This window comes from Mycobacterium asiaticum, assembly GCF_001673635.1.
GTDB lineage: Bacteria > Actinomycetota > Actinomycetes > Mycobacteriales > Mycobacteriaceae > Mycobacterium > Mycobacterium asiaticum_C.
In genome coordinates this window covers 115,344-172,639 of record NZ_LZMH01000061.1, presented here as the reverse complement: position 1 = coordinate 172,639, position 57,296 = coordinate 115,344, and the positions used below count along the sequence as shown (strand labels likewise).

54 protein-coding genes and 1 pseudogene (2 of these 55 cut by a window edge) are annotated in these 57,296 nt (G+C 67.2%); 24 read left to right on the top strand and 31 right to left on the bottom strand.

The features are described 5' to 3' along the window. Both A5645_RS17905 and A5645_RS17900 read left to right on the top strand, forming a co-directional pair. Positions 1-404, top strand: the 3' portion of a protein-coding gene (locus A5645_RS17905; RefSeq protein ID WP_065130508.1) for a MarR family winged helix-turn-helix transcriptional regulator. It extends 76 nt beyond the left edge of the window; the window shows 404 of its 480 coding nt (coding positions 77-480); its start codon lies beyond the left edge, outside the window; the stop codon is at positions 402-404. Positions 405-408: 4 nt separating this feature from the next. After that, a complete protein-coding gene (locus A5645_RS17900; protein WP_065130507.1) occupies positions 409-1,131 on the top strand; it encodes a glycine betaine ABC transporter substrate-binding protein in 723 nt (240 codons plus the stop codon). A gap of 3 nt (positions 1,132-1,134) precedes the next feature. Here A5645_RS17900 and A5645_RS17895 read toward each other — a convergent pair whose 3' ends face one another. The 5 genes from A5645_RS17895 to A5645_RS17875 all read right to left on the bottom strand — a co-directional run bounded on the left by A5645_RS17895 (position 1,135) and on the right by A5645_RS17875 (position 6,623). Beyond that, a complete protein-coding gene (locus tag A5645_RS17895; protein ID WP_065036559.1) occupies positions 1,135-1,890 on the bottom strand; it encodes a class I SAM-dependent methyltransferase in 756 nt (251 codons plus the stop codon). After that, the gene (locus A5645_RS17890; RefSeq protein ID WP_065130506.1) at positions 1,887-2,870 is read right to left on the bottom strand and encodes a methylenetetrahydrofolate reductase; all 984 of its coding nucleotides are present in this window, start codon (positions 2,868-2,870) and stop codon (positions 1,887-1,889) included. Before A5645_RS17890 ends, A5645_RS17895 begins: the two co-directional genes overlap by 4 nt. Before the next feature lie 78 nt (positions 2,871-2,948). Next, complete coding sequence (locus A5645_RS17885; protein WP_065130505.1) at positions 2,949-4,244, bottom strand: alpha/beta hydrolase; 1,296 nt, start codon at positions 4,242-4,244, stop codon at positions 2,949-2,951. A 38-nt stretch (positions 4,245-4,282) separates the two neighbouring features. After that, a complete protein-coding gene (locus A5645_RS17880; protein ID WP_065130504.1) occupies positions 4,283-5,719 on the bottom strand; it encodes a WS/DGAT/MGAT family O-acyltransferase in 1,437 nt (478 codons plus the stop codon). A gap of 25 nt (positions 5,720-5,744) precedes the next feature. Further along, complete coding sequence (locus A5645_RS17875; protein ID WP_065130503.1) at positions 5,745-6,623, bottom strand: alpha/beta fold hydrolase; 879 nt, start codon at positions 6,621-6,623, stop codon at positions 5,745-5,747. 155 nt (positions 6,624-6,778) lie between these two features. Here A5645_RS17875 and A5645_RS27840 point away from each other — a divergent pair, with 155 nt between their 5' ends. Together A5645_RS27840 and A5645_RS17870 are read left to right on the top strand one after the other, a co-directional pair. Continuing rightward, positions 6,779-6,925, top strand: a complete 147-nt coding sequence (locus tag A5645_RS27840) for a hypothetical protein (protein ID WP_155768057.1) — start codon at positions 6,779-6,781, stop codon at positions 6,923-6,925. Positions 6,926-6,929: 4 nt separating this feature from the next. Continuing rightward, positions 6,930-7,733, top strand: coding sequence for a DUF1206 domain-containing protein (locus tag A5645_RS17870; RefSeq protein ID WP_065034406.1), 804 nt, complete (start codon positions 6,930-6,932; stop codon positions 7,731-7,733). Here the strand turns inward: A5645_RS17870 and A5645_RS29125 are convergent. Continuing rightward, positions 7,718-8,893: pseudogene (locus A5645_RS29125) on the bottom strand (DNA polymerase); the annotation flags it as partial. The gene A5645_RS17870 and the pseudogene A5645_RS29125 sit on opposite strands and share 16 nt — an antisense overlap. A 334-nt stretch (positions 8,894-9,227) precedes the next feature. Between A5645_RS29125 and A5645_RS17860 the strand changes: the two are divergent. Further along, complete coding sequence (locus tag A5645_RS17860) at positions 9,228-10,007, top strand: DUF1684 domain-containing protein (RefSeq protein ID WP_065130501.1); 780 nt, start codon at positions 9,228-9,230, stop codon at positions 10,005-10,007. Positions 10,008-10,013: 6 nt separating this feature from the next. On the opposite strand, the gene A5645_RS17855 is transcribed toward A5645_RS17860, so the two are convergent. Both A5645_RS17855 and A5645_RS17850 read right to left on the bottom strand, forming a co-directional pair. Beyond that, positions 10,014-10,436 carry a nitroreductase family deazaflavin-dependent oxidoreductase gene (locus A5645_RS17855; RefSeq protein ID WP_065130500.1) on the bottom strand — a complete coding sequence of 141 codons (423 nt, stop codon included), beginning with the start codon at positions 10,434-10,436 and terminating at the stop codon, positions 10,014-10,016. 54 nt (positions 10,437-10,490) lie between these two features. Continuing rightward, on the bottom strand, positions 10,491-12,704 hold the full coding sequence (locus A5645_RS17850; RefSeq protein ID WP_081288415.1) for an arylsulfatase: 2,214 nt from the start codon (positions 12,702-12,704) through the stop codon (positions 10,491-10,493). Between the two features lie 202 nt (positions 12,705-12,906). Here A5645_RS17850 and A5645_RS17845 point away from each other — a divergent pair, with 202 nt between their 5' ends. From A5645_RS17845 to malQ, 3 genes are all read left to right on the top strand, one after another. After that, positions 12,907-13,647, top strand: coding sequence for an SHOCT domain-containing protein (locus A5645_RS17845; protein WP_065130536.1), 741 nt, complete (start codon positions 12,907-12,909; stop codon positions 13,645-13,647). 136 nt (positions 13,648-13,783) lie between these two features. Beyond that, positions 13,784-14,209: a pyridoxamine 5'-phosphate oxidase family protein gene (locus tag A5645_RS17840; protein WP_065130499.1), complete on the top strand. Its 426-nt coding sequence runs from the start codon at positions 13,784-13,786 to the stop codon at positions 14,207-14,209. Between the two features lie 66 nt (positions 14,210-14,275). Beyond that, a complete protein-coding gene (gene malQ, locus A5645_RS17835) occupies positions 14,276-16,312 on the top strand; it encodes a 4-alpha-glucanotransferase (RefSeq protein ID WP_253867032.1) in 2,037 nt (678 codons plus the stop codon). On the opposite strand, the gene A5645_RS17830 is transcribed toward malQ, so the two are convergent. From A5645_RS17830 to A5645_RS17805, 6 genes are all read right to left on the bottom strand, one after another. Continuing rightward, entirely contained in the window at positions 16,270-16,728 is a 459-nt protein-coding gene (locus tag A5645_RS17830) for an ATP-binding protein (RefSeq protein ID WP_065130497.1), read from the bottom strand. The genes malQ and A5645_RS17830 overlap by 43 nt on opposite strands. A gap of 63 nt (positions 16,729-16,791) precedes the next feature. Continuing rightward, complete coding sequence (locus A5645_RS17825) at positions 16,792-17,178, bottom strand: hypothetical protein (protein ID WP_253867031.1); 387 nt, start codon at positions 17,176-17,178, stop codon at positions 16,792-16,794. 356 nt (positions 17,179-17,534) lie between these two features. Continuing rightward, complete coding sequence (locus A5645_RS17820) at positions 17,535-17,987, bottom strand: PaaI family thioesterase (RefSeq protein WP_331225546.1); 453 nt, start codon at positions 17,985-17,987, stop codon at positions 17,535-17,537. A 21-nt stretch (positions 17,988-18,008) separates the two neighbouring features. Continuing rightward, a complete protein-coding gene (locus A5645_RS17815; protein ID WP_065130495.1) occupies positions 18,009-19,082 on the bottom strand; it encodes a GGDEF domain-containing protein in 1,074 nt (357 codons plus the stop codon). A gap of 114 nt (positions 19,083-19,196) precedes the next feature. Next, the gene (locus A5645_RS17810) at positions 19,197-20,414 is read right to left on the bottom strand and encodes a cytochrome P450 (RefSeq protein ID WP_065130494.1); all 1,218 of its coding nucleotides are present in this window, start codon (positions 20,412-20,414) and stop codon (positions 19,197-19,199) included. A 166-nt stretch (positions 20,415-20,580) separates the two neighbouring features. After that, the gene (locus tag A5645_RS17805) at positions 20,581-22,050 is read right to left on the bottom strand and encodes an amidase (RefSeq protein ID WP_065130493.1); all 1,470 of its coding nucleotides are present in this window, start codon (positions 22,048-22,050) and stop codon (positions 20,581-20,583) included. 82 nt (positions 22,051-22,132) lie between these two features. On the opposite strand from A5645_RS17805, the gene A5645_RS28205 reads away from it, so the two are divergent. Then, positions 22,133-22,300: a hypothetical protein gene (locus A5645_RS28205; RefSeq protein WP_172830559.1), complete on the top strand. Its 168-nt coding sequence runs from the start codon at positions 22,133-22,135 to the stop codon at positions 22,298-22,300. A gap of 3 nt (positions 22,301-22,303) precedes the next feature. On the opposite strand, the gene A5645_RS17800 is transcribed toward A5645_RS28205, so the two are convergent. The 3 genes from A5645_RS17800 to A5645_RS17790 all read right to left on the bottom strand — a co-directional run bounded on the left by A5645_RS17800 (position 22,304) and on the right by A5645_RS17790 (position 25,830). Then, entirely contained in the window at positions 22,304-23,692 is a 1,389-nt protein-coding gene (locus A5645_RS17800; protein ID WP_065130534.1) for an ATP-binding protein, read from the bottom strand. A gap of 89 nt (positions 23,693-23,781) precedes the next feature. Further along, entirely contained in the window at positions 23,782-25,206 is a 1,425-nt protein-coding gene (locus A5645_RS17795; protein WP_065130492.1) for an amidohydrolase family protein, read from the bottom strand. A gap of 33 nt (positions 25,207-25,239) precedes the next feature. Continuing rightward, a complete protein-coding gene (locus A5645_RS17790) occupies positions 25,240-25,830 on the bottom strand; it encodes a TetR/AcrR family transcriptional regulator (RefSeq protein WP_065130491.1) in 591 nt (196 codons plus the stop codon). Positions 25,831-25,918: 88 nt separating this feature from the next. Here A5645_RS17790 and A5645_RS17785 point away from each other — a divergent pair, with 88 nt between their 5' ends. Next, the gene (locus tag A5645_RS17785; protein ID WP_065130490.1) at positions 25,919-26,560 is read left to right on the top strand and encodes a hypothetical protein; all 642 of its coding nucleotides are present in this window, start codon (positions 25,919-25,921) and stop codon (positions 26,558-26,560) included. Between the two features lie 46 nt (positions 26,561-26,606). Next, on the top strand, positions 26,607-26,963 hold the full coding sequence (locus tag A5645_RS17780) for a hypothetical protein (protein WP_155768056.1): 357 nt from the start codon (positions 26,607-26,609) through the stop codon (positions 26,961-26,963). A 15-nt stretch (positions 26,964-26,978) separates the two neighbouring features. Here A5645_RS17780 and A5645_RS17775 read toward each other — a convergent pair whose 3' ends face one another. Together A5645_RS17775 and A5645_RS17770 are read right to left on the bottom strand one after the other, a co-directional pair. Continuing rightward, positions 26,979-27,719, bottom strand: coding sequence for an SDR family NAD(P)-dependent oxidoreductase (locus A5645_RS17775; protein ID WP_065130489.1), 741 nt, complete (start codon positions 27,717-27,719; stop codon positions 26,979-26,981). Then, positions 27,719-28,801: an alpha/beta hydrolase gene (locus A5645_RS17770; protein ID WP_081288414.1), complete on the bottom strand. Its 1,083-nt coding sequence runs from the start codon at positions 28,799-28,801 to the stop codon at positions 27,719-27,721. The genes A5645_RS17775 and A5645_RS17770 overlap by 1 nt, the downstream gene beginning before the upstream one ends. Before the next feature lie 201 nt (positions 28,802-29,002). Between A5645_RS17770 and A5645_RS17765 the strand changes: the two genes are divergently transcribed. After that, a complete protein-coding gene (locus tag A5645_RS17765; RefSeq protein ID WP_065130488.1) occupies positions 29,003-29,902 on the top strand; it encodes a class I SAM-dependent methyltransferase in 900 nt (299 codons plus the stop codon). 47 nt (positions 29,903-29,949) lie between these two features. Continuing rightward, entirely contained in the window at positions 29,950-30,519 is a 570-nt protein-coding gene (locus A5645_RS17760) for a DUF2231 domain-containing protein (RefSeq protein WP_065033634.1), read from the top strand. Between the two features lies 1 nt (position 30,520). On the opposite strand, the gene A5645_RS17755 is transcribed toward A5645_RS17760, so the two are convergent. The 3 genes from A5645_RS17755 to A5645_RS17745 all read right to left on the bottom strand — a co-directional run bounded on the left by A5645_RS17755 (position 30,521) and on the right by A5645_RS17745 (position 33,372). After that, the gene (locus tag A5645_RS17755; protein ID WP_065033653.1) at positions 30,521-30,982 is read right to left on the bottom strand and encodes a GreA/GreB family elongation factor; all 462 of its coding nucleotides are present in this window, start codon (positions 30,980-30,982) and stop codon (positions 30,521-30,523) included. 104 nt (positions 30,983-31,086) lie between these two features. Continuing rightward, on the bottom strand, positions 31,087-31,713 hold the full coding sequence (locus A5645_RS17750) for an Rv1733c family protein (protein ID WP_065130487.1): 627 nt from the start codon (positions 31,711-31,713) through the stop codon (positions 31,087-31,089). 135 nt (positions 31,714-31,848) lie between these two features. Further along, positions 31,849-33,372, bottom strand: a complete 1,524-nt coding sequence (locus A5645_RS17745) for a PucR family transcriptional regulator (protein ID WP_065130486.1) — start codon at positions 33,370-33,372, stop codon at positions 31,849-31,851. 132 nt (positions 33,373-33,504) lie between these two features. On the opposite strand from A5645_RS17745, the gene A5645_RS17740 reads away from it, so the two are divergent. Continuing rightward, entirely contained in the window at positions 33,505-34,512 is a 1,008-nt protein-coding gene (locus tag A5645_RS17740; RefSeq protein WP_065130485.1) for an NAD-dependent epimerase/dehydratase family protein, read from the top strand. A gap of 30 nt (positions 34,513-34,542) precedes the next feature. Here A5645_RS17740 and A5645_RS17735 read toward each other — a convergent pair whose 3' ends face one another. Then, positions 34,543-37,284 (bottom strand): helix-turn-helix transcriptional regulator, encoded by a 2,742-nt coding sequence (locus A5645_RS17735; protein ID WP_081288413.1) that lies wholly within the window; start codon positions 37,282-37,284, stop codon positions 34,543-34,545. Positions 37,285-37,434: 150 nt separating this feature from the next. Between A5645_RS17735 and mdlC the strand changes: the two genes are divergently transcribed. Genes mdlC through A5645_RS17720 form a run of 3 tightly spaced genes read left to right on the top strand, consistent with a single transcriptional unit; the run spans position 37,435 to position 40,452 of the window. Then, on the top strand, positions 37,435-39,048 hold the full coding sequence (gene mdlC / locus A5645_RS17730; protein WP_065130484.1) for a benzoylformate decarboxylase: 1,614 nt from the start codon (positions 37,435-37,437) through the stop codon (positions 39,046-39,048). Between the two features lie 11 nt (positions 39,049-39,059). Next, positions 39,060-39,455 (top strand): tautomerase family protein, encoded by a 396-nt coding sequence (locus tag A5645_RS17725; protein WP_065033629.1) that lies wholly within the window; start codon positions 39,060-39,062, stop codon positions 39,453-39,455. Positions 39,456-39,465: 10 nt separating this feature from the next. Next, the gene (locus tag A5645_RS17720) at positions 39,466-40,452 is read left to right on the top strand and encodes a quinone oxidoreductase family protein (protein WP_065130483.1); all 987 of its coding nucleotides are present in this window, start codon (positions 39,466-39,468) and stop codon (positions 40,450-40,452) included. On the opposite strand, the gene A5645_RS17715 is transcribed toward A5645_RS17720, so the two are convergent. Next, on the bottom strand, positions 40,430-42,286 hold the full coding sequence (locus tag A5645_RS17715; protein WP_253867030.1) for an FAD-binding oxidoreductase: 1,857 nt from the start codon (positions 42,284-42,286) through the stop codon (positions 40,430-40,432). The two genes, A5645_RS17720 and A5645_RS17715, sit on opposite strands and share 23 nt — an antisense overlap. A 202-nt stretch (positions 42,287-42,488) precedes the next feature. On the opposite strand from A5645_RS17715, the gene A5645_RS17710 reads away from it, so the two are divergent. From A5645_RS17710 to A5645_RS17700, 3 genes are all read left to right on the top strand, one after another. After that, on the top strand, positions 42,489-43,592 hold the full coding sequence (locus A5645_RS17710; RefSeq protein ID WP_253867029.1) for a glycosyltransferase: 1,104 nt from the start codon (positions 42,489-42,491) through the stop codon (positions 43,590-43,592). 68 nt (positions 43,593-43,660) lie between these two features. Then, positions 43,661-45,328 (top strand): catalase, encoded by a 1,668-nt coding sequence (locus A5645_RS17705; RefSeq protein ID WP_065130481.1) that lies wholly within the window; start codon positions 43,661-43,663, stop codon positions 45,326-45,328. A gap of 118 nt (positions 45,329-45,446) precedes the next feature. Beyond that, positions 45,447-46,379, top strand: coding sequence for a TauD/TfdA dioxygenase family protein (locus A5645_RS17700; protein ID WP_065130480.1), 933 nt, complete (start codon positions 45,447-45,449; stop codon positions 46,377-46,379). Between the two features lie 2 nt (positions 46,380-46,381). Here the strand turns inward: A5645_RS17700 and A5645_RS17695 are convergent, their stop codons facing one another. Together A5645_RS17695 and A5645_RS17690 are read right to left on the bottom strand one after the other, a co-directional pair. Next, the gene (locus tag A5645_RS17695) at positions 46,382-46,867 is read right to left on the bottom strand and encodes an SRPBCC family protein (RefSeq protein WP_065033624.1); all 486 of its coding nucleotides are present in this window, start codon (positions 46,865-46,867) and stop codon (positions 46,382-46,384) included. Positions 46,868-46,870: 3 nt separating this feature from the next. Further along, entirely contained in the window at positions 46,871-47,212 is a 342-nt protein-coding gene (locus A5645_RS17690; protein ID WP_065033650.1) for an ArsR/SmtB family transcription factor, read from the bottom strand. Between the two features lie 128 nt (positions 47,213-47,340). On the opposite strand from A5645_RS17690, the gene A5645_RS17685 reads away from it, so the two are divergent. The 3 genes from A5645_RS17685 (at position 47,341) to A5645_RS17675 (ending at position 50,007) form a co-directional block, all read left to right on the top strand. Beyond that, positions 47,341-47,658 carry a hypothetical protein gene (locus A5645_RS17685; protein ID WP_065033623.1) on the top strand — a complete coding sequence of 106 codons (318 nt, stop codon included), beginning with the start codon at positions 47,341-47,343 and terminating at the stop codon, positions 47,656-47,658. Positions 47,659-47,671: 13 nt separating this feature from the next. Further along, positions 47,672-49,381: an alpha/beta hydrolase gene (locus A5645_RS17680; protein WP_065130479.1), complete on the top strand. Its 1,710-nt coding sequence runs from the start codon at positions 47,672-47,674 to the stop codon at positions 49,379-49,381. 134 nt (positions 49,382-49,515) lie between these two features. Then, positions 49,516-50,007 (top strand): hypothetical protein, encoded by a 492-nt coding sequence (locus A5645_RS17675; protein ID WP_231122928.1) that lies wholly within the window; start codon positions 49,516-49,518, stop codon positions 50,005-50,007. An 8-nt stretch (positions 50,008-50,015) separates the two neighbouring features. On the opposite strand, the gene A5645_RS17670 is transcribed toward A5645_RS17675, so the two are convergent. Together A5645_RS17670 and A5645_RS17665 are read right to left on the bottom strand one after the other, a co-directional pair. Then, complete coding sequence (locus A5645_RS17670) at positions 50,016-50,801, bottom strand: ESX secretion-associated protein EspG (protein WP_065130477.1); 786 nt, start codon at positions 50,799-50,801, stop codon at positions 50,016-50,018. Between the two features lie 17 nt (positions 50,802-50,818). Next, positions 50,819-51,634: an SDR family NAD(P)-dependent oxidoreductase gene (locus A5645_RS17665; RefSeq protein WP_065033619.1), complete on the bottom strand. Its 816-nt coding sequence runs from the start codon at positions 51,632-51,634 to the stop codon at positions 50,819-50,821. Positions 51,635-51,818: 184 nt separating this feature from the next. Between A5645_RS17665 and A5645_RS17660 the strand changes: the two genes are divergently transcribed. Then, positions 51,819-52,847 (top strand): fused (3R)-hydroxyacyl-ACP dehydratase subunits HadA/HadB, encoded by a 1,029-nt coding sequence (locus A5645_RS17660; protein WP_065130476.1) that lies wholly within the window; start codon positions 51,819-51,821, stop codon positions 52,845-52,847. Between the two features lie 20 nt (positions 52,848-52,867). Here the strand turns inward: A5645_RS17660 and A5645_RS17655 are convergent, their stop codons facing one another. The 3 genes in view from A5645_RS17655 to A5645_RS17645 are tightly spaced (at most 5 nt apart) and all read right to left on the bottom strand, a layout consistent with a single transcriptional unit that may run on beyond the window. Then, on the bottom strand, positions 52,868-53,719 hold the full coding sequence (locus tag A5645_RS17655; protein WP_253867028.1) for an ABC transporter permease: 852 nt from the start codon (positions 53,717-53,719) through the stop codon (positions 52,868-52,870). 5 nt (positions 53,720-53,724) lie between these two features. Then, positions 53,725-54,573, bottom strand: coding sequence for an ABC transporter ATP-binding protein (locus A5645_RS17650; protein WP_155768055.1), 849 nt, complete (start codon positions 54,571-54,573; stop codon positions 53,725-53,727). Continuing rightward, positions 54,570-57,296, bottom strand: partial view of a type I polyketide synthase gene (locus A5645_RS17645; RefSeq protein WP_065130528.1) — the 3' portion only. The gene runs 2,793 nt beyond the window's last position; 2,727 of the gene's 5,520 nt are visible here — the last part of the coding sequence; its start codon lies off the right edge, out of view; it ends in the stop codon at positions 54,570-54,572. The genes A5645_RS17650 and A5645_RS17645 overlap by 4 nt, the downstream gene beginning before the upstream one ends.

Here is a 57,296-nt window from a genome sequence, read left to right as displayed (position 1 = left end):
GCGCGGTACTGGCCGTCTATCGGCCACTGCTGGAGCCGCTCGGACTGACCCACCCCCAGTATCTGGTCATGCTGGCACTGTGGGACAACGCAAAGAACGGTGCGAAAGCATTGTCCGTCAAGGACATTGCCGGACTCCTGCAGATCGACTCGGCCACCCTGTCACCGATGCTGAAACGGTTGCAGGCCCAGGGCTTGATAACGAAGACCCGCAGCGCCGCCGACGAGCGAACCACCCATGTCGAGTTGACCCCGCAGGGCCGCAACCTGCGCCGGCAGGCGCTGAAGGTTCCCGAGGCGGTCGTCGAGCGGCTTGGCGTGGACCTCGCCGAGCTCGAGCATCTGCGCGAGGTGCTGACCAAGGTCAATGCGGCCGCGGTGGCCGCCGGTGCGCTCGACTCATAGCGCCATGACCGACGCCGTCCGAGTCGGACACATCGATCTGAGCTTTCATGACGCCGCGGCACGAGAGGTCGAGCGGATTCTGCGCGAGCACGGGCATCGGATCGTGCGATCCGCCGCACCGCACGAGGAAATGTTCCGGCGGATCGGCCATGGCGAGGTAGACATGCTGGTGTCCGCCTGGCTGCCCGCAAGCCATGGTGGCTACCTTGCGCCGTTTGAAGCCGACGTGCGCAAGCTCACGGTGCTATACGAGCCGTACTGCCTGTGGGGAGTGCCGGAATATGTGCCAGAAGACGACGTCGGCGAGATCAGCGATCTGCTGCGTGGCCCGGCAATCGAGCGCATGGAGCGATTGATACAAGGGATCAACCCCGGCGCGGGAATCAGCCGCTTCTCCGCGGCCATCGTTGAGCAATACGGTTTGGCCACAGCCGGATACACATTTGCGACCGGTACGGAGGCGCAATGTTCCGGACGGTACGTGGCCGCCGTCGCCGACCGGCGGTGGGTGGTGGTCCCGCTCTGGCAGCCGCACTGGCTGCATCATCGCTATCGCATTCGCGAGCTCAGGGAGCCGCGGGGCCTGCTGGGCGGCACCGACGCGGCGACGTTGATCGTTCGCAAGGACGCCGAACAGCTGATCGGCGCCGCCGCACTGGCGGACTTGGCCACGCTGCACCTCGGCAACGCTCGGGTCAGCGAACTCGACGACCTCCTGCAGCGCTGAGCGTCACGCGTGCCGCAGCACCAGCAACTCCCCCGTCAGCACCCCTTCTTCGAGCAGCCGGCCTATCCGCCCGCTCTGCCGCTCGGCGAGCTGCCACGCCTCGGTGTGGCCGTAGCGCTCGGTGAGTGCGTGCGTGACGGTGTCGACCCGTTCATTCCACGTTTCGGGTATCGCCGGCAGCTCGGCGGTTCGCAGCCATTCCTCGATCCGTAGCGAGGATTGCCGGACGAGGTCAGCCAGGCCGTCCGGGCTCGGAAAGTGGTTGCTTTCAAGCTGATCCGCTGGAATTTCGTCGTGGGCGACGAACGCGAGCAGGCCGATGTAACCGCCCCGGCGCACGGTGCGGCGCAGCTCCTCCAGCAACTGACGCTGATCTGGCGTCGTACACAACACTCCCAATGACCAGGCGGCGTCGAAAGACGAATCAGCAAGAGGTGCTTGGGATCCCGACGCGCAAACCACCGGATAACCGAACAATCGCTTGGCGGCGCGACAAGCGCCTGTCTCCGGCTCCAGCAGCACCGGCAGCACGTCGCGCGCTTGCGCGGCATAGGCGGCCGGGCCGCCGACGCCGGCCCCGGAGTCCAGGAAGGCCGCGCCCGGCTGGAGTTCCATGTGCTCGATGAGCCAATCCAGCGCCGCCGGACTGCCGCTACCCCGGCAACCGGCGGGAATGTGATAGTCCGGCCCCAAATCGGCCGCCACCCGGGCGGTCCATTCAGCCACCGTGTCGAACTCGGCCTGCATGGCGTCGGTCATTGCGCCTCCTGTCTGATCCTGCGGCCGACCTCGGCCTTGATCTCCGCGCCGATGTGTGCGCCGGACGCTGACGCGAGCCCGGAAACATTCACGCCCGCAACACCTTCAATCGAAAGCAGTTCGCGGGCTTCGGCAACGGCGGCCGCAATCCCCGCCGCCACCGGATCCGTCGCGGTCAAGACCTGTTCGGTCACCGCGTGGTCCAATTCGAGTCCCGGCAGCCCCTGCAGCACAGCCGCGGACACACTGTCGGTGAACACGGCCACGGCGGCGATCACCGGAATGGACAAGCCCGCCGACCGCGCCGCCGCCATGAAGTCGGCGATCATCGCGGGATACGGAACGTGATTGAGCACAGCCACATCCGCTCCGGCCCGCTGCTTTTCCACCAGGCGGGCGGGGCGGGCGTGCACCGGAGGCGCCGTCGGTGTTTCGGGCACCGCGGGTGTCACCCCGACCGATGCGGCCAACGACACCAGCCGAGGTCCGTCCAGATCGAAGGTCTGCGTCACGTCCGGGCGGACGTCGTAGCCGCGCCCGTCGCCGGTCACACAGAGCACGGTGTCCACTCCGATGCTGCGCAACCCGCGCAGTTCCTGTTCGAGCACCACCCGATTGCGGTCGCGGCAGGACAACGTGATCCACGGCGCCACGCCTGCGTCGAGCAACAGCGATCCCATCAGCGTCGGCGGAAAGTCCGGCTTGTTCTGATGCTCACCCACCAGCACGGCATCACAGGCCGGCGCCAGAATCGCGGCGGTGGCCGCGACGTCGCCGCGATCGAAGGGCGCACAACTGAAGTCGGTGAGAACCAAGGGACCGGAGTTCTGCCACCTACCGGGTCGCCGTGCCGGCGCCGGCCCTGCCCACGGCACCACGTCGTCGAATGCGCATGCGCCGGGGCGCATTTCGCATTGGCCGTCGGGTCGTACCCCGCCGCATGGCCCGAATTCCATGCGTTTCGGACAACCCGCCTCCATCGGCACCCGGGGCCTCCTCCTGATCGATACTCGCAGGCGAGTACCCAACGGGCCGCACCTGCAAGCGCAGCACACAAACTAGGGCACGGCCGCCGTCGTCCCGTCCGGGGCGCCCAACCGCTCGGCGAGCCATCCCAGAGTGAGGGCGAAGGCCGTGGCGGCGGAGGGCCAGTCGTGCTTGCCGGGCAGGGCGACGACCTTGCAGGAGATGCCGTTTGCGGTGCCGAGCGCGCACAGTTCCTCGGCGGCGTCCTGCCCGACGGCCTTATGGTCTGCGGAGGCACCGGGAACCGCGAACAACCCGGATAGGTCGGCGTAGTGGCCGTGGCGGGTGATGGCGGTGGCCGGATCGAACCACAAATAGGTGGCGGGGTCACCGCCGAACAGCCGCTCGATCGTCTGCTCGCGAGTGCCCGCGTTGGGCCCGATGTCACCGCCGATGTCGACGAATCCACTGAATGTTCCGGGGTGCATGACGGCCAGATCGACGGCACACGTGCCGCCCGAGGAGAAGCCGACGACGCCCCATTTGGTCTGCGTGCCGAGCGCGAACTGATCGGCGATCTCGGGGATCACTTCGGCGGTCAGATGGTCGGCGGCGTTGCCGCGCGGACCGTTGACGCACTCGGTGTCGGAGGTGAATCCGCCTGTCGCGTCGGCGAACACGGCCACGGGCGCGTTGCCGCCGTGTGCGGCGGCGTAGTGGTCGAGCGCGGTGAGGGCATCACCCGCGCGAACCCAGTCCGCCGGGGTGTTGAACTCGCCACCGATCATCAGTACCGCGGGCAACGCCGGTGGCGGGGTGCTGGTGAACCAGGCCGGCGGCAGGTAGACCCATTCGGTGCGGTGCGCGAAACCCGACACTCGGGTGCTGGTGTGCGCCGGCAGCAATGCTCCGTTCGGTGGCGCCACGCCTTGCCGTTGCATCGCACGCATCGTCGCCAGGTCTATCTGGCCCGGCAGGGGCCGGTTGGCCAGCTGGCTCCAGGCGCTGTGCACGGTGGCGAAGTAACCCAGCCAGCCGTTGATGATCAACCCGGTGCTGAGCAGGCAGAACGACGCGGCGAATACGAGCACGTTGCGCCGCCACCAGCCGGCGCCCCGCCAACCGAGGATCGCCAGGGCAACGGCCAGCCCGACCAGCGTCACCCATAGCCACATCTGCCACGGCGCCGGCTCACTGGCCAAACCGAGCGTCCCGTAGTACCAGTACGCCAGCCCACCGGTGACCGCGGCCGCACCAAACGCAAGTGGCACGCGTCGCGTGCGCCAGCGCCGCCCGCGCCATCCGATGGCGTACAGCAACGCCGCGGCGGCCAGGCACTGCACCGCCGCCGGGATGAGGCCGTGCATCAGTGAGGCGCGCTCGAACATGGCCGGGGAGTACCCACTCCCGCGGCCGCGGCACCTGCTCAGCCGGTCGGCGCCGGAACGATGTCGGCGGCGCCCGGGAATCCCGCCGCCTGCCGCAGTTCGGCGAAGGCGTCGACGAAGGCGTCGGTCACCTCGTGGGTGTCGGTCAGGGTGGCGTCGTCGGAGAGCACGGAGACGCTCAGCTGGTCGACATAACTCCAGACGGTGAGGTTCAGCGCGGCCCCCGCGGCCAGCGGGCCCACCGAATAGAACTCGCTGATCTCCGCACCCGCGATGCGACCGCGTTCCCGCGGGCCCGGCACGTTCGACACGATCAGGTTGAACAGCTGATTGGGTGCCTCACGCCGCGACATCCACGAAAACGTCGCGCGGGTGATGGTGGGGGGCACGAATTCCAGCCACCGGCCCACCAGCGTGGGGCCGAGCAGTTGGTGATCCTCCTTGGCGATGCGCGTCGACGTCCGGATCAGCCCCAGGCGCCCCATCGGGTCGGCGAGCTGCACCGGCAGCGAAACCAGCATGGTGGCCAGGGCGTTGCCGGTGATCCGGTCGGGCGACGTGTCGGTGGCGGTGGGGATCGAGGCGATGAGCGGCCGGTCGGCGCCCTCACCGTGATCGCGCAACAGTCGCCGCAGGGCGCCCGCCGCGACGGTCAACACCAGATCGTTGATGGTCACTTCGAGTCTCTTGCTGAGGGCTTTCACGTCGGCCAATGGCAGCGAGGCGCTCGCGAAAGTCCGTCCGGGCGAAAGCTTGTGGTTGAGAAAGGTGGGCGCCGGATCGAACCGGCCGGCAAGGTCCGGGTGCCGCAAGCGGTGCCGGGCGCGGCGCTGCAAGCGGTAAGCGCCGACGACTCCGTCCCGAACGGCCGACGGCAACGTCGCGAGCCGCGCGGCATGGTCACGTGCCGCGAATCGCAGCACCTCTCGGGTCGTCGGTGCCGGGGAGCCCGAATCAGCCTGCGGCAGCTCGGATTCGGATCCGGGCCAGTCCACCGTGCGGGCGATCAAGTTCGCCGAAGCGACGCCGTCGGCCAGCACGTGATGCACCTTGCCGATCACCCCAACGCGTTGGTCGCTCAGCCCCTCCGCGTAATAGAACTGCCACAGGGGGCGACCGCGGTCCAGCGGCGTGCTGGCGATCTCGCCGATCAGAGCGTCGAGTTGGCGCCGGCCGCCGGGCGGCGGGACCCGCACGTGCTGCAGGTGGTAGTCGAGGTCGAGTTCGGCGTCTTCGCGCCAGATCGGGCGATGCACCCGCCAAGGAGTGGCCACCATCTGATAGCGCATCGGCTCGAGAACCGGCAACCGGTCGCGGAACACGTCACGAAACGCCTCGAATGTCGCCCCGCCTTCGGAGCCCGCGGTGCCCCGGAAGCCGGACGTATCGACGATCGCCACCTTGAGGGTGTGCTGGTGCACGTTGGGCGTCTCGCTGGCCAGCATGAGCACATCCCAACCACTGAGTCGCTTCACCACCGCTCCTCTCAGTGCGCCCGAGCTAGGGGACCGCCCGTCTGCCATGGTGGCATGTGGGAAGCCGACGGTGTACCGATTCGATCGCCTGCACGACCCCCGGGACGAACGCGGCGGGCGCGAAAGTGCACCCGGCGTGGCCCGCCTCGATCGGCACCATCACGGCGTCCGGAATCCGGTCCGCCAGCCACTTCTGCCGGGCCACACCGAACGCGCGATCCTTCATCGTGACGACCACCGCGGTCGGCACGTCGATGTCGCCGACCCACGAGGTCGAGTCGAACCGGACCACTTCGGCGATCGCGCGGGTGATGCCGCCCGCAGAAGTGCTGCGAAACTGGCCGAGCACCCATTGATGGTCGGGCAGGAAGCCTTGGGTCACCGCCCCGGCGGGCTGACAGCGGCGGGGTGCGGGAGTGAGTGACTCGATGAGTGCCGCGAACAACCCGGTGGCCACCCGCTCGTACTGGGCGCGGCTCACCGCCGCCGCGGCGGCGCACAACACCAGCCCGTCCACCCGTTCACGGTGCCGCCGCCAGACCAGCTGCGCGATCAGCGACCCCATCGAGTAGCCCACCGGCACGAAGCTGTCGATACCCAGGACGTCGGCCAGCGCGACGACGTCGTCGGCGCAATCCTCCAATAGCATCCGCGGCGGCGAAATGCCCTGGCCATGGCAGCGCTGGTCGAAAATCACCACGCGGCCGAATTCCCCGATGGCCTCCAGCGCGGGGTACCAGGTCATCAAGCCGGTGCAGGCCAGCGAGTGCAGCAGGACGTAGGTGGGTCCGTCGCACGGCCCGGAGTCATAGACGTAGGTACTCCCCCGCCCCGGCAATTCCAGCACCTGGCCCGACGGCACATTGGCGGCCGTTGCCACCGCGGGCACCATCGGTAACCGCATCGTGGAAAGAGCCCGCCGCCAGCTGTCGATGGGCTATTGAAACACAGCTGCAACAGCAGCGGCCACGCCGGACGGACGCCCCGCCCGCGGCCCGGTTTCCCACGAACGCGATCCGGGTAGCAGAGAGGGACACGCACCCCTGGAAGGGAGAAATCGTGACGACTGCCGAACAGCCACCCCCCGAAGGCGGCGAGCAACCACCGCAGGCCGCAGAGGGAGAGGGGCTGGAGGACAGCTCCAAAGAGTTCGCCGCCGATCCGTCATCGGCCGCCGACGGTGGAGGTGACGGCGCGAACGAGTGACGTCATGCGGTGGAAACTTCTGCACGACGCGACTCGCCATGATGGCTTACGATTCGCCGCCAGAACGGGATTCATCGTCAGCGGCGTCATCCATCTGCTCATCGCGTACTTGATCGCCCGTATCGCGTGCGGGAGTTCGGCCAACGCCGATCCATCCGGTGCCCTGGCGACGGTGGCGGCCAGCGGCGGTGGCGAAGCGGCGCTGTGGGGTCTGGCCCTCGCGATGATCCCGCTGACTCTGTGGCGACTCGCCGAGGCGTTGATCGGGTTGCATCCGGCCGAGGGTGTCGACGCCGACTCGCAGGATGCGAGCGCGGGAAATCGCTTGAAGGCGTTGGGATTGATGGTGGTGTACTGCGGCGTGGGCCTGACCGCGATCCGTTTCGCTCTCGGCGACCGCCAGCCGAGCGGTCAACAGACCGCCGGCCTGAGCGCCCGGTTGATGCAATCGGGGGCGGGCCGGGCGGCCCTGATCGCCGGCGGAGTGGCGGTGGTCGTGGTCGGCGGCTATCACGCGTACAAGGGGGCGTCGAAGAGATTCCTTTCCGACCTGACCGACCGGCCCAAGGGGGTGGCGGTGCTCGGCGGCTGCGGTTATGTCGTCGAGGGGCTGGTGTTGGCCATCGCGGGAGGGCTGGTCGTCAAGGCGTCCGTCGACGTCGATCCCGCGAAGGCCGCGGGTCTGGATGCCGCCGTGAAAACCCTTGCCGCGACCCGCATCGGGATGGTGTTGCTGGCTTTGGCGTCGTTCGGGTTCGCGGCCTACGGGCTGTATAGCTTTGCGCTGAGCCGTTACTCGCGGATGTGAGACCGGATGAGGGACAGAGCCGTGGTCAAGGTAGGGCCGCAGCCGGTCGACACCTCGAGCGGCTCCTCCAGCGGGTAGGCGCCGCACACGCTGTCGCGGACATAGCCGGCCAGGTCATCGCGCTCGCCGACGGCGACCTCGAACACCAGCCCGTCCGACAGCTGCAGCACCAGGCGTGACGTCAGGCCGACCGCTTTGATCGCCTGGTCCACGTCGATCATCGCGACCTTGACGATGTCGGCGGCGCTGCCCTGGATCGCCATCGCGACGGCGGCGCGCTCGGCTGCCGCCCGCACCCGGGGATCACCGCTGTCCAAGTCCGGCAGGTAGTGTCGCCGACCCAGCACGGTCGAGGCGTACCCCAGGCTGCGGGCCTCGTCGACCACGGCGCCTTCGCCGGCCCAGTGCGCCAGGATCCGGGTGTCCAGATCGCGGTATTGCGCGACCATCAGCTCGGCATAACCCTCGCCCGCCGCGACCGCCTCGCGCACCTGGTGTCCCACAGCCAAGGTGTGGATACGCCCGTCGGCCGCAACGAGTTCCGAGGTCGCGGCGGCCCCCAGGATGCGGCGGTCCACAGCGACGCCTACCGTCTGCAGCTCGGCCAGCACCCGCTGCGCCGGCAACTCCAACCGCCCCAGCAGCGACGAGGAGTCGATGCGCGCGAGCTCCTCGTCCAGCACATCGGCCAGATCGAGTACCGCGCAAGCCTGCAGGATCAAGCCCCGCGGGCTGTCTCCCTCGACGGCTTCCGGCGAAAGTGCGCAGCGCATGTGGTGCACCAAAAGCTCGTTGAGCGAACCGGATTGACGTTCGGGACGCAACAGGCGGGCCGCCAGCACAGTATCGGAAGTGATGCCGCGCAGGGCCCAGCCGCGGCGGCCCAGCGCGTGCATCGCCCACGTTGCGTCGTGCACGGCCTTCGGCGGACCGGGGTCGGCGAGCCAGGACACCAACGCCTCCGTGTCATCCGGCGTCAGTGCGGCGAGGTCGAGGAATCGACCGTCCCCGTCGGCCGCCACGATCGCCAGGGACGCGGCCCGCGCGTCGCATCCAGTACCGGTGCCGGCGACGGTCAAACCGAACCGGTTGCCCAGGCTGTGTTCTGACAGCCAGGCCGGCAGCTCACCCGCCTCCAGTACCCGGCCGCGCACGTCGAAATCCCTGGACAGGCTCATCCGGCTACCCGCGTCTCGCGCTGCGTGGGTCGGCCGGCACCGCGGCGGTACACAACGGCCCGGCCGCCGGCCGCCGACGCGGTGGCCACTATGTCCGTCGTCGCTGAAACCAACACCGCCTCCCTTCTGCCGACACGGTACGCAGACGTACCGGCGCACTCAAGGTCGACGTCGGCCAGATTGCGGGGAATGAACGCTGCGGGCCTATCGTTGCGCCGAGCGTCACATCAGCGTGCCGGTCACCGCTGAGCGCCGCCCTGGTGTGACGCTCGGCGGGTTCAGGCCATCCCGATGTACGTGAAGGAGCAAGACAACGATGACTACGGGAACGCATCGAGAGGCCCAAACAGAGACCGACACGTTCGAGGCGGCGTGGGAACGCTGGCACGCCGAGCGCGAGGCCTATTTCCGCGACCCACTGGGCTGGGTGAGCCTGACCGGCTTGTATTGGCTCACCGAAGAATTCGAGACGGTCGCCGACCTGCCGGGCCGCTGGCGGGCCGGCGCGGACGCCGTCTACGTAACGGGCATCGACGGAGCCGACCGGCTCGAGCCCGTCGAGGGAGCACCGGGGCTGCTGGTCGACGTCGGGGAGCGCCGCGTCGAAGTGATCCGCCGGACCGGCGCCGCGGCGTTGCGGATCCACGATCCCCGATCACCGCACCTGCTGGAATACCGCGGCATACCCACCTATCCACCCCGCGAACAGTGGCGCGTGCCAGGCGTTTTCAGCCCGTACCAACAGCCGGAAACGGTCACCACCGGCGCGGTGGTGGAAGGACTTCGGCACCACCTCAATGCGGTCGGCGTCATCGACTTCGAACTGGCCGGCATTGCACTGCGGCTGGTCGCGTTCGGTGGCAAAGACGGTGGGCTGCAGGTGCTGTTCACCGACGAGACCAGCGGTGTCACCACCTACCCTGGCGCGCGGTCGCTTTCGGTGGCCCTGCCGGACGAGGACGGCAAGGTGACGCTGGACTTCAACCGGGCGTCCAACCTGCCGTGCTCGTTCACCGACTACGCCACGTGCCCCGTGGCGCCACCCGAGAACCGCCTGCCGGTCGCGGTAGAGGCGGGCGAGCAAAACCCGCGCTGAGTTCCGCTATTCCAGCACAAAGACGGGGATGAGCCGGTCCGTCTTGGTCTGGTACTCCGCGTACGGCGGGTAGGCCTCGACCGCCAGCCGCCACCATTCCTCGCGCTCGGTCCCCTCCAGCTCACGCGCCGTCAGGGTGACCACCTTCTCCCCGTCCTGCAGCGTCACAGTCGGGTTCGCCTTGAGGTTGAAATACCAGGACGGGTGCGCCGGTGCGCCGCCTTTGGACGCCACGATCGCGTAGCGGCCGTCCTTCTCGACGCGCATCAACGGCACATATCGCTGCTTTCCGGTCTTCGCTCCGGTGATGGTCACCAGGACGACGGGCTTGTCGAAGATCTCGACGCCATCGGTGGTGCCCTGCTCCAGGATCTTTTCGGTCTGCTTGCGTACCCAGTCGGTGGGACTCAGTTCGATTTGATCAGCCATACGAGTTCTCAACACATCGGGACGGCGCATCCATTCCGGGATCGATTCCAGCGTTCACTCCGCTGCCAGCGCGCCGCGCAGGGCCTCCAGCTGGTTGGGTTCGGAGTCACCGCCGTGCACGGTGACCGAGTGCAGGGCGCCGTTCCACGCGAACGGTGGTTGATAATCGCGGCTCACCGGCAGGCCGCGGTCGTAGCCGAGCGTGATGCGGGTGCCGCCGTGCTGCCAGACGAACGGCAGCGTGTGTTCGGACGTGGCGGTGGCCACCACGGCGTCGTCGACTACCGCTTCGGCCCGCACCCCGCCCGACACCAGGCAAAGCACACATCCCACCAAGTGCCGACCGGCCGGAAGTGGTTGGCTTGCTTGCACTTTCAGGGAACCGCCGGGCAGCGCCAGGGTCACCGTGAGCCTGCCGTCGACGACGTAACCGGCCAGGCCGCCGTTGTGGTCACCGATTGCGAACAGCACTCCACTGGGCGCGGAGTCGGCCACCTCCACGTCGGCGATGATCCGGCCCCCGCCGGCCAGCAGGGGTATCGCCTCATCGGACACCGGGCCGGCCTGCGGATACAGCGTCACCGTCTGGCCGATGGGATATTGCGGCGGTACGAAGGCCGCCAACCGCCCCACCAGTGAATCCAGCAACGGCAGCACGTTATTCGCGTCGGCTTCGGCCGACCACTGCCGCTTCAGCCGCTCGAGCAGGTCGGGGTGTTCGGCGGCGACGTCGTGCGATTCGGAGAAGTCTTCGTCGAGGTCGAACAGCGACCAGGTGTCCTGGTCGAAGTCGCGGCTCCCGGGCAGCAAGAGGTCTTCGTCCATGAGGCCGGTGGAGACGTGATCGGTGGTGGCCTTCCAGCCGTCAACGAAGATGGCGCGCGACCCGAGCATCTCGAAGTACTGCACCGAGCGCGGGTCGGGAGCGGACGGGTCGGTGAAGGTGGGCAGCAGGCTAGCGCCCTGCACCGGCGTTTGGATGATGCCGTAGACCGCCTCGGGCGCCCTCACGCCGCACGCGTCGAGCACCGTCGGCAGCAGGTCGATCGCGTGACCGAATTGCGGGCGTACGCCCCCGCCGTCGCGAATGTGTTTGGGCCAATGGGCAATAAACGGAACGCGGGTCCCGCCGAGCCAGGTGTAGCGCTTCCACAGCCGAAACGGCGTGTTGCCCGCCCAGGCCCAGCCCCACGCATAGTGCGGGTAGGTATCGGTGCCACCCCAGTTGTCGAGGAGTGCGAGGTTATCGGCGAGGTTGTCGCGGATGCGGTGGGTGAACCGGTGTTCGTTGACGGTGCCCGTCACACCGCCCTCGGCGCTGGCGCCGTTGTCCGACAGCACGAAGATCAGCGTGTTCTCCAGCTGTCCGATCCGATCCAGAGCAGCTACCACGCGGCCGATCTGCGCGTCGGTGTGACTGAGGAATCCGGCGTACACCTCATGCATGCGGGCGTACAGTCGGCGCTCGTCGGCGCTCGGGCTGTCCCAGGCCGGTACCCACGACGGCCGGGCTGTCAGCGTGGTGGCGGCGGGCACGACCCCCGATTCGAGTTGCCGGGCGAAGAGTGCGTCGCGCCACCGGTCCCAGCCGTCGTCGAATCGGCCGGCATAGGCGTCGGCCCACGAGCGGTCCACATGGTGTGGCGAGTGCATGGCGCCGGTGGCGAAGTACAGGAAGAACGGTTTACCCGGCGCACCGGCCTGCTGGTTGAGCACCATCCGGATGGCTTCGTCGGCGAGGTCCTCGGTCAGGTGGTAACCGTCGCGGGTGGGTGCCTCGACGAACGAATTGTCCCGAATCAGTTCGGGTGCCCACTGATTGGCGTCACCGCGAAGGAAACCGTAGAAGCGTTCGAAACCCAACCCCAGCGGCCACTGGTCGAATGGCCCGGCGCCCCCGAGTTGCCCCCGTGGCACCAGATGCCATTTGCCCACGGCCAACGTGCTCCAACCGGCATCGCGCAGCAACCGCGGTAATGCGGCTGCCGAGCGCGGCAGGCGGGAGGTGTATCCCGGGTGTGACGTGGGCAGATCGGCGAGAAACCCCATGCCCACCGCGTGGTGGTTGCGGCCGGTCAACAACGCCGCCCGGGTGGGAGAACACAACGCGGTCACGTGAAACCGGTTGTAGCGCAGGCCATCCCCGGCCAGCCGGTCGATGGTGGGCGTCGCGATATCCGAACCGTAGCAGCCGAATTGGGCGAAACCGAGGTCATCGAGCACGATCACCACGACGTTGGGGGCGTCCGTCGGTGGGGTAGGGCTCACGCAAGATCCTCCGAGGGGACGTCGGGCGCTGTAGTCGGGCGACTACAAGTCGCGGCCAACCCTATGGGCTGCCCATGTGACGCACAAGACTTTGCGGCGGCGGTGGTTTTTACTGACGTCGACCCGGGGTATTCGATTCGAGCCACGTCCAGGCTGCTTCCGTAAGCTGAATCCGGTATCCCGAATGAAAGACTCGCAACTCATGAAGGCAACGGTCACCCCCGAGGCGGAAATCGCCGTCACCGAGATCGCGCAGCGCCATGGCATCTCGCGGGAGGCGGCGCTGGCGTTGCTGTTCGCCCTGCACGCCGGCGGTGGCGCCATGGCACAGTTCAACATCCCCGAGTTGGGCGGATCGGGTCAGTGGATGCGGGGCGGAATGACGATGGTCGGCAACATGTTCGACAACGCGCTGAAGGCGCGCGTCGACGCGCTGTGCAGCGAATTGTCCCAACTGCTTTCGTCGGCCACCGTGTTCGCCGCGCCCAGCGGACAAGCTCAGGCTCAGGGTTTCACCTCCGGCAACTGGTGGCCGGCCGATTTGGGTGTGCCGAGTTCGTCAGGTGGGCAGAACAGCGCGCGCTACGCGATCTTTCCCGGCACCCGGCGGTTGGCGATACAGGTCAACGGTGCCACGAGAGTTTTCGACACCGGTGAGCACCACATCACCGGCGTGCAGCAGCAGCAGAGCGGCGGGGCGGGCACGGTCACCTTCACCAGCCAGTTCGGCACCTTCGACGTGTCAAGCCTGCAGGAACTCGGGGCACAGCAGGTCGCCGAAACACCGACCGCCGCACCCGCGCCGCAACAGCAGGCCAGCCGCTCCGGGGATGCCGCGGACATCGTTGCGGCCATCGAGTCCCTGGCCGGGCTGCACGATCGGGGCATCTTGTCAGATCAGGAGTTCGCGGCCAAGAAGGCCGAGTTGCTGGGCCGACTCTGACGGTGAAGTCCGTCGAACGTGGGGCCTATGCATGCCCCGACGTGAGACCGCCCGTCGATTCACCTACCGAGGCCCACGCTCGGCGCGAATCCGACGCCGGGGAATAGCGCTGTGAGTTCACTGTGTTCCACCGCACATGAAATCCTTGACCGAAGCCGAACGTGAAGCGTTTCTCGCCGAAAAGCACGTCGCGGTGCTTTCGATCGACTCCGGCGGTGGCCGCCCGCCGGCCAGCGCGCCCATCTGGTACGACTACGCCGACGGGCTCGTTCGCTTCACCACCGGCCCTACGACGCGAAAGGCCCGGCTGATCGAGGGGGCCGGTGCGGTGACACTTGTTGTGCAACGCGAAGATCCGCCGTACCAATACGTCATCGTCGAGGGCACGGTGGTGGACACCACCACGCCCGCTCCCGACGACGTGCAGGAGGCGATCGCCATCCGGTACCTCGGTGAGGAGGGCGGGCGCGCGTTTGTGCGTAGTCTCGAAGGTCAGCCGACCGTGATGTTCTCCGTCCGCCCGGACCGCTGGCTCACCGCGGACTTCTCCGACGAACTTTGATGGGCAAACCGCCACGGCGGCAGGCAATTTGCGTGTGAGCGGACGGACTGCGGGTATACCTGCGCGGTGTCCCTAACGCAGCGCGCGATACCTGAAGACCTGCGCCGGCTCGCCGCCGCGCACGGGGTGGCCACCTCCTACCGCAATGAACGACGTGAACCGGTAGAGGTCGACGCCGACGTCGTGGTCCGGGTGCTGGGTCTGCTGGATGTGGACGCAGCCACCGAGGGCGACCGGCGCCGCGAGCTGGCCCGGCTCGAGGAACGTGACCGCGCCGGTGTGCTGCCGGCCACCATCGCCGTGCGCACCGGGCAGCCGCGGTCCGTACCCGGGGCCCGCCTGCTGACCGGCGAGGATGGCAGCCACACCGAGGTGCGCGACGAGCTGCCGGGCGAACTGTCCCCGGGCTGGTACCGGCTGCACACCCGGGACGGGCAGGAAGTCACCGTGGTCGCAGCTCCGCCTCAGGTCCCGCCCACCCCCTCCACCTGGGGCTGGATGCTGCAGCTCTACGCGCTGCGCTCGGCCCGCTCCTGGGGCATCGGCGACCTCGGGGACCTCAAGGATTTCCTGACGTGGACGGCCGCCGAGCACGGGGCAGGCGCGGTATTGCTGAACCCGCTGCACGCGCCGGGTCCCACCCATCCGGTCCAGCCATCGCCCTATACGCCGTCCAGTCGGCGCTTCGCCAACCCGCTGGCGCTACGCATCGAAGACCTCGACGTCTACCGCCGGGCCGACGCCGTCACCCGCGCCGAGGTCGATGCGCTGCGGGTGTCGTCAACCACCCCGCGGATCGACCACGATCTGGTCTGGGCCGCCAAGCGCTCGGCGCTGGAGCTGCTCTGGCGCGCCGCGGGCCGGCCCGCCGCGCTGGACGACTCCTTCGGCGCCGACGGGCTGCGCGACTTCGCTACCTACTGCGCGCTGGCCGAGGTCCACGGCGGCCGCTGGACCCGCTGGCCGGAGGCGCTGCACGATGTCAACGGACCGGCCGTGGCAGCGGCGCGCCGAGAGTTGGCTCCTCGGCTGGCATTTCACGCCTGGGTGCAGCAGCGGTGCGCTGAACAGTTGCTGGCGGTACGGCAAGCGGCCCGCGACGCTGGGATGGCGCTCGGTGTCCTGCACGACCTCGCCGTGGGTGTGGACCCGGAAGGGGCCGACGCTTGGGCCCTGGCCGATGTACTGGCGACCGGGGTCAGCGTGGGCGCACCGCCCGACAACTTCACCCCACGCGGCCAGGACTGGGGGCTGCCGCCCTGGCGGCCGGATCGGTTGGCCCAAACCGGCTATGCCGCCCTGCGGGACATGGTCCGGGCGGTGCTGGTGCACGCCGACGGGCTGCGGATCGACCACGTCGCGGGCCTGTGGCGGCTGTGGTGGATTCCACCCGGCGACGGCCCGGACCGCGGCACCTACGTGCACTATGACGCCGACGTGATGTTGGCCGTCCTTGCCCTGGAAGCTCACCGGGCCAAGGCCACGGTCGTCGGCGAGGACCTGGGCACTGTGGAACCCGAGGTCACCCAGGCCTTGGCCGACAACGGGATGCTCGGCTGCGCGGTGTCGTGGTTCACCCGCGACGAGTCCGCGCCCGACGAACCCCTGCTGCCGTCGGCGAGGTGGCCGTCGAGGGCGGCGGCCAGCCTTTCCACCCACGACCTGCCCACCGCGGCCGGCTTCCTGCGCGGCGAGCACGTGCGGGCGCGCGCCGAACTTGGGCTGCTTGACGACGTGCCGGCCCAGGAGGCCGGACCAGCCCGGGAACGCGCCGAGTGGTTGGCGCTGCTGCGCTCCGAAAACCTGTTGCCCGCTGGGCATTCCGCGGCCGAGCCCGACGAGACGGCGATCATCGTGGCGATGCACCGCTTCCTCGCGGCCACCCCGAGCCGGTTGAAGCTGATCTCACCCTATGACGTGATCGGCGAGACCCGTCAACCCAATCTGCCTGGCACAGTTGACGAATACCCCAACTGGCGGCAGCCGCTTCCAGCAACGCTGGAGGGCCTGCGCGAGGACGACCGGGTCGCCAAGATCACCGCGGTATTCCGCGCGTCCGCTCAATCATCGGCTTTCCCAACAGATTCCGCTGGGATGGCGTAATCCAGTGAGACGGTGGTACCCGTGCTGCGGGCGTTGATGGTGCAGTGGTCGGCCAGCGTATGCATGAGCATGATGCCCCGGGACGCAAACGGGTCATCCGGGTGGCGGCGCACCGGACGATGCCAGGTCCCCCGGTCGCTGACGCGCACGCTGATGGTGTGCGCGGCAGGATCGTAACTGGCGTACAGGCGCATTCCGCCAACCGCGCGGTGGCCGCGGTAGGCGTGCTCCACGCAGTTGGCCAGCGCTTCGTTCACACTCAGGACGATGTCTTCGCGGATCTCCGCCGGTCCCTGCACCCGCTGTTCCAGCCAGCGGTCCAGGAAGCGGCGCCACGCCGCCGCCGTCGTGGCGTCGGCTGCACCCGCGCAAGTCAGCCGAACCGGGTGGACGGCGGTGGATGTCAGAACGCTCATAGTTCAGGGATACCCATCGGCAGGGCGGGCGATAACGTTGTCCGCGTTACTGTTCGGCCACAATCAGTTCTCGGCTCCATCGAGGAAATCCATCGGTCGAGCGTCCCCTTGCGCCATGCCGCGGTGTGCGACTGCGGTAACCATCGGTGTCCCGTTCTGGATCGTCCCGACGATTGCGACTTCGTCGTTGACCGAGAAAGCGGGTGCGTTGCCAATCGGTGCACTTCCCCCCTTGGTGATCGCCAGTGTGTCTGGGGTCACGACGTAGGTTTGGACGTAGCCGTCGGCACTGCGTGCCGTCAACGACTCGGCCGAGACGGCGACGAGTGTTCCTTCCTGGCTGAACTGGCTCTCGGCCGGCGGGGCCGCACCGGGGGCCGCGGGTCCCTCGGCGGCGCCATCGGCGGAAAGGAACAACGGGCCGCTGAGCAGCGCCGCGAACAACGCCACGGCCAGCAGGGATGCGGAGAATGCTGCCGCGCCTACACCGGGACATCTGGATTTTGATCCTGCGAGGAGGCGGTGTCTGGCGCTCACGGTCAGTTCCTTGCTTATCCGGTTACACGTCCGACAACTCTTGGCCCGCCATCGAGTGAAGTCGCTGCAAACGTTGTTACCCGGCGTGCCGGGGTGATAAACCGCTCGGCGGTCCCGGAAGATCCCGGAATATCCCGGCGCTCCCGCCGGTTGACGAGATCGGCGGTGCCGGAGATTCCCCCGGGTACCACATCAGAACCGTCGCTTCGAGCGACCACTTGCCGAGAGGCGTGAGCCCGGCACCGTCAACTTCAGCGACGATGTGCGCTTCAGCGACGATGTGCGCGCAGCTGATACAGCCCCTTGGTGGTGGCGACCACGGCCCCGGCCGCGTCGGTGACCACCGCCTCCAGCGTGTAGTCGGCTTTGCCCTTTTCCTCGGCCTCGGCCTGGACGCGCGCGATGGTCTCTTCGTCCAGCTTGGCCTCCGCGCGCAGCGGCGTGGTCGCCATGCCGACGAAAGAGATGTCGACGTTCTTCACCAGCGGGAAGTACTTGGCGGCATCGAATGTGGACAACGCGATGATGCCACCGAGGATCTCAGCCACGGTGAACTGCACGCCGGCATAGATGACGCCGAAGTGGTTGCCGTTGCCCTCGACCGGAACACTGGTCGCGGCGAAACCGCGCCCCGCTTCGATCACCCGCACCCCCATGCGGTCGGCGATCGGAATCGTCGACGCCAGACTCGCATTCATCATCTCGACCAGCTGATCCGCCACGCGTCGATGGTCGCACACCGCTCAGCACAGGTCGTGGTGGTACCACTGATTCCCGCCCAGGCGCTTCGCCTGGTACATCGCGGCGTCGGAGTCGGTGATCAGCCGCTCCAGCAAAGCCTGATGGTCGCCTGCCGGTGCGTCGTCCAGCAGGGCGCATGCGGTGCCGATGCTGGCCGTGACTTCGGCGGTCGAGCCCGCCACGGCCAGGCACATCTGCGTCGCCAACGATTCGGCGTTGCATTTGGCCGCCGTGCCGGCCACCAGAAACTCCTCGCCGCCGCTGCGCGCCACTACGGCCTGGTCGTCGGCGGCGGCCAGCAATGCCTGGCCCACCTGGACCAGCGCGTGGTCACCGGCCGCATGACCGCGGTTGTCGTTGAGCCCCTTGAAGTTGTCCAGGTCGATCACCAGGACCACAAGGTGCGCGTCGATGCCGCGGCGGGCCAGCATCATCCCCAAGGCGTTGTGCTGGAACGCGCGTCGATTCAGCAGCCCGGTCAGCGGATCGCGGTCGGCACGGAGCAGGTCGCCCGACAGCGCCCGCACGAGGATCCGGATCGCCAACGGCAGCGCGATGTTGACCTCGAGTACCAGCCACAGGTCCACCCCGGCCAGGGACGGGTGCCCGGAGGACCCCAGCTGGACGGCTTCGTAGCCGGCGACCGCCGCGGCCACCGCAAAGTTGTAGAGCACGAAGGCCGTGGTGTGGAAGAACGCGATGTAGGCGCCGAAGGTGGCGAAAGCGATGCACCCGATCAACGCGGCCAGCGGGTTGGGATGCGCCAAGCAGGCCAGCGCGACCGCGGTATTGCAGCTGACCGCGAAGGCCACCGACTGGGTGCGTGTCGGCCAGCGCCAGATCCAGAGCAACGTCGCCGCGACACCCAGGGCGACCGCGGCCCACGTCATCGCGATCGGCACCGATCCGCGCGGTCCGTCCGACCCCGCCATCAGCGCGAAGAGGCACAACACCATCGACGCGGAGATGAACGCCATCAAGGCACGGGTGGCACCGCTGATTCCCCGCGCAGCCAGATAACCGGAGAGCCAGTCATACTGGTCGGCCCGTCGCCACCGGCTAAAGATCGCAGTCATCGTCGATTCCCCATCGCCGCCACGCGCAGTGGTGCTGGCCCGTCGAGGCTGTCCCGAGGCCACCGAGCAGCTTAACGCTGGTCATCCGGCCTGGTTGGCGGTCCGCGAAAACCGCTACCGACCGATCGGCGCGGACGGGGTGAACTGGACCGGCATGCTTTCCAGCCCGCTGACGAAGTTCGCCGGGCGTAGCGGCAGCGGAGAATCCGAAGCCAGCCGCAAATCGGGCAGCCGCTGCAACAGCCGTTCCTGCATCATCGACAGCTCCAGGCGTGCCAGTTGATTGCCGAGGCAGAAATGGGTGCCGAAGCCGAAAGCCATGTGATTGTTGGGGTGCCGGTCGATCCGGAAGCTCTCCGGGTCATCGAAGACCGTCTCGTCGAAGTTCGCCGATTCGAACAGCAGGATGATCTTTTCGCCCTGCCTGAGCTGCGCCCCGTGAAAGTCGATGTCGGCGGTCACCGTGCGCGCCATGTTCTTCACCGGCGACGTCCAGCGCAGCATCTCCTCGACCGCGGCCGGCAACAGCTGCGGATCGCGCACCAGCCGCTGATGCTGCTCCGGTTCGCGCAACAGCTGGGCGGTGCCGCCGGACAAGGTGTGGCGCGTGGTCTCGTCACCGCCGATCAGCAGCAGCAGCACCTCGGTGACGATCTCGTGGTCGGCCAGCTGCTCCCCGTCCACTTCCGCATGCACCAGCACGCTCACCAGGTCGTCGGTCGGCTCGGCCTTGCGCGCCGCGATCATGCTTGTCATGTATTCGGTGTAGGCGGCGAAGGCGTCCACTGAGACCTGGAAATCCTGCTCGTCGGTGGTGCTGCTGAGGAAGCTGACCATGTCGTCGGACCAGCGCAGGAACATCTCGCGTTCCTTGGGCAGCACCCCCAGCATGTCGCCGATCACGGCCATCGGCAGCGGAGCAGCGAGGTCCCGGACGAAGTCGCACTCACCCCGCTCACACACCGCATCGATCAGTGCGTCGCAGAGGGCGCCGATCGACTGCTCGCGGTCCTTGACCCGCTTGCGGGTGAAGCCGGCGTTGACGAGTTTGCGGCGCAGCAGATGCTGCGGGTCGTCCATTGCGATCATCATCGGTGGCGCGGCCTGGTCGGGCCGGATTCCGCCCGCATTGGAGAACACCTCGGGGTTGCGTTCGGCTTCGATCACCGCTTGGTAGCTGGCCGCGGCGGCCAGGCCCCTACTGTCGCGAAACACCGGCTCGTGCTCACGCATCCACTTGTAGTACGAGCGTGAATCGCCGGCGTAGAAAGCCCCGTCGGTCAAATCGATGTCGGGCCGCGCTTGGTCATGTCGCGCAAGAACTTCCGGCACCGTTGCACCTCTCTTCGACCCGGCAGCTGTTCACCTTTACCGTAGACGTTACGGTACGAAAACTGGTACTGATCGCGGATTCGTCCCGCCGGGGTTGGGCTACCGGGACGTATTGGCAGCCCGCAACATTCGCGGTGTCATCCGCTACGCCGACGATGACCGCTGGTTACAACGGCGCGACCCGGTCGGCCCAAGGAACGGCCTGCTCGAGCTGAGCGGCCAGCCGGATCAACACCGCCTCGCCGCCCAGCGGCGCATTGAACTGCACACCCAGCGGGATGCCGTCGGCGGTCCAATGCAGCGGCAGCGACATCGCCGGGCGGCCGGTGAGGTTGGCCAGTTGGGTGTAGGGGACCCAGCCCAGGTTCTTGTCCACCAGGTCGTCGACGATCTTGGTGTACCGAAGCAGGCTCGCGGTACGCGTCTTGATCAGCGCGTCCGATGCACGCTGCAGCACGGCGGGCAGGTCGAACTCACCGATCCTGGGCGGCGGAGTCGCCAGCGTCGGGGTCATCAGCAAGTCGTAGGACTCGAAGAAGGTGGTCAGCCGTCGGGTGTGCTCGTGGCGCCGTTCGACGGCGTCCACATAATCCACACCGCTGGTCGCCCGGCCGATCGCGGACATGATCAGGGTGTCGCGCTCGAACGACTCATTGCCCGCGCCGGTGAGCCGCTTGGCCTGCTCGACATCCCAGGCCAGATGGACGAACCAGGTCAACAGGAAGTCGCGGGCAAGCGCGGCATCGTCGTACGGGGCCTGGGGCAGTTCGTCCACGTGGTGCCCGAGATCGGTCAGGGCGCGCACGGTCGCCTCGACCGCCGCGAATGCTTCGGCGTGGGGTTTCGGGTTGATCGCCGACGGAACGCGGACCCCAATCCGCAGCTTCGGCGGATCCTGGCCGACCTGGGAGGCGAAGGGTTCGTCGGGCAAGCCCGGCAAGTACGGCCCGAACGGCTCCCCGCCGCTGATGACATCGAGCATTGCCGCGGTGTCACGCACCGTTCGGGAAACAACGCCCTGCACGGCGGCACCATGCATTGCCTCGGCCGTCGCCGGGCCCAGCGGCGTCAGCCCGCGACCCGGCTTCAGACCGACCAACCCACAGCACGCCGCGGGGATCCGTATCGACCCACCACCATCGTTCGCGCCCGCGCAGGGCACGACCCCGGCCGCGACGGCGGCCGCCGAACCGCCCGACGACCCACCCGGCGTCCGCTGCAGATTCCACGGGTTGCGCGCCGGCCCCCAGGCGTCGGGCTCGGTGATCCCCTTCGCCCCGAATTCCGGCAGGTTGGTCTTTCCGAAGATCACCAGCCCCGCGTCGAGCCAGCGCTGGACGACGGTCGCGTGCTCGGCGACAGGAGTCGACATCAGCGCGCGAGACCCCTGCGAGGTGGGCAGGCCGGCGTAGTCCTGCGCGATGTCCTTGATCAGGAACGGAACGCCGGCGAACGGACCGGTCGGCTGTTCATCGGGAGCGGCGGGGATGTCGCGCACGATGGCGTTGATCCGGGGATTCACCGCCGACGCCCGGTCCCGAGCCAGCGAGAGCAGCTCCGCCGGCGTCACTTCCTTATCGGCGACGAGTTTGGCCAGCCCGGTGGCGTCGTATTTCCGGTATTCCTCGAAATCCATGGTTCGACCGTAACCGGGTTTCGAAGGGCCTGAACGGGGAGACCCTGAGTGCAGACACTCAAGCCGCTCAGAAAGGCCCCGCGTGGATCAGCACCAAAATGACAAGCCGGTAGGCGTGCCGACGGATGCCAGGGAACCGACCGAAGAGCAGCTCACCGAGGAGGCGCAGCTGGAACAGCAGAATGTCGACCCCGACGCCCCTGGTGCGCAGCAGTCGGCGGACCAGCTCGCCGACGAGAGCAGGCGCTAGCCATCAGAGGTACATCCCGGCCGGGACCGACGCCCGGTACCTGCCGGCGCCCACCTCGGCAAGCAGTACCGACGTGCTGATCTTCCCCTCCTCGCCGGCCAGCACCCCGCGCCGAACGACCTCGCGGATGTCGCTGCCTGTGGTCCGCTCCGGCAACGCCGCCACCACCGCCTCGGTGTCGACCGCCGGACCGCCCGGAATGTCGCGGATCAGCGCCGCCAGGATGCGGACCGCCTCGGCCGCGGCGGGGTAGCCCACCTCGACGACCGAATCGAAGCGGCCGGTGCGGATCGCCGCTTTGTCCAGCGTTGCGGCGTCGTTGGTGGATGCCAACGTCAGGATGCGGGCATCGGCGTCAATGTCCATGGCCTGCAACAATTCCGAGAGTCCGCGATCACCGGCGGCGCGGGCGCGACACCACAGATCGACGTCCTCGAGCACGATGAGCACGGGACCGCCGAGGCGCTGAGCCTCTTCGACGACGGCGGTCAGCAAGTCCTCACCGGCCTTGGCCTCGACATAGATGACGGTGAATTCCCCGACCACCTCGCGAGCGACGACGGCACTGACTGCCGACTTGCCGGTGCCGGGCGGCCCGCACAGCAGCACCCCACGGCGCGCACCGAGGCCGTGCGCGTTGAGAATGCGGTGCCGGTCACGCACCGCCGTGATGCCTAAATCGACTTCCGTCCACACCGCGTCGGGCACGATCACGGTGTTCCGGGTCGCCGCTGACGGCAGGTCGATAACGGTGAGGTTCAGTCCGTGATGGTTGCTGGCCCGCACCGCCCGGCCCCGGTAGGGGTTGAGTTCGTTGGCGCGTTCGGCGAGTCGGTCCAGGACGACGCGGGCGTGCGCCTGGTTGTCCGGTGTCACGTAGGCGGACACCTCGGCCGAGTGCATGATCGAATCGCGCGCCTCGATGTGGATGACGCAGCCCGCGTCCGCAAGCAGCGTGCCGACGGGAAAATGCACACGCAAGCACAGCGGGTGCCGGTACCGCTGGTCGCCGATTTCGGTCTGGGTCCACTTCGGCGGATAGGCGCACTCGCCGGGGCCGGTTTCGCACACGTCGGCATGTGCGTCGATCAACTCCGCCAGGGCCAGCGCCGTGGTCAGCCGCGACACCGGATTGAGCTCGCGCTGTTCGTCGACGAGGTGGCCACAGTCCGGTACACCGAGGCAACGGGCGGTGAAACGCTCTGCGCTTTCCGCGCTTTCGCGTTCGGCCACACCGACCAAGAGTTCACCGAGGGCACGTAGCGCGGGCCGTACCCCGTAATCGAGGCCATCGAGCCACGCGCCGAGGTCCTCGATGCGGTGGCGGCGCGTTCGATCACCGTCGGTCACGCCGGCAGTCAGATCGGTCAGTGGGCGGTCGGTGAGTGTCATCGCTTTCTCGTCGGTCGGTTTGGCAGAGCAACCGACCACGATCGCATCCGATGCCGTGAGGTTCAACCGATTTTCGGCGCGGTAATCCCTCAGGCGTCAGCAAGATTCGCGGTCGACAATGCCAGCAGCAGTTCCAGCATGGCCGGGTCGGTACCCGGCAACTGAGCACCCCGATCACGGATGCGCTGAAGCACAGCCTGCGCCGAAGCCTCCGCGCGAGCGGTGAGTTCGGCGAGGTCTACACCCTGCAGCACGCCGTCGCGCTTGACCACCTTGCCATCCACCAGCACCGTCCGGACATCGCCGGGGCCGGTCTGAAATACCAGCGTGCCAACGGGATCGAGGTGCGGATGCTGGCTGATCCCCGGACCGCCCACCAGGATCAGGTCGGCGCGCTTGCCGACGGTGATGCTGCCCACCCGCTCGTGCAGGCGCATCGCCTCGGCCGGATTCACCGTGACCCATTCCAGCGCCTGCGACACGGTGGTCGACACCTGCTGTGGGTCGCCTCCGGCGAGATTGACGTCTTCGCTGTCCGCCCAGCGCTTGAATGCCAGCGCCATCCGCAACTGGTGGAACAGGTCACCGGAGTTCAGCGACATGACGTCGGCGGACAAGGTGGGCTTGATCCCGCGCTGCTCGGCGGCCCGAAATACCAAGCGCCCCATCCCCATGTTCAGTTCCGTCTCCGGCGAGATGGACAGCTTGGCCTTCGCCCGAGCCAGCACGTCCCATTCGGTGTCGCTCAACGCGTTGCAGTGCACATGGATCTGCTCGGGACCGAGCAGCCCCGCAGCGTCGAGTTCGGCGACCCCGGTGGGCATGGACCATACCGACCCGGTGTGGCAGACGACGAGGGCATCGTGCGCACGCGCGGTCTCGATCTCGGCTCTGGTGTGCCGCAACGGGATCAGTCCCACCTCGGTCAGCGCCACGCCGAGGGTCAGCAGATCGTCAGCGCTCCGGAAATGCGTCGCCGCGACGCGCTCGAAGTCCGCGCGGCGCTGGTCGTGCTCGGTGAAATGCTGCGGCGCCAGCGGGCTGGAGTCGAAGAAGCCGTAGGCGAAAACCCCGCGAATGCCGCTGTCGCGCAGTCCTTTCACCGCCGCGTCACTGTGCTCTGGAGTGTTGTTGCAGTGGGAGAAGTCCAGGATGGTGGTGACGCCGGCGTTGAGCGCTTCCAGTGCCCCGAGGCGATTACCGAGGTACACATCGTCGGCGGTGTAAGCCGGCGAGACGCTCAAGCGGATGCCGAAAAAGTAGTCCAGCAGCGTCCAGTCGGCGCAGATCGCGCGCATCTGCGTCTGCCAGGTGTGGCGGTGGGTGTCGACGAGTCCCGGAGCGACGATGTGGCCGCGGGCGTCGATCTCCTCGGCGTCGATGGCGGGCAACGAGGGACCGACCGCCGCGATCCGTCCGTCTTCGATCAGCACGTCGCCGCGGGGCAGGACTCCCACCTCGGGGTCCATGCTGACTATCTGGCCACCACGGACCACGATGCGGCTATCAGGCATGGCGACCTCAAATCCCGTGACGGTTGCGACCGATCACATTTCAGCATGGCGGGACGGTCGCGGCGCCACAAACGGGACCAGCACCTCGTCGACGAGTTGCACGATCAGCTCGTCGCTGATCGGGTCGCCGGTCACCAACAGGCGGTGCCAGAGCACACTCTGACCCAACTCGCGCGCGATCTCGACCGGAACGTCCGCCCGCACATCGCCGCGGGCGATTCCCCGGGCCAGCAGGTCGGCCATCTCCTTCTTGCGCCAGCCGATCACACCGGTGCGGAAGGCCGTCGCCAGCTCGGGATCGGTTGCGGCCGCAGCGATCCCGGCCCGAACGACGGGCGCCTGCGGACCGGTGAACAGCTCGGACCAGCCGCGCAGGATAGCCAGCATGTCTTCGCGGTAACTGCCCGTGTCGTCGTGCGGGATCGCGGCGACCGCGGTCCGCAGCAGCGTGTCGCGCAGCAGCGCCCTGCTGTCGGGCCAGCGCCGGTAGAGCACCGCCTTGCTGGTGCCTGCGGCGCTGGCAACGGCCTCCATGGTGACCCCGGTCAGCCCATTCTGGCCGACCAGCTCCAGCACCGCGTCCCTGATCGCGGCGTCGAGTTCCGCGCCGTACCGCCGCGCCATTCCCAACCCCTTTCAAGAAACGCTTGCGTTTCTTGCCACACCGGCCTAACCTCGGCGCAAGAAACGTTACCGTATCTTGGAGGCTGTCATGCAGGGTCGTCCCGTTCTCTATCCGCTGCGACCGGTCGACAGCGCGACAGTGCGCTTCACCCGAGCCCCGCATCGCCGTCGCCGCGTCACCATCGACCATCGGGTGCTGACGGGTGTCACCCCGGCGATGCTGCTGGACTGGTTCACCAATCTCGGGGGCACGATGGAATATGGCGGCCAGACCATCGACCGCTATCTCGCGTGGCATCCGATCGATCACATCCGTTGGGAACTGGCCCGTCCGGCCCCCGGTGGCGGCGCCGCCGAGGGTGCGCGGTTCCGCATCGTGGAGGCCTTCGGCGCGCGGCCGGAGTTCCGGGTGGACGTCGTCGACCGCGTGGAGAAGCTGGACGAGACCGGCATTCGGCTGGTGACGCGGATCGCCGGCGTCATCGTCTTCCAGCTCGAGCACACCTGGTCGGCCGGATCGGACGGCGCACACTACGTGACGGTGCTCGACGCCGGGGCGCGCACGCCGCTGTTCGCGCCGATCAACCGCATGGTCCAGCGGCGTTTCCCCGACGAGATGTTGCGCGCCTGGGTCAAGCACAACATCGAAGAGGTGGGACAGCTGGAATACCTGCTGCCGCAGCTGACGACTGCCCGGGAAACCATCAAGGAAACCGCAAGAATCCGTTGAGCGGCATCGCCGAGTCTGATCGTGTCCAACATCGAAGGAGACGATCATGCGCGAGTGGGGTATGCGGGCCAGGAAGTGGCTGGCGGCAACGGCTTTGGCCACGGGTCTGCTTGCGGCCGCAACCGGCACCGCCCACGCCGGCGGCGCGGCAGCCCCGGTGGGCTTCTGGATCACGGGCAACGGATCCGAACAGCTGCTGGTGAGCCAGAGCGGTTGCTCATTGGCTAATGGCGCTGGGATACCGACGACCTCGGGGCCATGCAGCTGGAACGCGTCGTCCAACGGCGGCATCCTGACAATCATCAGCAGCCAGACCCGTCGGCCTGCGCCGGTCTATTTCAATGTGCTTTGGGTGAACCAGTCGACAATCACCGTTGAGGGCGACGTCTTCTACCGGCAATGAATCAGGCCTCGGCCATCAGCCGGCACCCTTGCCGTTGTCCACCCGGTACACGGCGCCGTGGACGGCCGCGGCGTCGTCGCTGGCGAGAAACGCGATGACACTGGCGACTTCGTGTGGCTGCATCATTCCGCGCGGTGCTGCCGAGCGCAGGATCAGGTCGTAGTTCGGATTCTCCGGGGCGGTGAATTGCTCGATCTGCGGGGTGAGCATGCCCCCGGGGCATACGGCGTTGACCCGCAACCGATCCGCGGTGTACTCGACCGCCAGCGCGCGGGTCAGCCCAACCAAGCCGTGCTTGGCCGAGCAGTAACCGGCCGAATACGCCTGGCCCTCGACCCCGGCGATGGAGGCGACGTTGACGATGTTGCCGCCGCGGGCGAGTAGATGGGGAAGTGCGGCGCGACACAGAAAGAACGGGCCGTTCAGGTTGACCGCGAGGTCTTCGGCCCAGTCGTCGTCAGTCATGTGCTCGGTCCGGCGCATCTGGTGGCGGCCCGCGATGTTGATCAGCACATCGAGCCCGCCGAACCGTTCGACGCACTGCGTTATCGCGCCCCGGCAGGCCTGCGCCGAGGCCACGTCGGTCGCGGCATATGCGCCGCGCTCGATGTTGGCGAACACCTCGGCCAGCCGACCGGTGTCTCGTGCGATACCGAAAACCGTTGCGCCGCTGCGGGAAAATAGTCGCGCGGTCGCCGCACCCAGGCCCGACGACGCTCCGGTCACGAACGCGACCTTGCCTTCTAGTGATGCCATCAAGTTGCTCCATAGTGGCCGAAGTGGGTCCGAATTGCCGAGATCGCCGAAGCTATCGCATCGGCGCTGCCACCTCCCATCGGGGCGAGACTGGCAAAACCGTGCGGGAGCGTGTCGAACTGCTGGTGGTGCACGGCGACTCCCGCCCGACGCAGGGCGGCGGCATACTCGTTGCCCTCGTCGCGCAGCGGGTCGAATCCACCGGTGAACACCAGGGCGGGCGCCAGTCCCGTCAGATCGGCTCGCAGCGGCGACATCCGCGGATCGTCGGCCGCGATGTCGGTGCCGCCGAGAAACGATTCGGTGAACCAGTCGATCTCGGACCTGGAGATGAAAAACCCGTCCGAGAACAGCGCCCGCGATCGGGTTTGACCGGCAAGATCGAGTGCGGGGTAGAGCAGTACCTGCAGCGCCGGCTGGGGGATGCCGTCGTCGCGGCAGTGCAGCGTGACGAGCGCCGCCAAGGTCCCGCCGGCACTGTCACCGCCGACGCCGACCCGAGATGGATCCGCGCCCATCTCCGCGGCGTGTTGGAGCGCCCATCGATACGCCGCGACGCAGTCCTCGACGGCAGCGGGGGCCTTGTGTTCGGGCGCCAATCGGTATTCGACCGACAACACCTGGACCGCGGCGTCCCGGCAGATCATTCGGCACAGCCCGTCGTGAGATTCGATGTCGCCGACGACAAACCCGCCGCCGTGAAAGAAGACGAGCAGCGGCGCCGGTGTCGCGCCGGTCGCCCGGTAGTGCCTCGTCCGCAGCGCGCCGGCGGGTCCAGGGATGGTGAGGTCTTTCGTCGGCACCGGGATTCTGGGAGCCATCGCCACGTGCGAATCGCGCATCAGCGCGCGGGCGATCTCCGGGTCGCCGGAGGCCCCGAGACCACCGGTACGCGAAACTCGTTGTGCGGCAAGTATCAGCTGTGCCGTCGCATCCAGGGTGTTGCCGTCGACCGTGATCCGCCGACCGCCGGCAAGCAGGCGCTTCGCCGGAGCCGGAATCCGCGGCAAGACCATCATGCCGAGCCGGAGCGCCCCGTTGGTCATCGCAATGGGACGCGCTTTGAAACGCCCACGCGCCATGGCTTCCCCTTCGCTCGGTTCGGACGAACCCTAGCCGGAACATATATTTGGTTCAATATCCAGCCGGCCGGGTGCACCGAGCCGTGGACACACGATCCTGGCCATCGCGACGCTCGAAAGCATCCACCGGTTGCCGCGTACAGTGGATCGAGAAGTTATATACGCTAACTATGCGGCGGGATCCGCTGGGAGGAGACGGGCGTGGCTCGGACCGACAACGACACCTGGGATCTGGCTTCGAGCGTGGGAGCGACCGCCACGGCCGTCGCCACCTCGCGCGCGATTGCTTCGGAAGGGCCCGAGGCGCTGCTCGACGATCCGTGGGCGGCCCCGCTCGTTCGGGCGGTCGGCATCGATACCTTCGTCAAGCTGCTCGACGGCGACCTCGGGGACATCGACGATCCCCTGGTGACCCGCCAAGCGATGAAGGAGCAGATCACCGTGCGCACCCGATTCTTCGACGACTTCTTTGTCGAGGCGACCGGGTCTGGCGTTCGGCAGGTGGTGATCCTGGCCTCGGGGCTGGACACGCGGGCTTACCGGCTGCCGTGGCCGGCGGGCACGGTCGTCTACGAGATCGACCAGCCCGAGGTCATCGAATTCAAGACGCGCACGCTGGCGGACCTGGGCGCCGAGCCCGCCGCTCAGCGTCGCACGGTGGCGATCGACCTGCGCGACGACTGGCCGTCAGCCCTGCAAGCGGCGGGATTCGATGCGCGGCTACCGACGGCCTGGATCGCCGAAGGCCTGCTGGTCTACCTGCCGCCCGAGGCGCAGGACCGGTTGTTCGACAACATCTCCGCCCTGTCGGCACCCGGCAGCAGGATCGCTACCGAACACATGGACATGCGCAACATCCCGTCCGACTGGGCGGAAAAACTGACCGAGCGCTCGCGCCGCATCGGCTCCAACATCAACCTGGCGGAATTGTTCTACACCGGGGAACGCAACAGCGCTGCCGAATACCTGACCGCGCTCGGCTGGCGGCCGGAAGTCAGGAACACCGAAGAGGCCTACGCCGCACATGGATTCGCGCTTCCCGACGACGAGCTGACCGCGTTCGGCAAGGCGTCGGGTTACCTGTCGGCGGTCCTGACGTAAAGCTCGGTTGCGCGGTTCGACGCCGCGCAACGGGGTAGTCAGGCGCAATGAACCTGCATCACGTCTTGGGCAGCGTCGAGGAACTCGAGGTACTCGACGAACCCGCAGCGGTCGCCGCTCGTGTCGCCGGACGAGTGGTCGGCCGTGGTGGCCTGGCCAGGCTCCTGCGCGGATCCTGGCTCGGCCACCCCGTCCACCCGCTGCTCATCACGATTCCGGTGGGCACCTGGATGACGTCGGCGGTGTTCGACGTCATCTTCAAAGACGTCACCACCGCCCGCCGACTCATTGCCGTCGGTCTGGCCGCCACGCCACCCACGCTGCTGGCCGGCTGGGCAGATTACGCGCTGCTCGGCCGGCGACAGCAGCGGGTAGGGCTTGTGCACGCGCTCTCCAATTTCGCCGGCGTTGTGATGTTCTCTCTGTCCTATCGGGCGTACCGCAAAAATCGACTCCGGGCGGCGCGGGCGTACACCCTCGCCGGCCTCACGGCGATCAGTGTGGGCGGCGCACTCGGTGGGCACCTTTCCTATGCGCAGGGCGCCGGGATGTTCCGGTGGGAGCCGCTTCGCGCGGTGACGCACCGGAGTCCGGTCGAATACCAGCGTGCCGCGTGAATCACGCCGCGCCCGTGTGCATCCCGTAAGGGACCGCTCGCAGCAGTGTGACCGTGAGCTGAGCACCGTTGGGCATCGCGTAGGTTCGCCGCTCGCCGGGGCGCGCTCCTTCCAATGCGGCGCCCAGCGGGGAATGGACCGAGTAGACCTCGAGGTCGCCGGGCTCGGCTCCGCGCAGACCTAGCAGGAAGGTCTCGACCTCCCCGGTGTCGTCGTAACGGATGGTCAAAACCATTCCCGGCTCCGCGATCCCGTCATCCGGCGGGTCCTGGCCGACGGTCACGTCGACCAGCAGATCGTGGATTTCCTGGATCCTTGACTGCCAGCGGTGGATGTCGTCGGCGCGGTCCTCGTCACCGCTGTCGATCGCGGAGAGACACCGTCGACGCAACGTCGCCAACTCTCGCTGCAACCGGTCGTGAGCCTGCTTCGAGATCCACACCCGCTGCGCCTTGCGTTGCACCGTCACTACATGCCCTTTCCTATTCAAGTGGTCGTCGCCAGGGGCGGGCGGGGAGACAGCAACCGCCCCTGACGACTGGGAGGCCCCCTCCGGGGCAGAGTTCGTTACGGCCGGCTGGGGTGTTCGTTGCCCTCGTTGGTCAGCAGCTCGGGCCGCCAATCGGCATCGCGGGCCCGGTTGCACGCCGCCCGGGTGCCTGCGACGAGGGCCGCCGCGGCGACGGCCACGTTCAACCAGATCGCCAGGGCCACCAGCACCGCCTCCCTGGCCGCGGACATGTGCGGCGGCCCGGCGTAGGAGCCGTCCGGGTTCACCGGTATGTCGATCACCGCGCCGGGCTTCGGCGCCGATTCCGACTGGACCAGACCGGTGTGCTCGACCCCGGCAGCGAACCATCGGGCCTGCACCCAGGTGCTGTCGCTGCGAGCCGGGCGGTCGAGGACGGTCGCGTCGACCGCGATACGACTCTGTGCCTGCTCGGCGTAGGAGCGGGCGCGCGAGTCGTGGATCGCCGTGCCGACGGCGGCCGCAATGGGTGCCGCCAGCAGCGCCACCGCGACCGCCAACGCCAGGACCAGCGCTTCGATTCGGTCGCTGCGGCGGATCAGAGGATTGCGGCCGAACAGCACCCGAAGCCACCTCGGCAGACCCAGGGTGAAAGTCTCCATGTCGGCACCCTCGTCCGAGCGGCGGCGGTCACGCCGTCGCTGATCGGGTTGCGGGGTAGGCATCGGTGCTCCTATCGGGCAGGCGCGTCGGGCGTCCTGCTCTGTTCGACACCTCCATGGTGATGCGGCCGACAGCCCCCCGCGTTGACGGAAGCGGACAATCCCGCACCCGCGCATTGTCCCGTTGCGACAGGACGATCAGTCGCTGTCGCCGGCCGCGAGCTGGATCATCATGGCCAACCGTTTCTTGGCGTCGTCCAGCGCCAGATTGGTGATCTCGGCCATCTTGCGCATCCGGTACCGCACGGTGTTCTCGTGCACGCCCAGCCGCTGGCCGGCCTCCGCGGGATCGCCCTGCGCCTCCAGCCAAGCCCGCAGCGTGGCCACGTACTCGGTCCCGTTCGCGGTGTCGTGGCGGCGCAGTTCGGCCACCGGTCCGCGGTCCGGGGACCGACCCGACCGCGCTGCCGTCCGCAACCGCTGAAGAAGGATGTCGTCCCATGACTCGTCGTACACCGGCGTGGCGGCCGTCGGCGACGCCTCATGTAGCGCCAAGCACTCGTCGGCCTCTTGGCGCGCGGTGGGCAGGTCGGACACCTCGACCGCTCCGCTGATGCCCGCCACCACCGACGCCCCCTCCGGCAGGGCGGCGCGCAAGCCGGTGACCCAGCGACGCGCCGTCGCGGCCTCGCCACCGGGGAGCAGCGTGTACACCGTCTTCGCCACCAGGGCGCTGCGGCCGGGTCGCGACCAGCCGAACCCGGCGGTGGCGCGCTCGAATGCCAGCAGCAGTGCGGCATCCCGTTCCCGGGCGATGGAGGCCTGCAACGCGATCACCCGCAGCGGGTCCGGCGGCAGGCCCAGCCTGGTGCTGACCGTGGCGGCGTCGGCGCTGCCCTCCAACAACCGGATGACCAGATCGGATTCGACCTGGCGTTCGAGGTCCGCGCTCGCCCGCGACCGCAGCAGATGCAGGGCGACGGTGTGCGCGCCGTCGGCCAGCGCGGCGCGCGCGGCACCGTCCAGCGGCGCCGAACACGCCACCCACACCGAGCCCATGAGTTCGCGTCCCGAGCGCACCGCCACCACCATCCGGCCGGTCAAGCCGTGTTCGGCGTCCTGCGGGACGAACAGCGGGTCATCGGAGACTTCCAAGTGGGCGAATACGCCGTCGGCTTCGAAGAACTTGCGCAGGCGCTCGGGTGTCTGCCGCAGCAGGATGGTCTCCACCCGGGCCGGATCGGCGTGCTCCTGCAGCCGCGAATAGGCCAGCACCTGCATCAGGCGATCGTGAATGACCACGGCGCTCCCGATGGCATCGGCCAGGCTGTCGGTAAGTGCGAACAGATCGGTCGGACCGCGGCCCGCCGCGGTTTCGCGGCCCTCGAGCACCAGCCCGTAGACGACCGCCGCCAGCTCGCTCCACGACAGCGCGTCGTCGACCACCAGCACCGCGCCGACCCGCGCGTCGTCGTCCGGCTTCGCGGGTACGGCGCTCGCGCGCACCAACACCACCACGGCATGCGCCGACGCCGCCCATTGCAGCGCTTCCTCGTGTGAGCCGGCGTCGATGGCCAGCAGGACATCGCCCAGCACGGGACCGTTCTGGTCTGCCTCGTGGATTACGACGCTGCCCAGTTCGGTCGACCGCGGAACCGTCGCCGAGCGCAGCCGAACCCCGTAGCTGCCCAGCACATTGACCAGGCGGTCCAAAGTGATCACGCGACGCTCCCCAATAGGACTGCTAACAGCGTAATCAGCAAACCCCCGCGGTGCCCCTAGTTTTCGATGCCACTGGCATCGTAATATGGAACCGTCGGCCGTCGCCCCGACGAGCCAAGATGAGGGAGAACCATGCTGATCGGCGTCACCGGCGGGACCGGATACCTGGGAGCGCATTGCGTCCGAGCCCTGCTCGCCCAGGGCCACCGCATCCGCCTACTCGTCGAGCCCGGGGCGGCGGACGCCCCGGTGGTGCGCAAGCTTTCCGAACTCGGCGAGGTCGAAATACACCAGGGCGACATCCGGCAGCAGCGCATAATCGAGACGCTGCTGGACGGCTGCGACGCGGTCCTGCACGCCGCCGGCGTCGTCGGGACCGACAACCGTCGCGCGGCACTGATGTGGGAAGTCAACGCCTACGCAACAGAGTCGCTGCTAGGGCACGCGGTGCGGACGGGTCTGGATCCAGTTGTGATGGTGAGCAGCTACAGCGCCCTGTTTCCGCCGCCGGACGGCATCATCGGCCCCGATACCCCGACCGCACCGGGTCGCAGCCCGTACGCGCAGACCAAGGGCTATGCCGATCGGGCAGCCCGCAAGCTGCAGGATGAGGGTGCGCCCGTCGTGATCACCTATCCGTCGAGCGTTGTGGGGCCGGCCTTCCACACCTCGCCGGGCGTGACCGAGCGCGGCTGGGCACCGATCGTGCGACTCGGCATCGCGCCCAAGTTGCGCGGCGGCATGCAGATGATCGATGTCCGGGATGTGGCCGATGTACACGCCGCCCTCATGAGTCCGGGACGTGGCCCGCGGCGCTATGTGTGCGGCGGGGAGCTCGTCGCGTTCGACGACATGATTACCGCCCTCGAGCGTGGGGCCGGTCGCCGTTCCATCCGAATCCCGTTGGACCACCGGGTGTTTCGCGCCCTGAGCAGGGTCGGTGATGCGCTGTCGGGGATCGTGCCGCTGGGTGACGGGCTCAGCTACGAGGCCGCGCTGCTGTTGATCGCGGCCACGCCGACCGACGATTCGCGCACGCTGGGCGACTTCGGCATGACGTGGCGGTCCCCGGTTGACGCCATCGTTTCCTCGTTTCCGCGGCACCATGTCGGTGAGACAGCGAGCGGCGTGGAGGCCTAGTCACGCCATTGCTTGAGCATCACTCGAGCATCACTCGAGCATTTCTAAGCCCAGGTTTCGCAATTCGCGCCGCGAGCTGACGCCCAGCTTCGCGAAGATGCGGCCCAGATGCCATTCCACCGTGCGCGGACTGATGAAAAGCTGGGCACCTATTTCGGAGTTGGTACAGCCCTGCCGCGCCAGTCGGGTGATCTGCCGTTCCTGCGTGGTGAGGCCGATCGCGGTGCCCTTCACCGGCTTGTGCACCGCTTCACCGGCTGCTTGCAGTTCGCGGCGTGCCCGCGCGGCGAAGCCCGCCGCGCCCATCTGAGCGAACAAGTCGTAAGCGCGCCGCAGCTGAGTCCTGGCATCGGCGCGGCGATTCGCGCGCCGCAACCACTCCCCGTAGACCAGGTGCGTGCGCGCCTGATAGACGACCACCGGGGTGCGCGACAGGTGCTCCACCGCTGCCTGATAGTCCGCGCCCGGGTCGGCGCCCACACCGACAAGTGCCCGCGAACGCGCCGCGATGCCCAGCGCGGTTTCGGCGCCACTTGCCTGCGCGCGTTCATTGATCCGGGCGAAAAGCTCCTTAGCCAAGTCGGTTTCACCGCAATAGGCGGCCGCCTCCACCGCCTCGGTGAGCAGATACGACGACATGCCGACGTCGTCGTGTTCGAGCCCGGCGCGCGCCGCCGCCAAGGCCTTCGGGTATTGCGACAAACCGTTGTGCAGGACGGCCACGGCATAGCGCGTGACCGACACTTCGGTGCCTTCGCCGCGATCGCTGGCACCCTCGATGATCACCCTCGCAGATTCAAGACAGTGCTTCTCCTCCCCGCGGTAGGCAGCCAAATACGGCACGATCGACAGGTGCGGCGGGGTACCAGTCGCGGTGGCAAGGATCTCCACCTCCTGCAACGTCGCCTCCGCGGCGGCGAAGTCACCGCGCGTCACACAGAGCCCGGCGTAGGTCGACAGGGACGACGCGATGAGCGTCAATTCGCCTGTAGCGCGCTGCATCTCCACCTGCTGGCTGGTGAGGAAGTCGTAGGCGTCCTGCTCGAACAGGTCCAGACAGATGCGGTTGGTGACGTCGTGCCAGCGCGGATCCGACATGCCCGACCGGGTCTCCCGTACATACTCCGCGATCGCGTTTCGCAGCAGCGGTGCTGCCGCAATATAGCCGTCCGTCAGTCGGATGATCAGCCCTTCCATCAGCAGGTCGACCGTGTCGCGCCGGCTCGTGCCCAGCACTGGGCGTGCGGCGCGGGCAACGAGCTCCGGCGGACTTTTCGGGTCGAAGAAACGGCCCACGATCAGGGTGGACATCAACGCCTCAAGATAGGTGTCCCTTGCCAAAGCGGGGTCGATCCTGGCGAGCCGCTGCGCGGCCGCCAGCAACAACGGCGGTGCATCGGGTCCACGGCGTGCGGCCCACGCCAGCTTCGCCCGGATCAAATCGGCTCGCACACTGATGGATTCGTCGTCGGAGACTTCGCTCGCGAGATCCAACAGCCGTGCGGCGGCGTCCAGCGATCCCGCGTCAAGCTTGGCCTGCGCGGCTTGCAATGCCAGCTGCACCCGCTGGGGACGATCCGGTGTCGCGTCGACGGCCGCTGCCAGAAACGCCGCGGCGGCCGCGATGCCGCCCCGAGCCCGTGCTTGCTCGGCAACGGCCAAGAGTTCGTTGGCAACCGCGTCGTCGGGGGCCGCAATGGAATGCGCACGGTGCCAGGCCCGGTGGTCGGGGGCGTCGCTGATTGCAACGGCGAGGGCCTCGTGTGCTTGCCGCCGTTCCGCAAGGGGCGCGTGCCGGTAGATCGCGGAGCGGACCAGCGGGTGGCGGAACAGGATACGGCCGTCGACCGATAACAGGCCGGCTGTTTCAGCTGGCGCCGCGGCCTCGACACCGATTCCCAGCCGAGCCGCCGCCGACCACAACCAGGACGGTTGCCCGGTCGGTTCCGCGGCGGCGATGAGACACAGCATCCGGGTAGGTGCCGGCAGCTGGTTGAACTGCTCGATGAAGCTGTGCTCGATGCGCCCGGGAATCGATTTCCCATGAGCCAGGCCGTAACCGCCGGCGAGATCGGTCGGGTCAAGGGACCGGTGCAGTTCGAGCAACGCCAGCGGGTTGCCCCTCGATTCCGCGACAATGCTGTCGCGCATGCGGTCAGAGATCCGGCCCGGCAGCAGTGCCGCAAGCAGCGCCCGGGCGTCACTGTCCGACAGCCCTTCCAAGACCATCTCCGGCAGATCGGCCAATTCGGCGACCGGGGTCCGCGCGGCAAAGATCACGACGACGCGGTCGGCCAGCAACCGTCGCGCCGCGAAGGCGATCGCCTGCAGCGACGCGCGGTCGACCCAGTGTGCGTCGTCGACGACGCAGATCGTCGGCCGGCTCGCCCCCACTTCCGCCAGCAGGGTGAGCAGAGCCAATCCGACCAGCAGCCGATCCGGTGCCCCGTCGCCTTCGCTGACTCCCAGTGCGACTTCCAGCGCAAGCCGCTGCGGTTTGGGGAGCCGACTCAGCAATTCTCGTAGTGGAGCGCAAACTTGTTGCACCCCTGCGTGAACCAGCTCCATCTCGGACTCGGCTCCACTACTGCGGATGACGCGAAAATCCGAGGCCTGCTCAAGCAGGTGGTCGATCAGTGCGGTCTTGCCGATGCCAGGCTCACCCCGCACGACGAGCACGCCGCTGTGACCTTCGCGGGCGCCGCCCAGCAGGCCGGCCAGTAGCTGCTGCTCCTGCCGCCGGCCCAGCAACCCACGAATATTGTCGCGCACGCAAACATATTCGCAGGAAACTGCCCCCGGGGCGCGCCGGAGACCGGGGGTTTACCCGGGGTCGGCAGTTGGTCACCGGTGCTTGACTCGACGCCGTGGAAGGCGAGCGGCCGCCGCTTCCGCACTCGACGAGAAAGGCCGTGTGCTCCGATGACCGACGTAAACAATGTCCACGAAGTCACCTACGAATTGCTCCGCAAGCTCGGTCTGACGACGGTGTTCGGCAATCCCGGATCGACCGAACAGTCCTTCTTGAGGGACTTCCCGGACGACTTCACCTATGTCCTGGCGCTGCAGGAGGCGTCGGTGCTGACCATCGCCGACGGGTTCGCCCAAGCCACCGGCCGGCCGGCGCTGGTCAACCTGCACACGGCGGCGGGAACCGGAAATGCCGTCGGTAGTTTGGTGGCGGCATACCGCGCCAATACCCCGCTCATCGTCACGGCCGGCCAGCAGACGCGCGAAATGCTGTTGTGTGACCCGTATCTGGCCAATAAAGAGGCAACGACGCTGCCGCGGCCGTGGGTGAAGTGGGCATACGAACCGGCGCGGGCCGAGGATGTCCCGGCTGCGTTCATGCGCGCCTATGCGACGGCCCTGCAACCGCCCGCCGGCCCGGTCTTCCTGTCGATACCCCTCGACGACTGGGAAAAGCCCGCGCTCGGTCCCGCCGTCGTGCGCACGGTCGCCGAACGGACCAGCGCCGACCCCGATCGTCTGCGCCAATTCGCCGAACGCATCAGCGATGCCCAGCGTCCGGCCCTCGTGCTGGGACCGGAAGTGGACCGTGCCGGCGCCTGGGATGCCGGCGTCGCCTTCGCCGAGAAACTGAAGGCGCCCGTCTACGGCAGCTCACTGCCGGACCGCATCTCGTTTCCGGAGGACCATCCGCTGTACGCCGGCATGCTGCCGATGACCATCGCCGGGGTGGAACAGGTGCTGCACGGCTACGACCTGGTGGTCGTGGTCGGCGCGGAGGTGTTCCGCTATTACCCCTACGTGGCCGGCGAGTACCTGCCCGAAGGCACCGAACTGCTACAGATCACCGCCAGTTCGGAACGCGCTGCGGTGGCGCCGGTCGGGGACAGTCTGGTTGGTGACGTGGGACAGGCTTTGACGTACCTGACCGAGACCGTGCGGGTACCGGCCGACCGGCAGGCACCGCCGCCATTGACTCACGAACGCAAATCCGACGTGCCGGCGTCCGCGCCGATGACCGCCAACGCGGTGTACGAGGTGCTCAGCACCCTCAAGCCCAAGGATTCGGCGCTGGTGATGGAGTCGACGTCGACGATCGCCGAACAGCAGACCTGGTTGCCCACCACGCGCAGCGCGGGCTTCTATGCGACCGGCAGCGGTGGAATCGGTTGGGGGGTACCGGCCGCGGTCGGTGTCGCGCTGGGCGACCGCGCCCGCGGCGTCAAGCGCACCGTCGTCGCCACCATTGGTGACGGTTCCTTCCAGTATTCGATTCAGGCGATCTGGACCGCCGCGCAACACAAACTGCCCGTCGTATACGTCGTCCTGCGCAACGGCGAGTACGCGATCCTCAAGTCGTTCGCGCTGCTGGAGAAGACACCGGGCGTGCCGGGCCTCGACCTGCCCGGCCTCGACATCGAATATCTGGCAAAGGGATTCGGCTGCCGGGCCGTGACCGTCGACAATACCGACGCGTTGGCCAGCGAATTCTCCGCGGCGCTGGCAGCTGATGGACCGACCGTCATCGTGGTGCCGACCGTCCCTCAACTTCCTTTTCTGGGCTGAGGGCCGATCCGGTGCCCATCTACACCTGCACCACCGCCGTCTCGACGCTCGACGCGCAGACCAAAGCCGAGCTGGCTGCGGAAATCACGCGAATCCATTCCCGCGTCAATCACGTTCCCAGCACCTACATCAACGTGGTGTTCCAAGAACTTCCACCGGACGCGGTCTACACCGATGCCCAACAGTCAAAGCCGTTGCTCATCAGCGGCTGGGTGCGCACGGGTCACCCTGATGGCGAAACCAGCCAGCTACTAACCGAAGTCGCCGAGGCTGCTACCAGAGTGACCGGCATCCCGTCGGCGCGCATCCTCGTCATCATCCAAAACAGTCCCGCCCACTTCGCCATGGAGGGCGGGCGGGTCCTGCCCAACCCGGGGGAAGAACAGGCGTGGCTGGCAGGCCACTGACAGAGCCGCTGTGTACGCAGTGGCGGTGACCCGAACCGGCGCACCGGAGGTTCTCACCGACACCGAAATCCCGGAGCCGGCACCCGATGCCAACGGGGTGGTGATCAAGGCCGAGGCGATCGGCGTCAACTTCATCGATACCCATTTCCGATCTGGCAGGTACCCCCGCGCGCTGCCCTTCATTCCGGGAAGTGAGGTGTGCGGCTCCGTCGTGCGGGTCGGCGCGAACGTGTCCACGGTTCAGCAGGGTGATCGGGTCGCAAGCGCGGACGCCGTGGGCGCTTATGCCGAGTACTGCAGCGCGCCTGCCGCTTTGGTGGCTCATGTACCGGCCGCCATCGGCAGCGACACCGCGGCCGCCGCGCTGTTGAAGGGACTGACGGCGCACCTCCTGATCAATTCCGTGTACCGGGTCAAACCGGGTGACGTCATCTTGGTGCACGCGGGCGCCGGCGGCGTCGGTCTGATCCTGACCCAGTGGGCAGTCAGTCTCGGCGCGCGGGTGATCACAACCGCATCCACCCCGGCCAAGGCGGAGCTGTCACGCCGGGCCGGAGCGTGGCACGTGCTCGATTACCCAACCGCACCGGACGAATTCGGGTCGGTGATTCGCGAGTTGACCGGTGGCCGCGGTGTTTCGGCGGCGTACGACGGAGTTGGCCGGACCACGTTCGACGCCAGCCTGGCAAGCCTGGCCGTTCGCGGCACGCTCGCCCTGTTCGGCGCAGCAGGCGGTCCGGTGCCGCCGGTCGATTCGCAGCGGCTGCGCAACGCCGGCTCGGTCTACCTCACCCGCCCGTTGCGCAGCCATTTCAACCGGACATACGACGAGTTCGCTTGGCGGGTAACCGAACTCTTCCGCGTGATCGGTGACGGCACCGTCGACGTGGCCATCGGTCAGCGTTATCCGCTGGCCGATGCCGCCCGGGCTCACCGCGACCTGGAGTCCCGGCGGACGTACGGTTCCACCCTGCTCATACCGCCGATAGGCAGTTGACCTTGAACGTGGCAGACACGATCTCACCGAATGCCCCACCCGCGCCGATGAAGAGCCGCTTGAGGTCGTAACCCGCGACATCTTTCATGGTCTCACCGCCGAATCGGGCCGGTGCGCCACCATCGGCGAGGGCGACGCGAAGGCCGAGCAGATTGTTGCGGACCGCGCGCCGCTCGGTGCCACTGGCGGTGGCAATCAGCGCTCCGACACTACGTCGATCCTCCTCGGCAGGTATTGCGGCACAAGCCATGTGCTGTTGGGCCAGGTGAGCGGCCAAGTCGTCGAGACGCACGCCGGCACCGACGGTCAGGCTCAGATTCGCGGCGTTGAGGTCGACTTGCGTATCGCCGGCGGCTGGCGCGGGCGCCGGCTCATCCTGCACCGAATCTTGGTCCCGGCGTCGGGCCAGTGCGGCGAGCACGGTCGCCTCGAACGAGGCCAGGCTCGGCTCGTCCGGCGACAAGTCGGGCAGCAGCACGCCCGGATTGAGGAGCCCGGTGGGGTCGAAGACACGCTTGACGGCGCGCTGCGCGGCGATCTCGACCGGGGTGAAGCGCTTGGTCATGAATTGGCGCTTCTCGGTACCGACACCGTGCTCGCCGGTCAAGGTTCCACCGAGGTCAAGTGCGGCATCGATGATTTCGTTGTTGGCGGCTTCCAACGCCGAAGCCGCCTTGGGGTTGGTTGAGTCGAAGAAGGAAATGGGGTGCAGATCCCCGTCGCCGGCGTGCCCGGCCACCGCGATGAACAGCAGCCCGTCGGTGTGCCGGGCCGCGGCGCGTTGGATGGCCTCCTGCATCTCGGGAATCCGGTTACGGGGTACCGTGACGTCCCCGATGAAGTAGTCGTGGCCGCTGCGTACCACCGCATCCGGCGCGTGCAACCTTCCGTACCAGAGCTTTTCACGCGCCTCGTCGTCGGTGGCAACCCGTACCTCAACGGCGTTGCGTCGCAATACCTTTTCCACTGTCGCGGTGTCGCGCTCCACTTCCTCGCCGGTGCCGTCCACGTCGACCAGCACGATCGCATCCACATCGGTGGGGTACCCGGTGTCGGTGAACGCCTGCAGCCCCGCAATTCCGGCGCGGTCCAGCCATTCGAGCGCGGCGGGCACCGTACCGGTCCCGATGATGTCCGCGACGGCATCCGCGGCGTCGTGTGCCGACGCGAAGCTGCCCATCAAGCTGTGAGTCACCGGTGCGATGGGCCGCAACGCCACGGTCGCCTCGGTGACAATGCCGAGGGTGCCCTCCGAACCGATGATCACTCCGAGCAGGTCCGGCCCGGCATCGTCGGCAGACAGGTTCACTACGGATCCGTCGGCGAGCACCACCTCGATTTCGTCGATGTGGTTGTAGGTGACGCCGTACTTCAATGCGTGTGGCCCGCCCGCGTTTTCGATGATGTTGCCCCCGATGGTGGACAGCGGCGCCGAGACGGGATCCGGGGAGAAGCACAGGCCGTAGGCGACCAGCTGCTGCTGCAGGTCGGCGTTGATGACACCCGCCTCGACACGCGCGGTGCGCCCCTCGGGATCGATGGCCAGCACCCGATTCATCGCCGACATGTCCAGCATTACCCGATCGGGTGCGGCCATCATGCCGGCACTGCAGTTCGACGCACCCCCGCGGGTGACCACTGGAATGTGGTAAGCGGCCGCGATGCGCAGCACCGAGATCACCTCGGCGCGGGACACCGGCCGGACGGCGACACCGGGCACCCCACCGAATCCCCAGCAGTCGCGGCCCCGCGCGGCCAGATCGCCGGCGTCGGAAAGTATTGCGTCGGGCCGAGACAACGCGGCGGCGAACTGGCTGATCACGCTGCTATCCATGGGCATCCTCGATCGTGTTGGGTCGGCTCAACATTGGCACCTTCCGCGCTTGGGTGAGCCCGTGGAAATCCCCGGGGTTTGCCTACTGCCCGGGGCGCCGGGGTTCGTCGAGTGTGTGGCCTACGCACCGAGTCACGCCCGGTTTCCTACGCGAGGCCCACGGGTATCTGCACACAGACTCAGTTCGGCCGAAGGGGGACGTGTGCGCTCACCCCTGCGCATCGCGGTGATCGCGCACAATCATTTCCCGATCCGGGAGCCCTACGCCGGCGGACTCGAGGCACACGTAGGACACCTGACCCGGGCGCTGGTGCACGAGGGTCATCGGGTCACACTGTTCGCTGCGGCGGATTCCGATCTGGGGCCGGCCTATCCGAATTTGGCTATCGACACGCTGCACCGCAGTTCAGCCGCCTCGGAACCGTTCCCCCTGCCGGGCGCGGTCAAGGATTCCGACCACAACGCATTCGTCGAGCTGATGACGTGGCTGGCCGGGGGCGGCGCCGCCGAATACGACGTGATCCACAATCACAGCCTGCACTACGTACCGATCCTGATGGCTCCACGGCTCGGCACGCCGGTGCTGACGACCCTGCACACGCCTCCGTTCCCGTCACTGGAAGCGGCGGTCGGTGCGGTTCGCCGCAGCAACCTCACCTTTGCGGCGGTCAGCCGGCAGGCCGCCGCCACGTGGGCGCACACCGGCATCGACACGGCCGTCGTCCCCAATGGCATCGACGTCGCGCGGTGGCCAGCAGGGCCGGGCGGGCGCTATGTCGTGTGGTCCGGCCGCATCGTCGCAGAAAAAGGGCCGCATCTGGCGATCGAGGCGGCACAACGCTGCGGGCACCGCCTCGTGCTGGCCGGGCCGATCGTGGACGACGAGTTCTTCCGAAGCAGAATCCAGCCGCAGCTGGGTGACCGAGTCCGGTATGTGGGCCATCTCGACCAGCACCGCTTGGCCGCGTTGGTGGGCGGTGCCGCCGCCGCATTGGTGACCCCGCTGTGGGACGAGCCCTACGGCCTGGTGGTGGCCGAAGCGATGGCGTGCGGGACGCCGGTGGTGGCGTTCGCTCGTGGCGGCATCCCCGAACTCGTCGACGAACGGTGCGGCCGCCTGGTGCCGCCCAGGGACGTGGCCGCCATGGCGCGGGCCATTCCTGTCGTCAGCGAGCTTTCGCGCGCTCAGGTGCGTCGCGTTGCGGTCGCCCAACACGACGTCTCGGCGATGGTCGCCAAATACGTTGCGCTGTATCGCAATCTGTGGGCCGAGTCCGAGGCGCGGGGCCGGCCCCGGACCGCGTGAGTTTCGGCGCGGCGCTGACGGGTACGCGACCGATCAGCTGACGTAGCGAACAAGCCCAGGAGCCTTAGATGACCGATGTGTCCGCAATACCGCCCGATCCCGACGACACCCGCGACATCCTCACCGACCGCCAAGGGCACCCGATCTACGACAACCAGAATCAGCGCACCATCGGCGCCCGCGGGCCCGCGACCCTGGAGAACTACCACTTCCTGGAGAAGATCAGCCATTTCGACCGGGAACGCATCCCGGAGCGGGTCGTGCACGCCCGCGGTTTCGTCGCCTACGGCTACTTCGAGGCCACCGGGAAGTGGGGCGACGAGCCGATCGCGAAGTACACCCGGGCCAAGATCTTCGCCGAATCCGGCAAACGCACCGACCTGGCCATCCGCTTCTCGACCGTGATCGGTGGCCGGGACTCCTCGGAGGTGGCCCGAGACCCGCGCGGATTCGCCGTCAAGTTCTACACCGAGGACGGCAACTGGGATCTGGTGGGCAACAACCTCGGCGTCTTCTTCATCCGCGACGCGGTGAAATTCCCCGACGTGATTCACGCGCTCAAGCCGGATCCCGTCACCTTCCGGCAGGAGCCCGCCCGCATCTTCGACTTCATGTCGCAGACGCCGGAGTCGATGCACATGCTGGTCAACCTGTTCTCCCCGCGCGGCATCCCGGCGAACTACCGCACCATGCAGGGCTTCGGCGTCAACACCTATCGATGGGTCAACGCCGAGGGCGAGACTCACCTGGTCAAATACCACTGGATGCCCAAGATCGGAGTGAAGAGCCTCACCGAGGCGGACGCCGCTGCGATCCAGGCCGAGGATCTCGGTCATGCCAGTAGCGACCTGTACGAGGCCATCGAGTCCGGCGACTATCCGGAGTGGCAACTGCTGGTGCAGCTGATGAGCGACGACGACCACCCCGAACTCGACTTCGACCCGCTCGACGACACCAAGACCTGGCCGGAGAACGAGTTCCCGCCGAAACTGGTCGGCACCATGGTGCTCAACCGCAACGTGTCGGACTTCTTCAACGAGAACGAGCAGAGCGCCTTCGGCACCGGCGTGCTGGTCGACGGTCTCGAATTCTCCGACGACAAGATGCTGGTCGGTCGGACCTTCTCCTACTCCGATACCCAGCGCTACCGGGTGGGGCCAAATTACCTGCAGCTTCCGGTGAACCAGGCCAAGAACGCCAAGGTGTCCACCAACCAGCAGGGCGGGCAGATGCAGTACCGCGTCGACAACAACGGCGCCAACCCGCACGTCAACTACGAGCCGTCCATCACCGGTGGCCTGCGGGAGGCGACCAGCCAGCGCCAGGACGAGCTCGGTCCCGAGATCAGTGGGCGCTTGACGAAGAAACGCCTAGCGCGCACCGACGACTACACCCAGGCCGGACAGCGCTACCAGCTGATGGAGCAGTGGGAAAAGGACGACCTGGTGCTCAACCTGGTCAACGGCATCTCCGAGGCGGTGCGCGAGGTGCAGGAGCGCATGGTGTGGCACTTCCTGATGTGCGACGACGAACTCGGGATCCGAGTCGGCGAGGGTCTGGGCATCACGCCCGACGATGTCCGGCACCTGGAACCGCTGAAATCGCAGACGCTGACCGACGCCGAAGAACACCGCCGCGCCAATCTCGGCAAGAACGGGCCTCGCGACGTCGAAGGACTGACGATGACGCACTGCGTCCCCAACGAGCACGTGTCGGTGGCCGACGGCACCGGTTGAGCCGTTTCGTCCAACCTGATCACAAGCGTTGCGATGGCGGCGCCACGTGCCTACCGTTGCGGTAAGCCGCGTGTATACAGTCGACTACACGCGGGATACTTCGAAAGGCGCGGGGCAAATGAGTAGCGATATTCGTGTGGTGAAGCTGGGCGAGAACATCGGTGCACGTGTCGATGGCGTACGGCTCGGTGCGCTGGACCCCGAGACCGCGGCGGCGGTGAATCAGGCGCTGCTCACGCACAAGGTGATCTTCTTCCGCGGGCAGCACCACCTCGACGACGACTCGCATTACGCGTTTGCCGAAAGCTTGGGCGTGCCGACGACTCCGCATCCGACACTGAAGTTCGAGGGCAGCAGGGTCATGCGGTTGGAGGCCGTCGGGGGTAGCGGCGCCAACCAGTGGCACACCGACGTCACCTTCGTCGACCGCCCGCCGAAAGCCTCGATCCTGCGCGCCGTCGAATTGCCGTCCTACGGCGGCACAACCACCTGGGCATCGACCGTCACCGCGTATCGGCAACTACCCCCGCCATTGCAGGAACTCGCCGAAAACCTGTGGGCCGTGCACAACAACGCGTTCGACTACGCCCAGATAGATCCCGTCAAACTGGCGGCCGCCCAGGCCAACCCGGAACCGATGCTGAAGTACGCGGCCGAATTTCAGTCGACGCATTACGAAACATTGCATCCGGTGGTGCGGGTGCATCCGGAGACCGGCGAAAAAGCTTTGCTGCTGGGCTCTTTCGCGAAGTCCATCGTGGGGCTCAACGGCGCCGAGTCGCAGGCGCTGTACCGGATCTTCCAGGACCGCATCACTTGGCTGGAGAACACGATCCGGTGGAACTGGGAACTCGGCGACGTCGCGATGTGGGACAACCGCGCCACCCAGCACTACGCCGTCTCGGACTTCGGCGACCAACCGCGCCGGGTGCACCGAATCACGTTGGCCGGCGACATCCCGGTGAACGTGCGCGGGGAGCGCAGCCGTGCGATCCAGGGCGACGCCAGCGACTACTCGGTGATCGACGACCCCAAACCGCTTGTGGCTTAAGGTCAGGCGGCGAGCAGGTCGTCGATCTGGTTGATCGCCGACGTAGCTCCTTCGATCACGCCCATGTCCAGCACCTGCTGGAGCGCCTCGGCGGAGGAGAACGTGCTGACGAAGGTCGCGCGGGTCCCGCCGTCGTGCTCGGCAAAGGTGTAAACGTTCGTCGAGACGGGCAAATCCGGATTGGGGTTGAAGTCCTCATCGGCGAAGCCATCGTCGAAAGAGAAGCTCCTCGGCTCGTCGACGGCAGTGATCGTCCAATACCCGGCGTACTTCTCCCCCTCCGGACCGGTCATGAAGTACGTCATGCGGCCGCCGGGCCGCAGGTCGTGGTCGACCACGGTCGCCGGATGAGACGGTGGCCCCCAGACCTTTTCCAACTGACGCGGATCGGCGTAGACCTGCCAGACACGCTGCACCGGCGCGGCGAAGTCGGCGATGATGGTCAAGGTCAGATTCTCGAGGTCGTGTTGGACGTCGGTCACGGGCATGGTTCAGTCCTCCCTGGTTGCATCGGATGCGATGAGTTCGTCGATGCGCGCAACCCGATCACGCCAAAGGTGTTCCAGCTCAGTGAGCATGGACGCCACCGACCGCACCGCCGCCACGTCACCGCTGGCCAACTGCTCGCGACCACTGCGACGCTTGGTCAGCAGCCCGGCCCTTTCCAGGACCATGACGTGCTTCTGCACCGCGGCGAAACTCATCTCGTAATTCATTGCGAGCGCGGAAACCGAATGCTCTCCGGTCAGGACCCGGCGCATGATGTCGCGCCGGGTCCGGTCGGCAAGCGCCTGGAACAAGGCGTCCGCCCGGTCCTCGGCATCCACAGTCACCACCTCAACATACAACCAAATGGTTGTATGTTGTCAAGCCTCACGTTCAGCCTCGAATCAGCGCGGTAATTTCACCGAACCCGCTGTTAGTGTTCGTTCAGTCCCGGAAACCGAGGGGGGTTGAGCGGATGACCACGCAGTTGGAGCTCGAACTGCAGGCGCTGGGACGCTTGCGCCCGGAGTTGCAGACGCTGGGTGAGGTGCTGCGGATGGTCGCGCATCGTCCGTCCGCCGGCGCTGTCCCGGATGCTGCCGCCGACTCACCCTCGCTGGTGGCGGCGCGCGCGGTGAGCTATGAAACGATTCCGGATCTGCAGACCGTAATCGCCGACAGATTCACCACGGTGGGGAATCTGATTGAGCAGGCCCGCAACGCATTTGCGCGCACCGACGGCGACCTGATCGCGGTGATCGAGAGCGCGGGCACCTTGGCGCCCGGGAGCTGAGGAAACACCTCCGATGGTCACGCGCAGGCAGATCGACGCCGCCAATCCGCAAGGCGTGCTGGGCATGGTCGACGCCTGGAAGAAGTCGGCGAAAGACATGGCCGGCCACGCCGACTCGTACCGGCAGTTGGTCACGTTTCCGGGCGGCCAGCCATGGTCGGGTGCCACCAGAGACGCGGCGGTCACCATGGCCGCCAAGGATCACGCGGCGATCGACCGGCTGCGCGACGCCATTGACGCGATGGGTGACCGAGCCGCAAACGACATCCACAGCTCGGTGATCCCCAGGCTCAACGAGGTGCGCTCCAAGATCGCCGATGCCGAGGCCAACGAGTTTCGCGTCAACGACGACCTGTCGGTCACCGACACCAGGAAACAGGCAAACGGCGCACCGGACCCCAAACGCACCCAGGACCGGGACAATTTCGAGAGGGACATCAGGGCGGCCGCGAACAGGTGGTGGGAGTCCGATTCAGCGGTAGCGCGGCAGCTGGACAGCGACCGAAAGGGGTTGGCGGCCAACTTCAATCCGGTTGCCGCGGGACATCCTCCGCACGACGAGCGGCCGCATATCCAGGACGCGCTGTCCAGGCCGCTACCGGAAGATCCAAAGGCGTTCCACGACCTGTGGCAGCAGCTGACCCCGGAGGAGAAGGATTGGCTCTACAGCCAAGACCACAACATCGGCAACCACCCCGGGATGCCCTGGGATCCCGACGATCACCTGGGTAGGGACCACTACAACCGCCAGCACCTCGCGGAGCTCGAACAGCACACCGCAGCAGACGTCGACCGCCTGCAGGAGCGGGTGAATGCGCTTGCGGTGCAACAGTATATGGGCGACCACAGTGCGACGACCGCCGATCAGCTGGCGGTGCTGGCACCGCAACTACTCACCGCCCGGCACAACCTCGACGGCTACCGAGCGGTGCAGAGCACGCTGGACAGTACCGATGGGCCGAAGCGCTATCTCGGCATCATCGATGCTAACGGGCATGCCGCGGTGGCGATCGGCGACCCGGACAAGGCTTCCCGCAACGCCATCCTGGTGCCCGGAACCGGACAGGACATGGCGACTTTCAACGGCAGTGACAGGAAATCGCTCGCTATGTACAACGCCGCGATGCAGGCGACCACGACGCTGGGCCCCGGTGACGTGGCAGTGACGACCTGGATGGGCTACGACCGGCCGATGGACCTCACCCAGGCGGCGTGGCCCGATCCGGCCCGCGCCGGCGCAGGGGCCCTGGAATCATTCCAAAGCGGACAGCGCGCGTCCCACATCGGCGCACCGTCGATCGACACCGTGGTCGGACACAGTTACGGCTCAACGCAAGTCGGTGCGGCCGCATCCGGCGGACACCACCTGGACGCCAACAACGTCATCGCTGTGGGCAGCCCGGGAATGTTGGTCGAGCACGCCAGCGACCTGAACCTGGACCCGGGAGCGAAGGTGTTCGCCATCCGGGCCTGGAACGACCCGATCGACCTGGTCACCGGATTGACCCTGGGCCCCGACCCCAAGGGATCCGATTTCGGAGCAACCGCGCTCTTGGCGGATCCGGGGCCCGGTTTCGGCCCGTTCGGGCTTCTCCCCAATGTCGAGGCGCACAGCAGTTACTGGAACGCCGGAAATCCCGCGCTGGCCAACATGGGCGCCGTCATCGCCGGTGTCCCACCGCCGCAGGTGATCGGCCCCAACGGAGTGGAGCCGGGACGATGAGCCGAAACCGGGGCATCACAACGAAATTCGGCGCCGGCGCAACCGCCGTGGCGTTGCTTGTGGGCGGATGCGGGCACGACGCCCCACTGGGCCCGCCAACGCCGTCCGGAGCTACCCCCCTGGGAGGACCACCCATGACATCCACACCCCCACCGCCGCCGGGCTGGAAACCGCAACCCGCCGTCCCGGCCAGCCAGCAGCAGGCGCAGGACACGGTGATCGGTTACCTGCGACGGACTTTGCAAGAGCTTCCCCCCGGAACCACCCTGGACGCGACCCGCTACAGCGGCGGCACGAACACTGTGCCCTGCAAGGACGACACCTCCGGGAACCCACCCCAGGAATTCACCACTATCGGGGACCTCAAGCCGCCGCCCGGCACCGACACCGAGTCCCTCGTTGTCAGCGCCGGTGACATCTGGAAACGCTGGGGCTGGTACGTCTATGAACGAGACGGCTTCTACAAGCCCAACCGATTCGGCTACGCCCCCGACGGGTACAGCCTGCAGATCGAAGCCAGGGCGCGGCCCGGTGAACCGCCGAGCCTCAAAGCGACGTCTCCGTGCTTCCCGGCCGATATACCTCGCGACCGGACCCCTTTCCCGGCCATCCTGGCCGCGGAATAGGCCGCAAATCAACGGGTTCCGCGCCGACGCGATTCCGCCAGGTCCGCCTCGATCAACCCGTTGATCCGATTTCGCAATGTCTCGTGGGTCGCGGGCACCGCGTGCTGGAATTCGGCATCGTAGATGTAATCGCCGTCGGCATCGAGTTGCACCCAGACCAGAAGGTCCTTCGCCCAGTCGACACCCCATGCGCGGGCGGGCTCGCAGTGCGACTGAATGGTGGCGAGCGCCAAGACGTCCGCGTCCGGTACCGTGGCCGCTTGTTCCAGCGCAGGGCGGTCCGCCCGGATGATGGCCTCGTAGTCGTCCTCATCGCCGAAGTCATCGAAGTCGCCGAATTCGGCGGTCGATTCGCCGAAGTAGTTGACGTACTTCGGGATAACGATCTGCGGGTGGGAACCGGGACCGCTGGGCCGGACCCCCTCCGCTATCGCCGCGGCAATGTCGGGCGGTGACAGTTCATAGACATCCACCAGGTTCTGGCCGGGTCGCTGTGCCGCAAGGAAGCCCACCCGTGCGGAACGGCAAGCCGATAATCGGGTGTCCGGGAGGTCGTCATCGCGGTACAGCACGCGGCACTCCACCCAAACGTCGGCGTTTCCATGCGTCTCGAGCCACTCGCGAAAGACCCGGAGGTCACCGTCGTCGAAGCGTGCCGCAACCGACGACGGGGCCTCGGGTCCGGCCGGACCGCCTTCGCGCATGAACGGATACGGCAGGAATTCAGCACCGCGAAGTTCACACAGCGTATCCAGGTCGGCGAGGTCGATCGTGCCGACCAGCCGGCGGCTCACCGAATGGCCCCGTGGGCTCAGTGGCCCTTGAACTCGTCCATCGAGTTGTAGACGCCGACCCGACGGAGATAGATGTCGCGCAACCGAATCGGCAGTACGGCGCTGAGCACCTTGTTCATCTTCGACGTCCACGGCATCACCACGAACGGCTGGCCTTTGAGCATCGCCGACCACGTGGCTTTGACAACGTCCTCCTGCTCGAGCATCGGAGTGAACAGAATTCCTTTGGCGCCCTCGAACATGCCGGTGTTGATGTAGGTCGGGCAGACGGTGGTCACCTTGACGTGGTCATGGCCGGCCTGTTCGAGCTCGAGGCGCACGGAGTCGGAGAAACCGATCGCCGCCCATTTGGAAGCGGCGTATGCGGCCATGCGAGGGATGGCGTTCAGGCCGGCCGAGGATGCGATGTTGACGACGCGGCACGGTGTGTTCGATTCGACCATCGCCGGCAGGAACTCGCGAAGCACCAGCATTGGCCCGATGGAGTTGACCTCCATGGTGAGCAGGAAGTCGCGCGGTGGGTTCTCCCAGAAGTAGCCGTTGCCCCGCACGATGCCGGCGTTGTTGAACAGCACATGAATCGTCCCGACGCTGGCGCGGGTCCGCTCGGCGGCCTCGGCCACCACGTCCTGCGACGTGACGTCGACGGTTTCGTAATGAACCGTGCCTCCCGCCGCTTCCAGCTCGGCCGCGGTCTCCTTCAACGCGGTCTCGTTGGCGTCCCAGAGGACCACCGCGGCCGCGCCCTCCTTGACCGCCTGGGTGGCGAACAGCTTGCCGAGGCCCATGGCGGCTCCGGTGACTAGGACGTTGGCTCCCTTGACGGACTGCATGGCTGTTCTCCTCTGGGCGTCTTCGGTGACGGGATCTGATAGCTCTTATACCCGTTCCAGCACCCTGCGAGCGACCGGATGCCGCGATTGGAGAAACACGTGCGCGTATCGCGCCGGTGCCCGCGCGTTACTGTGCTGAGGTCGGCCTGAACAAACAAGCCGACGGGACAGTTGGGCGAAAGTCATGACAGCAGCAACGTCGTCGACGCTGGAATCGCGGGTCGGCCACCACTACCAGATGGACGGCACGTACCTGGTCGGCCGCGAAAAGGTACGTGAGTACGCCCGGGCGGTGCAGGACTATCACCCCGCGCATTGGGATGTCGCCGCGGCCGCCGCACTGGGTTATCCGGAACTGGTGGCGCCGCTGACGTTCACCTCGGTACCCGGGATGGCCTGCAATCGCCGCATGTTCGAATCGGTGGTCGTCGGATACGACACCTACGTGCAAACCGAGGAAGTCTTCGAGCAGCACCGCCCGATCGTCGCGGGTGACGAGTTGCACGTCGACGTCGAACTGACCTCGGTGCGCAGGATCGCCGGCCGCGACCTGATCACCGTGACCAACACCTTCACCGACGCCGCCGGGGAGCGGGTGCACACCTTGCACACCACGGTCGTCGGCGTCACCGCGGAGGACGTGGACCCGGCGATCAAGTCCGCCGTGCAGAACGCGATGATGCATGACTTCAACATCATCGAAATCAGCGAATCCGACGCCACGTACCAGAAGACGGTGCGTCCCGAGGGGGATGTGCAGATCTCCGGGGGCAGCGGTACGCGCACCCCGGGCACGCGGCCCTTCGAGGACGTCCAGGTGGGCGACGAGCTGTCGGTGCACCACGCCCGCTTGTCCCGTGGCGACCTGGTCAACTACGCGGGAGTGGCCGGTGACGCCAACCCAATCCACTGGGACGAGAACCTGGCCAAACTTGCCGGGCTGCCGGACGTGATCGCGCACGGCATGCTGACGATGGGATTGGGCGCCGGATTCGTCTCCGCCTGGTCGGGGGACCCGGGCGCGGTGACCCGTTACGCGGTCCGCTTGTCGGCTCCCGCGATTGTGTCGGCCGCCGAGGGCGCCGACATCGAGTTCAGCGGCCGGATCAAATCGCTGGACCCCGCCGCCCGCACCGGCGTCGTCGTGGTCGGCGCGAAATCCGCGGGGAAGAAGATCTTCGGTCTCGCGACCGTTGACATCCGGTTCCGCTGAGCCCGGTAGGCGTCGTCAGCTCAGTCGGTGTCCGACCAGCGGAAGACGGCGAGGCAGCCGACCAAGCCACCGATGCTCCACGCCGCGAGCACCAGGAAGATTCGCCAGTGCTCCCAGCTGCCGGCCGGCTCGAACATCACCATTTCCGGCGGCAACAGCACCGACCGGAATCCCTGTGCCATCCACTTGACGGGAAACACCGAACCAACCATCAACATCCACGTCGGCAACGCCATCAGCGGCACGTACGTCCCGGACAGGAATTGCAGGGCCACCGCCGGCCCATTCGTGATGACAGCGGCCGAGACGGCGTTGCTGGCCAGGTTGCTGATGAAAATGCCCAGGAGTGCGCAACTGACGATGCCCAGCAGCGATACCCACGCAAGGGTGAACCAGCCGAAGACGTCGGACGGGAGGCGCAGCTTGAACACCAAGACGCCGACCAGCAGCAGAATGACCGCCTCGGCGAAAGTGACGATGGCGACCAGCATGATCTTGGCGATGAAATAGGACGACGCAGTCGTCGGGGTGCCACGCAGCCGTCGCAGTGCGCCGGTGTCGCGGTCGGCGGCAATGCTGATGCCCAGGTTGATGAACGACGTGGACAGGATGCCGTAGGCGAGCATGCTCGCGGCGATCACCGCACCGGTGCTGGTGTCGCTGTTGGGCAGTTTCGTCGAGAAGATCGAACCCAGCAGCACACAGATCACCGCGGGCATCGAGAACGTCAGCGCCACCTGTTCCGGCCGGCGGTAGAACATCTTCAATTCCGGGACGACGCGGGACAATCCGATGCGCAGCGGTGAGGGCAGCGGAGCCGGCGGGCTCGCCGCGCGGTGACGCGGCGCCAGGTCCGGGGCAGCGCGGTCCACGGCCATCACGTCATTCCGATCAGACGCAGATAGGCGTCTTCGAGCGTCGGTCGGCTGATCGTCAACTGAGGCAGCTCGCGTCCATCGGCGCTGCGCCGCCGGACCAACTCGGTCGGAAAATCGGTTTGTTCCTCGTGGATTTCGTCGCCCTCGACCCAGCGGACCGTCGCGGCAGAACTCACGTACCCGGTCAACTCCAGCGGTGAATCCACGGCGACCACCCGGCCGGCGGCGATCACCGCCACCCGGTCTGCCAGCGCCGCGGCTTCCTCGAGGTAGTGCGTGGTGAGCAGGATGGTCGTGCCGTCGGACGCCAAAAGCCGTATCAGTTCCCAGAATTGACGTCTGGCCTCCGGGTCGAACCCGGTCGTGGGTTCGTCCAGGAACAACAGCTCGGGCATGCCGATGATGCCCAACGCGACATCGAGGCGACGCCGTTGCCCGCCGGACAGGGCTCGCACCCGCGCAGCCGCGACCGCCTCGAGCCCGACGAGCGCCAGGACTTCCTCCGGGTCCCGGGCGGTGCTGTAGCAGCTGGTGAACATGCGCACGGTTTCGTCCACCGTGAGCATCCCGGCGTCACTGACCTCTTGCAGCACAATGCCGATCCTGGCCCGCCAACCTCGGCCCGCGGTCCCGGGGTCTTCACCCAGAACTCGCACCTCCCCGGCGTCGCGAGTCCGGTTGCCCTCGAGTATTTCGATCGTCGTGGACTTACCGGCACCGTTGGGGCCGAGGATGGCGAAGATCTCGCCGTGGCCGACATCGAGATCCAATTCCCGCACCGCGTGCTGTTTTCCGTAGGCCTTGGACAGGCCTCGCACATGAATCGCGGCCGGCGTAGCTGTTGTCACGATCCGGCGCCGCCTTCGAGTTCGGCGAGCAGGTCGCGCAGGTCTGCCTCCGACAGGTTGTCGATCAATCGCTCGACGTCGTTCTCCGCTGCGGCGGGCTCGGCGGCCGGTGCGGTGGGTGCGGGTTCCTCGCTGTGGATCGCTTCGAGTTCGGTGAGCACTCGAATGGCTAGCGAGTCGACGCTGACACCCTTGAGGATTTCCAGCACCGGCAGGTCGATCGAGAACGCCGTGTTGATCCGGACCCGGAAGTCCATGGCCATCATCGAGTCCAGGCCGATGTCGTCCAGCATGGCGTCGGATCTGAAATCGGTCACAGCGCAGTCGAATACGGCCGCCACCAGCCTCCCGACGTGCTCCTTGACCACGGCGAGACGCTCGGACTCGGGTGTCGCGGCGAGCACGCTGAGTATCGATGCATCGGAATCGGCGGTCGGATCGGCGACCGCGGCGTCGAGTGCGGCGAACATCGCCGGCAGGTGTCCGCCGAGGAGTTGGCGGGCCCGACCCCAATCTGCGTTGATGGCAACGATATTCGGTGTCCGTTGGTTGATCAGCCGGTCGAGAATACTCGCCCCCGCCGCGGGTGTGATCAGCTCTATTCCGCGCATCGCATACACGTTTTCCAGCTTGAGTTCCTCGACCATTCCCACCGACCATGGTCCCCACCCGATGGTGAGAGCCGGCAGGCCCTGCGCCTGTCGGTAGTGGGCGAATGCATCGAGGAACGAGTTGGCGGCGGCGTAGTTGCCCTGGCCGGGTGCGGCGATCACGGATCCCGCGGATCCGAACATGACAAAGAATTCCAGGTCGGCGTCCGCGAACGCCTCGTGCAGGTTCCGCGTGCCAGTGATTTTGGGCGCCAGGACCTTGACGAAGTCTTCATCGGTGACATTCACCAGGAGCTGGTCGTGCACCGACCCAGCCGCATGGATGATGCCGCGAACCGGGCGGCCCCCTTCCCGGACGTGTTCGGCCAACCAAGTGCGCACGTGGTCAATATCGGTGACGTCGACACTCGGCGTGCTCACATGCGCGCCGAGCCGCTCGATGGCCCGGACCGTATCAACCGACGTGTAGTGCGGGTCGTCTTCGGTCATCCCCGGCCAGCGATTCCGCGCTGGGAGCGTCGTTCTGCTAAGCAATGCGATGTGTCTCGCCCCGCGTTCGGCCAGATAGGCGGCGACCGTGCGGCCCAGCGCGCCGGTTCCGCCGGTGATGACGTAGGTCGCGTCGGGACTGAGCTTGGTGGGAAACGGTCGGGTGAGGTTCGTGGCGGGGCGCAGACGCGGGACCAGGACCGTCTCGCCGCGGATCGCGATTTGATCCTCATGGTGGCCGTCGAGAATGTGCCGGCAGACGCGCGCTGCGGCCTGGTCCGGACCGTCGGCGTCGTCGACGTCGATCAGGGCACCCCACCGCTCGACGAACTCCTGGTGGCCGATGACGCGGCCCAGGCCCCAAATCGCAGCCTGGTTCACGGCCAGCGGTTCGGTACCGAGTGCCGGTTGGGCGTTTGCGGTGACCAGATACAAGCGGGACGCGACGGTGTCGTAGGCGGCCAGGGCTTTGGTGATGTGCAGGACGGCCAGGACACCCAGCGGGTAGGTCTGCTCGTCGTCAACGTCCGCCCCAAGGTCCAGCGGCCAGCAGTTGACGACACCCGCGACGCCGCACTCCCCAGCGAAGTGCGAATCGAAGACTGCCCGCAGCTGCTCGGGCCGGCGCGGGTTGATCGCGTATCCGCCTACGACTTCGGTGATCTCGCCGACGGCTTGGTGGGCGACGGTCCGCACGCGGTGGCCGGCGCGCTGCAATTGCTGCGCTATGCGGACACCGACTCCGCCATCATCGACGAAGACCAGCCAGGACGACGGGGTGATCGCATCCGGGTGTCCCGCCAGGTCTTCGGTGGGCTCCGCCAATGGTTCCCACTGCAACTCGTAGAGCCCCTTGTCGATGCTCTCCCTCGACAGGCGCGACGATGCGCTCAGCGATCGAACCGTGAAGCCTTCGAACACCGCCAGAGGTTCCCCACCGAGGTCGCAGATCGTGATGTCGCTGACGATCTCGTCCGCTGTTGCCGATGTGACGCGTAGGCGCACGGTCATATCGCCCTTGGGTGAACCGTAGATGGAGCTTCGCCGGATCAGCGCGGGCAGGTACGGGCCGTCACCACTACTGCGTCCGAGAAGCGGTGCGCCGAAAAGTGTTTGGAAGGCGCCATCGACGAGCGCCGGATGGAAGCCGTAGTCGTCGAGTTCGGCCGCGATCGGAGATGGAACGCTGATATCCGCGACTACCCAGTCGTCCCCGGCGGTGACGGCGTTAACGGTCTGAAACGAGTCCCCGTAGTCGAATCCGATGGCGCGAGTGCGGGCATAGAACTCTGCGCCGCCAATCGAGGTGACCGGTTGCGCGCCGTTCTTGACGTCGCTGCGCCCAGGAATCCTTGGCCGCGTGGCGAGTTCGGCGGTCGCCGTGATGGTCCACTTGAGCTCTCCGTCGCTCGTCGCGGTGAAAGCGGCGAATTCCAGAGCACCGGTGTCTTCGTGCAGCGTGGTTCGCAAGACGGGGTCGCAAGTCTCGTCGAGGATGACGGCGCGGTGCAGTACCAGATTGTTCACACCGAGATCTGAGCCGTAGGTTGCTTTGGCTGCGGCAGAGGCCATTTCGACGTAGACCGCACCCGGTAACACGACGCTACCCTGAACCCGGTGATC

Coding starts and splice junctions, on each gene's coding strand:
- A5645_RS17680 (WP_065130479.1), top strand. CDS start 47,672: ATGGTCACGCGCAGGCAGATCGACGCCGCCAATCCGCAAGGCGTGCTG.
- A5645_RS17695 (WP_065033624.1), bottom strand. CDS start 46,867: ATGCCCGTGACCGACGTCCAACACGACCTCGAGAATCTGACCTTGACC.
- A5645_RS17705 (WP_065130481.1), top strand. CDS start 43,661: ATGACCGATGTGTCCGCAATACCGCCCGATCCCGACGACACCCGCGAC.
- A5645_RS17795 (WP_065130492.1), bottom strand. CDS start 25,206: ATGCCTGATAGCCGCATCGTGGTCCGTGGTGGCCAGATAGTCAGCATG.
- A5645_RS17700 (WP_065130480.1), top strand. CDS start 45,447: ATGAGTAGCGATATTCGTGTGGTGAAGCTGGGCGAGAACATCGGTGCA.
- A5645_RS17770 (WP_081288414.1), bottom strand. CDS start 28,801: ATGGCGCGTGGGCGTTTCAAAGCGCGTCCCATTGCGATGACCAACGGG.
- A5645_RS17800 (WP_065130534.1), bottom strand. CDS start 23,692: ATGACACTCACCGACCGCCCACTGACCGATCTGACTGCCGGCGTGACC.
- A5645_RS17775 (WP_065130489.1), bottom strand. CDS start 27,719: ATGGCATCACTAGAAGGCAAGGTCGCGTTCGTGACCGGAGCGTCGTCG.
- A5645_RS17715 (WP_253867030.1), bottom strand. CDS start 42,286: ATGGATAGCAGCGTGATCAGCCAGTTCGCCGCCGCGTTGTCTCGGCCC.
- A5645_RS17760 (WP_065033634.1), top strand. CDS start 29,950: ATGAACCTGCATCACGTCTTGGGCAGCGTCGAGGAACTCGAGGTACTC.
- A5645_RS17740 (WP_065130485.1), top strand. CDS start 33,505: ATGCTGATCGGCGTCACCGGCGGGACCGGATACCTGGGAGCGCATTGC.
- A5645_RS17815 (WP_065130495.1), bottom strand. CDS start 19,082: ATGACTGCGATCTTTAGCCGGTGGCGACGGGCCGACCAGTATGACTGG.
- A5645_RS17685 (WP_065033623.1), top strand. CDS start 47,341: ATGACCACGCAGTTGGAGCTCGAACTGCAGGCGCTGGGACGCTTGCGC.
- A5645_RS17840 (WP_065130499.1), top strand. CDS start 13,784: ATGAAATCCTTGACCGAAGCCGAACGTGAAGCGTTTCTCGCCGAAAAG.
- A5645_RS17780 (WP_155768056.1), top strand. CDS start 26,607: ATGCGCGAGTGGGGTATGCGGGCCAGGAAGTGGCTGGCGGCAACGGCT.
- A5645_RS17665 (WP_065033619.1), bottom strand. CDS start 51,634: ATGCAGTCCGTCAAGGGAGCCAACGTCCTAGTCACCGGAGCCGCCATG.
- A5645_RS17660 (WP_065130476.1), top strand. CDS start 51,819: ATGACAGCAGCAACGTCGTCGACGCTGGAATCGCGGGTCGGCCACCAC.
- A5645_RS17860 (WP_065130501.1), top strand. CDS start 9,228: ATGACTACGGGAACGCATCGAGAGGCCCAAACAGAGACCGACACGTTC.
- A5645_RS17785 (WP_065130490.1), top strand. CDS start 25,919: ATGCAGGGTCGTCCCGTTCTCTATCCGCTGCGACCGGTCGACAGCGCG.
- A5645_RS17855 (WP_065130500.1), bottom strand. CDS start 10,436: ATGGCTGATCAAATCGAACTGAGTCCCACCGACTGGGTACGCAAGCAG.
- A5645_RS17875 (WP_065130503.1), bottom strand. CDS start 6,623: ATGCGGTTACCGATGGTGCCCGCGGTGGCAACGGCCGCCAATGTGCCG.
- A5645_RS17890 (WP_065130506.1), bottom strand. CDS start 2,870: ATGGAGGCGGGTTGTCCGAAACGCATGGAATTCGGGCCATGCGGCGGG.
- A5645_RS17885 (WP_065130505.1), bottom strand. CDS start 4,244: ATGTTCGAGCGCGCCTCACTGATGCACGGCCTCATCCCGGCGGCGGTG.
- A5645_RS17830 (WP_065130497.1), bottom strand. CDS start 16,728: ATGAGCGTTCTGACATCCACCGCCGTCCACCCGGTTCGGCTGACTTGC.
- A5645_RS17870 (WP_065034406.1), top strand. CDS start 6,930: ATGCGGTGGAAACTTCTGCACGACGCGACTCGCCATGATGGCTTACGA.
- A5645_RS17900 (WP_065130507.1), top strand. CDS start 409: ATGACCGACGCCGTCCGAGTCGGACACATCGATCTGAGCTTTCATGAC.
- A5645_RS17750 (WP_065130487.1), bottom strand. CDS start 31,713: ATGCCTACCCCGCAACCCGATCAGCGACGGCGTGACCGCCGCCGCTCG.
- A5645_RS17895 (WP_065036559.1), bottom strand. CDS start 1,890: ATGACCGACGCCATGCAGGCCGAGTTCGACACGGTGGCTGAATGGACC.
- A5645_RS17845 (WP_065130536.1), top strand. CDS start 12,907: ATGAAGGCAACGGTCACCCCCGAGGCGGAAATCGCCGTCACCGAGATC.
- mdlC (WP_065130484.1), top strand. CDS start 37,435: ATGACCGACGTAAACAATGTCCACGAAGTCACCTACGAATTGCTCCGC.
- A5645_RS17675 (WP_231122928.1), top strand. CDS start 49,516: ATGACATCCACACCCCCACCGCCGCCGGGCTGGAAACCGCAACCCGCC.
- A5645_RS17805 (WP_065130493.1), bottom strand. CDS start 22,050: ATGGATTTCGAGGAATACCGGAAATACGACGCCACCGGGCTGGCCAAA.
- A5645_RS17790 (WP_065130491.1), bottom strand. CDS start 25,830: ATGGCGCGGCGGTACGGCGCGGAACTCGACGCCGCGATCAGGGACGCG.